This is a genomic window from Bacillus sp. MM09(2025), from assembly GCF_050496725.1.
Taxonomy (GTDB): Bacteria; Bacillota; Bacilli; order Bacillales; family Bacillaceae; genus Bacillus; species Bacillus pumilus.
Genome location: NZ_JBNWEN010000004.1, coordinates 1,554,034 through 1,611,704 on the forward strand (window position 1 = coordinate 1,554,034; position 57,671 = coordinate 1,611,704).

Annotated in this window: 57 protein-coding genes, 2 pseudogenes, 1 riboswitch and 1 other annotated feature; of the genes and pseudogenes, 34 read left to right on the top strand and 25 right to left on the bottom strand. The window is 42.1% G+C overall.

The features are described from left to right. Positions 1-144: 144 nt before the first annotated feature. From ACQYAC_RS14380 to ACQYAC_RS14400, 5 genes and pseudogenes are all read right to left on the bottom strand, one after another. Positions 145-2,028, bottom strand: a complete 1,884-nt coding sequence (locus ACQYAC_RS14380) for a thioredoxin domain-containing protein (protein WP_429943516.1) — start codon at positions 2,026-2,028, stop codon at positions 145-147. Positions 2,029-2,063: 35 nt separating this feature from the next. After that, positions 2,064-2,219: pseudogene (locus ACQYAC_RS14385) on the bottom strand (DUF255 domain-containing protein); the annotation flags it as partial. A gap of 79 nt (positions 2,220-2,298) precedes the next feature. Continuing rightward, complete coding sequence (locus ACQYAC_RS14390; RefSeq protein WP_429943517.1) at positions 2,299-2,631, bottom strand: hypothetical protein; 333 nt, start codon at positions 2,629-2,631, stop codon at positions 2,299-2,301. 186 nt (positions 2,632-2,817) lie between these two features. Further along, positions 2,818-3,939: an SIR2 family protein gene (locus tag ACQYAC_RS14395; RefSeq protein WP_429943518.1), complete on the bottom strand. Its 1,122-nt coding sequence runs from the start codon at positions 3,937-3,939 to the stop codon at positions 2,818-2,820. Positions 3,940-4,083: 144 nt separating this feature from the next. Beyond that, a pseudogene (locus ACQYAC_RS14400) lies at positions 4,084-4,255 on the bottom strand (DUF255 domain-containing protein); the annotation flags it as partial. A 569-nt stretch (positions 4,256-4,824) separates the two neighbouring features. Between ACQYAC_RS14400 and ACQYAC_RS14405 the strand changes: the two are divergent. Next, positions 4,825-5,280: a stage III sporulation protein AH gene (locus ACQYAC_RS14405; protein WP_429943519.1), complete on the top strand. Its 456-nt coding sequence runs from the start codon at positions 4,825-4,827 to the stop codon at positions 5,278-5,280. A gap of 353 nt (positions 5,281-5,633) precedes the next feature. On the opposite strand, the gene fabF is transcribed toward ACQYAC_RS14405, so the two are convergent. Further along, positions 5,634-6,866 (bottom strand): beta-ketoacyl-ACP synthase II, encoded by a 1,233-nt coding sequence (gene fabF, locus ACQYAC_RS14410; protein WP_429943520.1) that lies wholly within the window; start codon positions 6,864-6,866, stop codon positions 5,634-5,636. 103 nt (positions 6,867-6,969) lie between these two features. Between fabF and ACQYAC_RS14415 the strand changes: the two genes are divergently transcribed. The 8 genes from ACQYAC_RS14415 to ACQYAC_RS14450 all read left to right on the top strand — a co-directional run bounded on the left by ACQYAC_RS14415 (position 6,970) and on the right by ACQYAC_RS14450 (position 12,145). Then, on the top strand, positions 6,970-7,806 hold the full coding sequence (locus ACQYAC_RS14415) for a helix-turn-helix transcriptional regulator (protein WP_323641548.1): 837 nt from the start codon (positions 6,970-6,972) through the stop codon (positions 7,804-7,806). A 255-nt stretch (positions 7,807-8,061) separates the two neighbouring features. Beyond that, entirely contained in the window at positions 8,062-8,322 is a 261-nt protein-coding gene (locus ACQYAC_RS14420) for a metal-sensitive transcriptional regulator (RefSeq protein WP_429943521.1), read from the top strand. 123 nt (positions 8,323-8,445) lie between these two features. Continuing rightward, on the top strand, positions 8,446-8,928 hold the full coding sequence (locus ACQYAC_RS14425; RefSeq protein WP_012008766.1) for a DsrE/DsrF/DrsH-like family protein: 483 nt from the start codon (positions 8,446-8,448) through the stop codon (positions 8,926-8,928). 14 nt (positions 8,929-8,942) lie between these two features. Then, a complete protein-coding gene (locus tag ACQYAC_RS14430; RefSeq protein WP_088003756.1) occupies positions 8,943-9,296 on the top strand; it encodes a rhodanese-like domain-containing protein in 354 nt (117 codons plus the stop codon). 47 nt (positions 9,297-9,343) lie between these two features. After that, positions 9,344-9,904 (top strand): sulfurtransferase TusA family protein, encoded by a 561-nt coding sequence (locus tag ACQYAC_RS14435; protein ID WP_306011632.1) that lies wholly within the window; start codon positions 9,344-9,346, stop codon positions 9,902-9,904. A gap of 14 nt (positions 9,905-9,918) precedes the next feature. Further along, complete coding sequence (locus tag ACQYAC_RS14440; RefSeq protein WP_429943522.1) at positions 9,919-11,046, top strand: MBL fold metallo-hydrolase; 1,128 nt, start codon at positions 9,919-9,921, stop codon at positions 11,044-11,046. Positions 11,047-11,079: 33 nt separating this feature from the next. After that, on the top strand, positions 11,080-11,310 hold the full coding sequence (locus tag ACQYAC_RS14445) for a sulfurtransferase TusA family protein (RefSeq protein WP_429943523.1): 231 nt from the start codon (positions 11,080-11,082) through the stop codon (positions 11,308-11,310). Between the two features lie 58 nt (positions 11,311-11,368). After that, on the top strand, positions 11,369-12,145 hold the full coding sequence (locus tag ACQYAC_RS14450) for a sulfite exporter TauE/SafE family protein (RefSeq protein WP_058015186.1): 777 nt from the start codon (positions 11,369-11,371) through the stop codon (positions 12,143-12,145). Positions 12,146-12,180: 35 nt separating this feature from the next. Here the strand turns inward: ACQYAC_RS14450 and ACQYAC_RS14455 are convergent, their stop codons facing one another. Both ACQYAC_RS14455 and proS read right to left on the bottom strand, forming a co-directional pair. Next, a complete protein-coding gene (locus ACQYAC_RS14455) occupies positions 12,181-12,357 on the bottom strand; it encodes a hypothetical protein (protein WP_012008772.1) in 177 nt (58 codons plus the stop codon). Positions 12,358-12,500: 143 nt separating this feature from the next. Continuing rightward, entirely contained in the window at positions 12,501-13,934 is a 1,434-nt protein-coding gene (gene proS, locus ACQYAC_RS14460; RefSeq protein ID WP_429943524.1) for a proline--tRNA ligase, read from the bottom strand. A 42-nt stretch (positions 13,935-13,976) separates the two neighbouring features. Then, positions 13,977-14,172: a binding site (T-box leader), on the bottom strand. Positions 14,173-14,318: 146 nt separating this feature from the next. Continuing rightward, a riboswitch (purine riboswitch) is annotated at positions 14,319-14,418 on the top strand. A 77-nt stretch (positions 14,419-14,495) separates the two neighbouring features. On the opposite strand from proS, the gene ACQYAC_RS14465 reads away from it, so the two are divergent. Continuing rightward, the gene (locus ACQYAC_RS14465; RefSeq protein ID WP_429943525.1) at positions 14,496-15,668 is read left to right on the top strand and encodes an MFS transporter; all 1,173 of its coding nucleotides are present in this window, start codon (positions 14,496-14,498) and stop codon (positions 15,666-15,668) included. 239 nt (positions 15,669-15,907) lie between these two features. Here ACQYAC_RS14465 and ACQYAC_RS14470 read toward each other — a convergent pair whose 3' ends face one another. After that, positions 15,908-16,675 (bottom strand): GNAT family N-acetyltransferase, encoded by a 768-nt coding sequence (locus ACQYAC_RS14470; protein ID WP_058015297.1) that lies wholly within the window; start codon positions 16,673-16,675, stop codon positions 15,908-15,910. Between the two features lie 216 nt (positions 16,676-16,891). On the opposite strand from ACQYAC_RS14470, the gene ACQYAC_RS14475 reads away from it, so the two are divergent. From ACQYAC_RS14475 to ACQYAC_RS14495, 5 genes are all read left to right on the top strand, one after another. Beyond that, positions 16,892-17,350, top strand: coding sequence for a MarR family transcriptional regulator (locus ACQYAC_RS14475; protein WP_429943526.1), 459 nt, complete (start codon positions 16,892-16,894; stop codon positions 17,348-17,350). A 111-nt stretch (positions 17,351-17,461) separates the two neighbouring features. Then, positions 17,462-17,707: a hypothetical protein gene (locus ACQYAC_RS14480; protein WP_144463182.1), complete on the top strand. Its 246-nt coding sequence runs from the start codon at positions 17,462-17,464 to the stop codon at positions 17,705-17,707. Continuing rightward, the gene (locus tag ACQYAC_RS14485; protein ID WP_144463180.1) at positions 17,704-18,165 is read left to right on the top strand and encodes a DUF523 domain-containing protein; all 462 of its coding nucleotides are present in this window, start codon (positions 17,704-17,706) and stop codon (positions 18,163-18,165) included. The genes ACQYAC_RS14480 and ACQYAC_RS14485 overlap by 4 nt, the downstream gene beginning before the upstream one ends. A 29-nt stretch (positions 18,166-18,194) precedes the next feature. After that, entirely contained in the window at positions 18,195-18,611 is a 417-nt protein-coding gene (locus ACQYAC_RS14490) for a DUF5301 domain-containing protein (RefSeq protein ID WP_058015190.1), read from the top strand. An 81-nt stretch (positions 18,612-18,692) separates the two neighbouring features. Next, positions 18,693-19,520, top strand: a complete 828-nt coding sequence (locus tag ACQYAC_RS14495; protein ID WP_012008778.1) for an aldo/keto reductase — start codon at positions 18,693-18,695, stop codon at positions 19,518-19,520. Between the two features lie 40 nt (positions 19,521-19,560). On the opposite strand, the gene ACQYAC_RS14500 is transcribed toward ACQYAC_RS14495, so the two are convergent. Beyond that, positions 19,561-20,643 carry an iron-containing alcohol dehydrogenase family protein gene (locus tag ACQYAC_RS14500; RefSeq protein WP_429943959.1) on the bottom strand — a complete coding sequence of 361 codons (1,083 nt, stop codon included), beginning with the start codon at positions 20,641-20,643 and terminating at the stop codon, positions 19,561-19,563. A gap of 189 nt (positions 20,644-20,832) precedes the next feature. On the opposite strand from ACQYAC_RS14500, the gene ACQYAC_RS14505 reads away from it, so the two are divergent. After that, on the top strand, positions 20,833-21,801 hold the full coding sequence (locus ACQYAC_RS14505; RefSeq protein ID WP_429943527.1) for a rhodanese-related sulfurtransferase: 969 nt from the start codon (positions 20,833-20,835) through the stop codon (positions 21,799-21,801). Positions 21,802-22,129: 328 nt separating this feature from the next. Next, the gene (locus ACQYAC_RS14510; protein WP_058015192.1) at positions 22,130-23,749 is read left to right on the top strand and encodes an APC family permease; all 1,620 of its coding nucleotides are present in this window, start codon (positions 22,130-22,132) and stop codon (positions 23,747-23,749) included. A gap of 34 nt (positions 23,750-23,783) precedes the next feature. Here ACQYAC_RS14510 and ACQYAC_RS14515 read toward each other — a convergent pair whose 3' ends face one another. Continuing rightward, positions 23,784-23,984 (bottom strand): hypothetical protein, encoded by a 201-nt coding sequence (locus tag ACQYAC_RS14515; RefSeq protein WP_061406614.1) that lies wholly within the window; start codon positions 23,982-23,984, stop codon positions 23,784-23,786. Positions 23,985-24,169: 185 nt separating this feature from the next. On the opposite strand from ACQYAC_RS14515, the gene licT reads away from it, so the two are divergent. The 4 genes from licT to ACQYAC_RS14535 all read left to right on the top strand — a co-directional run bounded on the left by licT (position 24,170) and on the right by ACQYAC_RS14535 (position 29,516). Further along, entirely contained in the window at positions 24,170-25,006 is an 837-nt protein-coding gene (gene licT / locus ACQYAC_RS14520) for a BglG family transcription antiterminator LicT (RefSeq protein WP_429943528.1), read from the top strand. 235 nt (positions 25,007-25,241) lie between these two features. Then, on the top strand, positions 25,242-27,101 hold the full coding sequence (locus ACQYAC_RS14525; RefSeq protein WP_058015195.1) for a beta-glucoside-specific PTS transporter subunit IIABC: 1,860 nt from the start codon (positions 25,242-25,244) through the stop codon (positions 27,099-27,101). A gap of 19 nt (positions 27,102-27,120) precedes the next feature. Further along, on the top strand, positions 27,121-28,542 hold the full coding sequence (locus ACQYAC_RS14530) for a glycoside hydrolase family 1 protein (protein WP_061406617.1): 1,422 nt from the start codon (positions 27,121-27,123) through the stop codon (positions 28,540-28,542). 236 nt (positions 28,543-28,778) lie between these two features. Further along, entirely contained in the window at positions 28,779-29,516 is a 738-nt protein-coding gene (locus tag ACQYAC_RS14535; protein ID WP_429943529.1) for a hypothetical protein, read from the top strand. A gap of 7 nt (positions 29,517-29,523) precedes the next feature. Here the strand turns inward: ACQYAC_RS14535 and ACQYAC_RS14540 are convergent, their stop codons facing one another. After that, positions 29,524-29,844, bottom strand: coding sequence for a hypothetical protein (locus ACQYAC_RS14540; protein WP_429943530.1), 321 nt, complete (start codon positions 29,842-29,844; stop codon positions 29,524-29,526). 431 nt (positions 29,845-30,275) lie between these two features. On the opposite strand from ACQYAC_RS14540, the gene arr reads away from it, so the two are divergent. Then, positions 30,276-30,692 (top strand): NAD(+)--rifampin ADP-ribosyltransferase, encoded by a 417-nt coding sequence (arr, locus tag ACQYAC_RS14545; RefSeq protein WP_429943531.1) that lies wholly within the window; start codon positions 30,276-30,278, stop codon positions 30,690-30,692. A gap of 57 nt (positions 30,693-30,749) precedes the next feature. Here the strand turns inward: arr and ACQYAC_RS14550 are convergent, their stop codons facing one another. From ACQYAC_RS14550 to ACQYAC_RS14575, 6 genes are read right to left on the bottom strand one after another with little or no spacing between them, the layout of a single operon-like run. After that, positions 30,750-32,669, bottom strand: coding sequence for a BglG family transcription antiterminator (locus ACQYAC_RS14550; protein ID WP_429943532.1), 1,920 nt, complete (start codon positions 32,667-32,669; stop codon positions 30,750-30,752). Next, entirely contained in the window at positions 32,666-33,550 is an 885-nt protein-coding gene (locus ACQYAC_RS14555; protein ID WP_429943533.1) for an ROK family protein, read from the bottom strand. Before ACQYAC_RS14555 ends, ACQYAC_RS14550 begins: the two co-directional genes overlap by 4 nt. Positions 33,551-33,607: 57 nt before the next feature. Beyond that, complete coding sequence (mngB, locus tag ACQYAC_RS14560) at positions 33,608-36,271, bottom strand: mannosylglycerate hydrolase (protein WP_429943534.1); 2,664 nt, start codon at positions 36,269-36,271, stop codon at positions 33,608-33,610. Between the two features lie 28 nt (positions 36,272-36,299). After that, positions 36,300-37,418 carry a PTS fructose transporter subunit IIC gene (locus tag ACQYAC_RS14565; RefSeq protein ID WP_429943535.1) on the bottom strand — a complete coding sequence of 373 codons (1,119 nt, stop codon included), beginning with the start codon at positions 37,416-37,418 and terminating at the stop codon, positions 36,300-36,302. A gap of 36 nt (positions 37,419-37,454) precedes the next feature. Further along, a complete protein-coding gene (locus ACQYAC_RS14570; RefSeq protein ID WP_007498438.1) occupies positions 37,455-37,784 on the bottom strand; it encodes a PTS fructose transporter subunit IIB in 330 nt (109 codons plus the stop codon). Next, on the bottom strand, positions 37,781-38,302 hold the full coding sequence (locus tag ACQYAC_RS14575) for a PTS sugar transporter subunit IIA (protein ID WP_339164802.1): 522 nt from the start codon (positions 38,300-38,302) through the stop codon (positions 37,781-37,783). The genes ACQYAC_RS14570 and ACQYAC_RS14575 overlap by 4 nt, the downstream gene beginning before the upstream one ends. A gap of 178 nt (positions 38,303-38,480) precedes the next feature. Here ACQYAC_RS14575 and ACQYAC_RS14580 point away from each other — a divergent pair, with 178 nt between their 5' ends. Then, a complete protein-coding gene (locus ACQYAC_RS14580; protein WP_429943536.1) occupies positions 38,481-41,150 on the top strand; it encodes a S8 family serine peptidase in 2,670 nt (889 codons plus the stop codon). 108 nt (positions 41,151-41,258) lie between these two features. After that, positions 41,259-41,741 (top strand): hypothetical protein, encoded by a 483-nt coding sequence (locus ACQYAC_RS14585; protein WP_429943537.1) that lies wholly within the window; start codon positions 41,259-41,261, stop codon positions 41,739-41,741. A 344-nt stretch (positions 41,742-42,085) separates the two neighbouring features. Here the strand turns inward: ACQYAC_RS14585 and ACQYAC_RS14590 are convergent, their stop codons facing one another. The 3 genes from ACQYAC_RS14590 to mmuM form a co-directional block, all read right to left on the bottom strand. Beyond that, positions 42,086-42,706, bottom strand: coding sequence for a hypothetical protein (locus tag ACQYAC_RS14590; protein WP_427128487.1), 621 nt, complete (start codon positions 42,704-42,706; stop codon positions 42,086-42,088). Positions 42,707-42,832: 126 nt separating this feature from the next. Further along, the gene (gene mmuP, locus ACQYAC_RS14595) at positions 42,833-44,236 is read right to left on the bottom strand and encodes an S-methylmethionine permease (protein ID WP_061406635.1); all 1,404 of its coding nucleotides are present in this window, start codon (positions 44,234-44,236) and stop codon (positions 42,833-42,835) included. A gap of 46 nt (positions 44,237-44,282) precedes the next feature. Continuing rightward, entirely contained in the window at positions 44,283-45,221 is a 939-nt protein-coding gene (mmuM, locus tag ACQYAC_RS14600; RefSeq protein ID WP_427128489.1) for a homocysteine S-methyltransferase, read from the bottom strand. A 334-nt stretch (positions 45,222-45,555) separates the two neighbouring features. Here mmuM and ACQYAC_RS14605 point away from each other — a divergent pair, with 334 nt between their 5' ends. From ACQYAC_RS14605 to ACQYAC_RS14620, 4 genes are all read left to right on the top strand, one after another. Then, positions 45,556-46,386, top strand: a complete 831-nt coding sequence (locus ACQYAC_RS14605) for a YitT family protein (protein ID WP_034320763.1) — start codon at positions 45,556-45,558, stop codon at positions 46,384-46,386. Between the two features lie 103 nt (positions 46,387-46,489). Beyond that, positions 46,490-46,807 carry a PadR family transcriptional regulator gene (locus ACQYAC_RS14610; protein ID WP_012008800.1) on the top strand — a complete coding sequence of 106 codons (318 nt, stop codon included), beginning with the start codon at positions 46,490-46,492 and terminating at the stop codon, positions 46,805-46,807. Next, a complete protein-coding gene (locus ACQYAC_RS14615) occupies positions 46,800-47,387 on the top strand; it encodes a DUF1700 domain-containing protein (RefSeq protein WP_144463168.1) in 588 nt (195 codons plus the stop codon). The genes ACQYAC_RS14610 and ACQYAC_RS14615 overlap by 8 nt, the downstream gene beginning before the upstream one ends. Then, a complete protein-coding gene (locus tag ACQYAC_RS14620) occupies positions 47,384-47,554 on the top strand; it encodes a hypothetical protein (RefSeq protein ID WP_167550604.1) in 171 nt (56 codons plus the stop codon). The genes ACQYAC_RS14615 and ACQYAC_RS14620 overlap by 4 nt, the downstream gene beginning before the upstream one ends. Positions 47,555-47,762: 208 nt before the next feature. Here the strand turns inward: ACQYAC_RS14620 and ACQYAC_RS14625 are convergent, their stop codons facing one another. Continuing rightward, the gene (locus tag ACQYAC_RS14625) at positions 47,763-48,980 is read right to left on the bottom strand and encodes a multidrug effflux MFS transporter (protein ID WP_429943538.1); all 1,218 of its coding nucleotides are present in this window, start codon (positions 48,978-48,980) and stop codon (positions 47,763-47,765) included. A 213-nt stretch (positions 48,981-49,193) separates the two neighbouring features. On the opposite strand from ACQYAC_RS14625, the gene ACQYAC_RS14630 reads away from it, so the two are divergent. Then, positions 49,194-49,742 (top strand): GNAT family N-acetyltransferase, encoded by a 549-nt coding sequence (locus ACQYAC_RS14630; protein ID WP_180309647.1) that lies wholly within the window; start codon positions 49,194-49,196, stop codon positions 49,740-49,742. A gap of 46 nt (positions 49,743-49,788) precedes the next feature. Here ACQYAC_RS14630 and ACQYAC_RS14635 read toward each other — a convergent pair whose 3' ends face one another. After that, on the bottom strand, positions 49,789-49,992 hold the full coding sequence (locus ACQYAC_RS14635; protein WP_169057462.1) for a hypothetical protein: 204 nt from the start codon (positions 49,990-49,992) through the stop codon (positions 49,789-49,791). A gap of 115 nt (positions 49,993-50,107) precedes the next feature. Between ACQYAC_RS14635 and ACQYAC_RS14640 the strand changes: the two genes are divergently transcribed. Next, the gene (locus ACQYAC_RS14640) at positions 50,108-50,647 is read left to right on the top strand and encodes a DUF402 domain-containing protein (protein WP_429943539.1); all 540 of its coding nucleotides are present in this window, start codon (positions 50,108-50,110) and stop codon (positions 50,645-50,647) included. 39 nt (positions 50,648-50,686) lie between these two features. Here the strand turns inward: ACQYAC_RS14640 and ACQYAC_RS14645 are convergent, their stop codons facing one another. Further along, positions 50,687-52,300 carry a S8 family serine peptidase gene (locus tag ACQYAC_RS14645; RefSeq protein ID WP_429943540.1) on the bottom strand — a complete coding sequence of 538 codons (1,614 nt, stop codon included), beginning with the start codon at positions 52,298-52,300 and terminating at the stop codon, positions 50,687-50,689. Positions 52,301-52,486: 186 nt separating this feature from the next. Here ACQYAC_RS14645 and ACQYAC_RS14650 point away from each other — a divergent pair, with 186 nt between their 5' ends. The 4 genes from ACQYAC_RS14650 (at position 52,487) to ACQYAC_RS14665 (ending at position 56,957) form a co-directional block, all read left to right on the top strand. Then, complete coding sequence (locus ACQYAC_RS14650; protein WP_429943541.1) at positions 52,487-53,968, top strand: amidase; 1,482 nt, start codon at positions 52,487-52,489, stop codon at positions 53,966-53,968. A gap of 37 nt (positions 53,969-54,005) precedes the next feature. Beyond that, a complete protein-coding gene (locus ACQYAC_RS14655) occupies positions 54,006-54,569 on the top strand; it encodes a TetR/AcrR family transcriptional regulator (RefSeq protein WP_144463160.1) in 564 nt (187 codons plus the stop codon). An 80-nt stretch (positions 54,570-54,649) separates the two neighbouring features. Beyond that, positions 54,650-55,672 (top strand): quercetin 2,3-dioxygenase, encoded by a 1,023-nt coding sequence (locus ACQYAC_RS14660; protein WP_429943542.1) that lies wholly within the window; start codon positions 54,650-54,652, stop codon positions 55,670-55,672. 151 nt (positions 55,673-55,823) lie between these two features. Then, positions 55,824-56,957, top strand: a complete 1,134-nt coding sequence (locus ACQYAC_RS14665; protein ID WP_058015216.1) for a zinc-dependent alcohol dehydrogenase — start codon at positions 55,824-55,826, stop codon at positions 56,955-56,957. A gap of 22 nt (positions 56,958-56,979) precedes the next feature. Here ACQYAC_RS14665 and ACQYAC_RS14670 read toward each other — a convergent pair whose 3' ends face one another. After that, complete coding sequence (locus ACQYAC_RS14670; protein ID WP_012008812.1) at positions 56,980-57,417, bottom strand: MarR family winged helix-turn-helix transcriptional regulator; 438 nt, start codon at positions 57,415-57,417, stop codon at positions 56,980-56,982. Positions 57,418-57,671: the final 254 nt, after the last annotated feature.

Genomic DNA, 57,671 nt, shown 5'->3' on the forward strand with positions numbered 1-57,671 from the left:
CTCCCTTCGGTATGAGAACATCTAGTGCGCATTCTAACCGTTTTTTAGGAAAAATAAAACCGTACAGACAATTTGTTAGCGGATTGACATGTTTTTTATCTGTTTGTCCTCATTTTGTCTTCTCATAGTCATCTCATGACAAACTCAATCGTGGAATAATTGTTCCATCGCTTCGTCGAGATTGGTGATTGGCTGGCGGCAGCTGTAGTTTTCACAAATATACACGGTGGTTTTGCCATCGATTGTTTTGTAATCTTTTGTAAAGGGCGCGAGCTTCGCTAATTCTTCCCCTGTTTCGGCAGTCAATATGATATCAAATGGCATGAAGCGTTTTTGAAGCGCCTGTAAAAGCTGTTCTTTTTGAGGGTCGCCGTTTTTTCCGAGAATGATGATTTCTCTTTTCGTTGCATATTGAGCAAGGAGTCCTTGCAGAAACGCTGTGTGCCCGCTTGGATAGGAAGAGATATCGACATAAAAGGCTTTGAACATTAACTCTAATGTGTCCAGCCAATCCTGACGTCCGGTCAATCTGCTTAGCATGAGAAGGTGCTTGAGTGCGGTGCTGTTGCCAGAAGGCATGGCGCCGTCGTACACTTCTTTTTCTCGAACGATGAGCGCTTCCGCATCTGAACCTGAGAAGAAAAAGCCCCCTTTTTCCTTGTCCCAAAACAGCTCAAACATGTTCTCGGCAATGGCTGTCGCCTTTTCCAGCCATGCTAATTCAAAGGTCGCTTCGTATAATGACATATACGCTTTTAGCATATGCGCATAATCCTCGATAAAGCCAAGATGCTTTACGTCACCTTCTCTATATCGGACCATGAGCCGCTCATGTTGGACGAGGTGTGTTTCTAGAAAAGACATCGCCTGTTTCGCCATACCGATCGCTTCCTCTGCATCAAATACTCTTCCAGCTTTGGCGAGAGATGAGATCATGAGCGCATTCCAGGATGTGAGCACCTTGTCATCGATAAGCGGTGCAGGTCGCTGCTGTCTGACAGATTGTAAAATGTGCCGAGCTTCTTGCAGCTTAGACTGAAGCGTATGGTCATCAATTGAAAAAGAGGCTTTGATGTCATCAAAAGAGGTGGAAATGGTATGAGGGATGTTCGCCCCTTCAAAGTTCCCCTCATCTGTGATGTGATAGACAGCGCAGAGTAATGCGCCGAGATCCTCGCCTAAATGAGTCATGATCTCATCTTTTGACCAGACGTAATATTGCCCTTCTTTCCCCTCAGAATCTGCATCTATCGCTGAATAAAAGGAGCCATCCGGATTCATCATATCTCGCTTGATAAAGTGAATCAGGCGGTGGACAAGCTTTTCATATGCAGGTTGTTGAGTGAGCTGATACGCTTCTGTGTAAGCCTCCATCAGCAAGGCGTTATCATACAGCATCTTTTCAAAATGCGGCACAAGCCATTTTTCATCCGTCGAATAACGAGAAAAACCGGAACCAATATGGTCATATATACCGCCATTTGCCATTCCATCTAACGTTTTCGTGACTGCATACAGCGCATTCTCCTGTCCTGTCCATTCGTAATAGCGCATCAGAAATGAGAGCATATGAGGTGCAGGGAATTTTGGCGCGGAACCGAATCCGCCGTGCAGCGTATCAAAGCTGCTCATGAGCTGATAATAGGCTTTGTGAATTGCTTCTTGAGACAGCGTGTTTTCTGTCTGCCCTGCTGCTTTGATTCGCAGATTATTTGTCGCCTTCTCGGCCAATGATTCGATATGATCGCGGTCGTTGTGATACGCATCCAGCAGTTGTGTCAGTGCTTCGATAAAGCCAGGACGTCCGTAAGCACTCCTTTTTGGAAAATACGTCCCTGCATAAAAAGGCTTTTGATCAGGCGTGACAAACACGTTGAGCGGCCAGCCGCCTTGTCCCGTCATCATCTGACAAACAGACATATACATAGAGTCGATGTCTGGACGCTCCTCACGATCGACTTTAATGGAAATGAAATGCTCATTTAAGATGTCAGCAACTTGTTGATCTTCGAAGCTTTCGTGTGCCATGACGTGGCACCAGTGGCAAGTTCCTTTGGCTATCCATACCCAATCGATACGAAAACAGGTTTGTTTTCGCGCTTCGCTTTTTTGAATGCTTCGTCTGACCATGTGTACCAATTCACTGGGTTATAGGAATGTTGGAGAAGGTATGGTGACTTTTCTGCGATTAATCGGTTGGGTATTTTTTTGTTTGGCATGGGATCACCTACTTCCGTTGTTAGTTTATTGCACTGTACTTTACCTTTAAAGAGACTTAGTCTATGCTTATTCCATAATTTAATTGGAATGATTTTGTGTAAATTCTGAAGTTCGAGAGGAATTTTCAGAATTAGTTGAGGAATATATTTTAAAATCATTTGGCTTTAAATCAGATTTGAGTTTTGAATCTTTAATTAAGTCTTTCCTTATTTCAACAAGTAATTCTCCAAGAGCTTTATGTTTGTGTTCATGAGTTGAACTATTTTTAACACTTTCTAAAAAGTTGTATAGTTTATTTATGACTTGATCTGGACAATACAACCAACATAAGTTAACTTGATCTATAAAAACGGACTTTAGCTCTGAATTTTCAGACTCAACATAAAAGCCTTTTAGACTTTTTACCAGCACAGCATAACGTTCTTCTTTTCTGATGAATACTTCCTGATTCCTTTTGCTTCTCTCATTTAAATACCATGTAAAAAAACCACCAAATATAGTTAATAGAGCAACGAATAAAGGTGAGTATGTAGCAAAATCCTGCAGAATAATACACTCCCATTCTATTAGAGTTGGTTACAAATAGAATCAAAAAAATTAAATATCTTTTATACTGTTAGCTCCTCCGAATAATATATTATCGTCTTCAATTTTGAAAGCATGTTTTTTAGGTATTTGCAAATTAGTATTTACCCTATTGATAAAACTGTGCTTGGATGCCTCATCTTTAGCGTAATCTACAATTATAATTTTAAACGGAATTGGATTTTCCTTCCTTCTTGAAAATTTTAACCTTTCTGAAATAGCTTTATTTATATGATTATCCCTAAAGCTATAACCTATTATATATAATTCATCACAAAGGTTATCTTCAATTACCATGCATTTTTTGAACTCATTGTAATAAAAATGGAATGGGTTTTGTTGGACTTTGAAACTCTTCCCACCTCCGGTAACTATAGAAGGAACTACACCTTTTTCAAATATGTTTTCATAAAGATCACTGTTTCTTAAAGATTCTGTAGTTATTTTAAAAATACGTCCAGTTTTGATATCTTTAAAGGACGATAAAGAACCATGTAAATGATGCAGTCTTATATTCTTTTCATAATTTTCAGGATGTATCTGTTTACTTCTATCTGGATCAAAGTAATATTGATAATCATTATTTATAACAGGCCATTTTTTCCCTCTATAATGAAAGTCTGCAAATTGCTCTTTTCTATAGTAAGTTAATAAAATTGTTTCTAGTAGTAAATCAAAATTTAATGTAAACAAATCAACATGTTCGGAAGAATCAATGATCTTTGTTAACCAATCCACAAAAGGCTGTAATTTATCAGAAATATCTTTTTGCCGAACATTGTTAATTATTAAATCAAGAATTGAAGATGTATATTGATGAATTACTATTTGTACTGCTTCAATATGGTCAGCTAATTCATTGTTATTCAGTCTATAAGAATTTAAAAAATTCTTTCCATTTTCTCCAGTTAAAAATTCATTATAATGCGATAATGAATCGTAGACTTGTTCAATTGTAGCGATTGCTTCTTCAAAATCTAGTTGTGAATAGTTGTCTCTCATATGATGTTTTATAAATTCTCGATGATTGTCATCCAATCTATCAAAAAACCTTTTGGTTATAGATCCTAATCCAAAATCAGAATTTAAAGCTACTGATAAACCATTTCCTGTTAAAATTGCTCTTCTTGACAAGAATAACTCCCCCTTTGTTTATAACTAACTCTTAATGAATATCGGTAATTAGAGCTTTGTTTTTAACAAAAAAGGGTTTATTTACAAAATGTAAAATTTGTTTTTTGGATTACTATTGTTAGTTTAATTAGTCATATGATGGCACCAGTGGCAAGTGGCATAGCCGATGCTTAACCAGCAAAGGCTTGTTTTCTTTTTTTGCTTTATCAAATGCTTCTTTTCCCCATGGATACCAGTTAACTGGGTTATGGGAGTGTTGGAGAAGGTATGGAGATTTTTCAGTGATTAATCTGTTGGGTTTATTGTTAGTAGACATGGAATCTCCTCCTTTCATATTTATCAAATCTTTTTGAGTGTAATGGGTGATGGGCTTAAGGAATTTCATTTGAATTTAGATAGTACTACTTCAAAAAAGTTACGTAGGATAATAACCGATAGTTCTTTATTTTGAAACTGAGCAAAAATCAAAAAACTATAATTAGGTCAAAGATTTATAGGGACTGCTGTGGAAATTTTAACTTTCGATAGATTTGTTTTCAATTCTTTTATTCACTTCATTAATTATGAAAACCTATATTAATGCCTTTTAAATGGAATTTATTACTATATTTATCTTGTGTGTATTTAATCATTAATAACAAGCTGTTATAATAGCTTTGTGTTTTTATGAAAATATGTGTTAAAAGTGGTGTTGGAAATAAATATATACTATTCATTCTAGTAATCTCTTCGTTTGGTGGAGAGGCACTTTTAGCACATTTAATTTCAATAGGTCTAGCGGTGACTATTACAGGAGTTACTTATGTTGCATAATCTGAGTTTAAGAAGCATAAAAGCACAGACATTCAAAAAATCTAAAAAATGGGTATATGAGAAGGTGTAAATATGTTAGTTATTGATCAAAATCCAAAAGGTGAGCAGTACTCCAAATTAATTGATTTGGCTTTCGAAATTTGTGATGAGTTTCATTTAGTTTTAAGAAAAGATATGGGATCTTTAAAATCTTTTGATTCCTTCCTAAAAAAACTTGAAAGTTCATTGAAAGAGATGAAAGAACAATCAGAATGGGCTAGCACAATGCTATTTAACAATACAGCAAAAGTTTATTACTATTATACAGATAAAAATGCGAAGAGTATTCTAAAAGAATTCGCAAATTCTTTATATGATTGGGAGCAACCAAATTTACCAGAAGACTTGTCCTTCTTCAAAAATGGAGAAGAATGGCTGGTTACTTCTTCTCATGAAGAAGAAAGTTATATAGATACGGAAAATGATACAGAGATACAAAGGATATTAAGTATACCAGAATTAAAAGTACATATGGAAAAATGGGATTAAGGCTATTTAGTATTCAATAATAGTGTATTGATATAAAAGTAAGGAGGCTAATAAGATAGTTTCCTTACTTTTAAAATGTTATGGGCGTTCTCATTTATTTCTTAATTAAGATGTATTGTTTGTGTTCCAATAGAAGATTTGAACTTTAAATGTTTCCCAAATTGTTGAGTCTTGAAATTAATAACTAAATCCAAACTCTCATCCTTATCTTCATCCTCAAAACCGTCTAAACAGGAATATAATTAATATATCAGATAGCTGAGGTCCGTGATCAATTGTCTGTGAGGTATTACCATCATGAAAAGTCAAGGGCTATAAACCCTTGATCAATTCATTGTATTCTTTTCACTACTTCAATCGTAATGTTTTAATAATATGGCTGAATTATGTCCTCCAAAACCAAAAGAATTGGATAGCCCGTATTTCAAAGGAAGCTGTCTCGCTTCTAATACAACGTCTAAGTTGCAATCTGGATCTTGTTTCTCTACATTAATAGTGGGTGGAATCATTCCTCGTCTCAAACTTTCCACTAAAGCAATGGCTTCTACTCCACCGGCAGCACCAAACATATGCCCGGTCATTGACTTGTTCGCCGTTGTTGGAATTTCACGGGAACGTTCACCAAATAATGTCTTAATAGCAAGAACTTCTGAACGATCCCCTACTTGTGTACTTGTTGCATGAGCGCTAATAACATCGATTTCATCCGTTGATATATTTGCACTTCTCAATGCTTTTTTCATGGCTAAGTAGGCACCCTTACCTTCTGGGTGTGATGCTACCATATGGTGAGCATCTGAACTAGCTCCGTACCCCACAACTTCACATAGTATCGGCGCATCTCTAAGAATAGCGTTTTCTAATGATTCTAATACTAAGATACCTGCACCTTCACTCATAACAAATCCATCTCTATCTGTATCGAATGGACGGCTGGCTCGACTTGGATCTTGGTTTCTAGTAGATAGTGCATGTGCGTTTCCAAAACTAGCTAAAGATATCTGTGAGACGGCAGCTTCTGCTCCACCGGCAAATATAATATCTGCATCATCATTTCGGATCGCATTGAAAGCTTCACCGATAGAGGTGTTCCCAATAGAACAAGCAGTGACTGGTGACATTGATGGCCCTTGTGCCCCTAATTTTATGCTGATTTGGGCAGCAGCTGCATTTGAAATCATCATGGGTACAAGGCTGGGGCTTACTCTCGAGGGGCCTCGTTTATCTAATACATTCACGTTATCAACAAGCGATTGGATGCCCCCGATTCCTGAACCAACATATACGCCTAAACGTTCAAGATCAACATGGTCTAACTGTAATTTTGAATTTTTTAATGCTTGTTCGGCTGCTGCTAAGGCAAACTGACTAAAACGATCTAATCGTTTTGCTTCTTTTCTCCCCAATATTTCATCTGCATCGAAATCACGAACGATTCCAGCTATTTTTGTTTTATAATCAGTCGTATCAAAAGAATCAATGAGAGATATTCCCGATTGTCCTTTTATTAGTTGATTCCAAAAGCTATTTACATCATTTCCTAGTGGAGAAATAACTCCCATTCCAGTAATGACAACTCTTTTCATGATCATTCCCTCCTTGTTTTTATTAACTTTAGCCATTGTGTTATCCTATTACAAGTTGTTGTTTATCCTAGTATAATTAATACTCTTTTAAAGGGAGATCTGAATGAAACCTGAAACTAGACTTCAAGCATTATCAGAATTTCTAAAGAATCAACGTTCGAAAATCACGCCTCAAATGGTTGGTTTACCTGTAGGAACCCGAAGAAGAACACCAGGACTTAGAAGAGAAGAAGTAGCTCAACTAGCCGGTGTGAGTCTTACTTGGTATACATGGTTAGAGCAAGGCAGAGATATAAAAGTATCTACTTCGGTATTAGATGCTATTTCTCGTGCATTACAATTAAATAATGATGAAAGGAGATATTTGTACGCTTTAGCGTTAGAGGAAGGTGTGAAACAATCTTTTATCATTGAGGATGAGAAGGAAATCAGTCCGGCTTTAGTGAAAATGTTGCAGGAGCTTCGTTATTGCCCAACGATTATTTCTGATAGAAGAAGTCAGATTGTTGGGTGGAATCAAGCAGCAGCTAATGTCTTTTTGGACTTTGAACAGATCATCCCGGCAGAAAGGAATATCATACGCTTACTATTCGCAAGAAAGGAATTTAAAAGTTTAGCGGTGAATTGGGAGCATTTTGTTAGAGGATATATCGCCATATTTAGAACGTATTATGGACAGTATATGGCTGATGACTGGTATGAGCAATTTATAGAAGAAATGGAGCAGGCATATCCTGAGTTTCGTAAGATATGGAATGAAAATGAGATCAGCTATGCGCCTGAAGTATTAATTGAGTTTCGTCATGCTAAGGCAGGGAAAATGTTGTTTAATCTCACTTCATTACAAGTGTATGGGGATACTGATTTAAGATGCAGTGTCTATACTCCAGTTGAGGATACTGAAACGGAGCTTAAGTTAAAACGTTTAATTGAAGGGTAGCTATTGTTGAGAGTGTATAATTGATTTGAGGGATACTTCCTTCACAGTGGTTAGATTATAGTGGTTAACTACGGTAATGATAAGACAACGAAGTATTCAATACCAATAGAGATTTTTGAAAAAGTTTACGAGGATTTATAAAGAGGTAATTGAGATTTTCTACTTTCTCTATAAAAGAAAAGGGCAAGTCGTTTGACTAAATACCTCTTAGGGTATACTATCTGTCATAGAAAGAATAGAAAGGAGTCCTTATTCATGGAGTATAATCAGCAGATGAAGAATCGTCTTCGCCGGATTGAAGGGCAGATTAAAGGGGTTCTTGCGATGATGGAGCAAGGCAAGGATTGCCGCGAGGTGGTCACGCAGCTGTCTGCATCACGTAATGCCATTGATCGGGCAATGGGTGTGATTGTGAGTACAAACCTTGAGCAATGTGTTCGTGACAGTCTTGAACAAGGCAAGGATACGGAAGGTCTTGTAAAAGAGGCAGTTGAGCTATTGGTGAAAAGCCGGTAAGAAATTCCTCAGCCTTTGGAGGTTGACGGATTTTTTTACTTGATGTAATATACCCTTACCGGTATATGTATATATTTTTTATTTTTATATACCCCCATAGGTAATTGTTGAAGGAGGAGCAGAATGGAAGAACAGAAAAAACGCACGACGATTGTGTTATTCAGTGGAGATTATGATAAAGCGATGGCAGCTTACATTATTGCCAATGGTGCAGCAGCTTATGATCATGAGGTGACCATTTTCCATACTTTTTGGGGACTGAATGCCTTGCGTAAGGATGAGATGGTACCGATGAAAAAAGGATTTTTAGAAAAAATGTTCGGAAAGATGATGCCGCGCGGGGCTGATCGCATGGGGATTTCCAAGATGAATTTTGCGGGAATGGGACCGAAAATGATTAAGCATGTGATCAAAAAGCACAATGCCATGACTTTGCCGCAGCTCATTGAGATGGCGAAGGAGCAGGATATTAACCTCGTGGCATGTACAATGACGATGGATCTTTTAGGATTACAGGAGAAAGAATTATTAGATGACATTCAATATGCTGGTGTAGCGGCATATTTAGCAGAGGCTGAAATCGGACGTGTGAATTTATTTATCTAGTGAGGTGAAGCAGGATGGTGCAGACGATTTTACTCATCATCGTAATTGGATTACTCGTGAGCCGTTTTTTGCCGGTACGAGGTGTGAAGCAAATGGATGCAGCTCATATGAAAAAGAAGCTGAAAAGCAAAGGTCAACAGCTCATTGATGTGCGATCTCCTAGTGAATTTCAAACAAATCATATCAAAGGCTTTCAAAACATCCCGCTGTCTCATTTGAAGAAACGAGCTTCTCAGCTTGAGAAAAATGAAGAGGTCTATGTGATATGTCAAAGCGGAATGAGAAGTATGCAGGCGGCTAAAATATTGAAGAAGCAGGGATTTACTCAGATTACAAACATCAAGGGTGGCATGAATGCTTGGCATTAAATGCGTAATAAAATATACCCCCACCCCTATATAAAGGAGGACAAGACATGCAGCAACCAACTGTCATTTTAGATGCAAAAGGACTGGCATGCCCGATGCCGATTGTGAAAACAAAAAAACAAATGAATGAGCTCTTGCCAGGAGACATACTGGAAGTGCAAGCCACTGATAAAGGATCAGCAGCGGATCTAGCGGCATGGTCAAAAAGTGCAGGCCACGAATTTTTAGGAACAAAAGTAGAAGGCCAGGTGCTTCATCATTTGATTCGTAAGGGCGGAGAACAAGAGAAAGAAGGGAAGTCCATGATTTCGGAACTGTCTTTGGAGACTTTTCAACAGAAAGTAAAAGAAGATCCATCTTTGTTTATTTTAGATGTGCGAGAGCTGGATGAATATGAGGCGGGACATATTCCAGGAGCTGTTCATATTCCTCTTGGTGAGGTTGAACAACGTGCGGAGGAATTGAGCCGGGAGACGGACATTTACCTGATCTGTCATTCAGGCAGAAGAAGTGAATTAGCTGCGCAAAAGTTAAAAGAAAAAGGATTTCATCAATTGATGAATATCGTGCCAGGCATGAATAGCTGGACAGGAGCGATTGAAAAATAGGAGCTGAATGAAACATGACGGTAAAAGCGATGACTGCAGAACAGTTAACAAAAAAGATCGTGAACAAGGAGCCGCTCTTTTTGCTAGATGTGCGAAATCAAGCGGATGTGCAGGATTGGAAGATCGAAGGGGAAGCAATCGTTCATATGAATGTGCCTTATTTTGATCTCCTTGAAGGAGTAGAGGTCATTTTGCATGACATTCCTCATGATCGTGAAGTGTTGGTGGTTTGTGCCAAGGAAGGCTCCTCTATCATGGTTGCGGAGATGCTGTCAGAGGCGGGCGGAACGGTCCATTATTTAGAAGGCGGCATGAAGGCGTGGAGTGAGCATCTGGAGCCAGTGAAGATTGGTGATTTAAGCGGCGGTGGAGAGCTCTATCAATTTGTACGGATGGGCAAGGGATGCCTGTCTTATATGATCATGTCGAACGGAGAAGCCGCAATTGTAGATGCAGCTAGAATGACAGATGTTTATATCCGTTTTGCTAAAAAGCATGATGTCTCTATCACCGAAGTGTTGGACACTCATCTTCATGCAGATCATATTTCTGGCGGGAAGAAGCTGGCTGAACAGATTGGTGCTAGCTACTGGCTGCCGCCAAAAGATGCTGAAGAAGTGATCTTTGAATATAACCGTCTTGAAGAAGGACAGCGCATAACGATTGGAGCGGCTCCCATTGATATTCATCCTCTTTACTCACCGGGGCATACAATCGGTTCAACATCTTTTATCGTGGATGATCAATATCTTCTTTCAGGTGATATTTTGTTCGTGGATTCGATTGGAAGACCTGACCTTGCTGGAATGGCGGAGGACTGGGTAAGTGATTTGAGGGAAACACTTTATGAGCGATATGGAGCACTTTCGAAAGAATTGATTGTGTTGCCAGCGCATTTCATGATTATGGATGAAATCAATGAAGACGGAAGTGTTTGGAAGGAGCTAGGCGTTCTATTTGAAGAAAATCATGGACTGAACATAGAAGATGAAGCCGTATTTAGAGAAATGGTCACGAAGAATCTACCCGCACAGCCAAACGCTTATCAAGACATTCGTCAAACCAATATGGGGAAGCTGAGCCCAGACGAAGAAGCGCAGCGTGAAATGGAAATTGGTCCAAACCGTTGTGCGATTCGGTAATGTCCAATAAAATAAGAGGAGAGGAACAATCAAATGACATCAGATCAAATGTTAGACGTAACGGGGCTTGCATGCCCAATGCCGATTATTCGAACGAAGAAAAAAATTAATGACTTGACGGAGGGTCAAGTATTAGAAATACATGCAACAGATAAAGGGGCTAAAGCTGACTTAGCAGCATGGGCGAAGTCAAGCGGACATGAATTGATCACGCAGACGGAAGAAGGACATGTGCTGAAGTTCTGGGTGAGAAAAGGGTCCTAAAGGATGTAGGGGTATCTGCTGAAGATCCCCTTTTCCTTTTGCAAAGGAGGAGACCAGCGTGGATTTTGCGTTTTTGATTACACTTTTTATCATCGGATGTATTGGTTCCTTCTTATCAGGAATGGTGGGGATCGGGGGATCTGTGATTAACTACCCTATGCTGCTTTATATCCCGCCACTGGTCGGTGTGATGGCACTATCGGCTCATGAGGTATCAGGAATTGGCGCCATTCAAGTGCTTTTTTCGACGCTCGGTGGGGTATTGGCCTATCGTAAAAGCGGATTTTTACATCGGTCGTTGATTGTATATATGGGGAGCAGTATATTGGCGGGCAGCTTACTAGGCAGTTATGTATCTCACTTTATGCCAGAGAATGGGATGAATCTCGTCTATGGATTGCTCGCGATTGTGGCTGTGATCCTCATGCTGATTCCCAAAAAGGGACAGCGTGCAGACGCAGAGGGAGAAGTCACTTTTCATAAAGGACTTGCGGCAGGCATTGCCTTTGTGATTGGTAGTGTTTCCGGTGTGCTAGGCGCGGGCGGAGCATTTATATTGGTACCGGTGATGCTGTCTATTTTAAAAATTCCTGTCCGGATGACGATTGCGTCCTCACTTGCAATTACGTTTTTATCTGCGATCGGTGCATCGACTGGAAAGGTATTGACGGGTCAAGTTATGCTTGTTCCTGCGGTTGTGCTGATGCTGGCAAGTTTAATCGCCGCTCCGATTGGTGCTAAGGTCGGTCAGAAAATCAACGCCGTCTACTTACAATGGGCACTTGCTGTGATGATTACGGCGACAGCGGTCAAAATTTGGCTTGATTTATTATAAAGAAAAGACCAACAAAGCAAACGTGTTGGTCTTTTTTATTTGATGTCATCGTGCTCGATATATGTTTCAAGGGCTGGGTGATACTCTTTTTGATAATGAAGGTTGGGGCATGTTTTCACGACTTTGCCTTGCAGGGCATTGGACTTAGAGACTTCTAATGCTGTTTTACATTTAGGGCAGCGTTCGGCAAAAAGTGAGGGCCAGCGCTTCATATATCACCACTCCATTTAAAGTCTTGAAAACCGATTATATTAATGTGAATTATAGGGGATCGTGCTGATGAGGTCAATGGGTGTTTGGGTCTTTTTAACAAAAAAGAAGCATCGTAAAGGATGCTTCTCTTTCGTTTCGATTCTCAATAAGCTTTTGCCCAAAAGACCATATCAGATGCAGGCTTTCCGCAGCAGACACATGTGTCTGAAACAGATTCCTGTTCAAATGGGATACAGCGTGAGGTCGCCCCTGTTCTTTCTTTGATGTCGTTCTCACAAGCTTCGTCACCACACCACATGGCTTTAATCAATCGGTTTTCTTCTGAAAGAATGTGCTCAATGTCTTCGATCGTGTGAGCTTCTGATGTTTTTTCATGTAATCGTTCTTTCGCCTTTTCGTACATCGTCCGTTGAATATCTTCAAGCGTGGATGTGATGGTTTGTTCAAGTGCATCTAAAGTGACAGCTTGCTTTTCACCATTGTCTCGTCTTGCGAGCATCACCTGTCCTTTTTCGATGTCCTTTGGTCCCACTTCAACACGTAGAGGAATGCCCTGCATTTCACATTCGTTGAATTTCCAGCCTGGCTGTTTATCGCTTGCATCAATGTCAGCACGTGCGATGCGGGCGAGTCGTTCTTTCAACTCGTAGGCATGATCGAGTACACCTTCTTTATGAGAGGCGATTGGCACGATTCGCACTTGGGTTGGTGCAATGTTTGGCGGAAGGACGAGTCCTCTGTCATCACCGTGCACCATGATCATGGCACCGATGATTCTTGTGGTAAACCCCCAAGAGGTTTGCTGGACATGCTCTAGCTTTCCTTCACGGTTTAAGAATTCGATGCCAAATGCCTTGGCAAATCCGTTCCCGAAGAAGTGAGAAGTGGCGGTTTGCAGTGCTTTTCCATCATGCATTAAGCTTTCAACCGTATAGGTAAAGCGGGCACCAGCGAATTTTTCCTTCTCTGTTTTTCTCCCTTTAATGACAGGAATGGCAAGGAGCTCTTCGCAAAGAGAAGCGTAGATGTGAAGCATTCTTTCTGTCTCCTCAATCGCTTCTTGCTCTGTCTCATGACATGTGTGTCCTTCCTGCCATAGGAATTCAAGCGTTCTAAGGAATGGACGTGTGGTCTTTTCCCAGCGGACGACATTCGCCCATTGATTATAAAGCTTCGGTAGATCACGGTAGGAATGAATGATGTTTTTGTAATGCTCAGCGAACAGTACTTCAGAGGTTGGTCTGACGCAGAGCCTTTCCTGTAATTTGGATTCACCGCCATGTGTGACCCACGCCACTTCAGGAGCGAAGCCTTCGATATGGTCTTTTTCCTGCTGCAGCAGGCTCTCTGGAATAAAGAGCGGCATATACACATTCTCATGACCTGTTTCTTTGATTTGGCGGTCAAGTTCGTCGCGAATATTCTCCCAAATTTTAAAGCCGTATGGCTGAATGATCATACTGCCTCTGACGCTTGAATAATCGACGAGACGTGCCTTCGTGACAACATCTGTATACCACTGGGCAAAGTCGTCTTTCATGCTTGTGATTTTTTCAACAAATTGTTTCTTTGACATTGCATATTCCTCCTTTTAAAAAACAAAAAAGCTGTGCTTTAAGTTAGGGACCATTCCTGGTGGTACCACCCTAATTTAAAGCACAGCTTTACACTCGATCATGATAACGGTATGAACCGCTGTATGAAACAGAACTAAATCGGCAGGTTCACTTGAAGATGTCAGTAGGAACTTCTCAGCACCGTTCCCTCTCTGTTAAAGGTCAATTCAAGCTACTATTCCAGATCTACGTTGATGAATGTTCGTTGATTTTTCATCAGTTTACCTGTAAATGCAGGAGAAAGCAAGTTGTACTGGTTGTTGTTCAGATTGCTTTGTTTGATCGTGAATTTGCAGTCATTTCCTATTTTTACAGCTTGCCAGTTATGTAAGCATATGCTACTATATTTGAAGAAAAAATAGACTTGTATAACCTCAATAATATGGTTTGAGGGTTTCTACCAGGATCCGATAAATCCTGATTACAAAAGCGTGCTTTCCTTTTTTGTAATCAGGGTTTTTTTGTTTGTCTTCACCCTGTATCAAAAGTGAAAGCGATGATATAGAGAAGGGATGTTAGACATGAACTGGAGAGTATATTTATTAGCCGTTTCTACTTTTGCAGTAGGATTAGTTGAGCTTGTGGTCGGAGGCATTTTGCCAAGCCTTGCAGAGGATTTGAATGTATCGCTTGCGACAGCTGGGCAGCTTATCACCGTATTTGCCATTGTGTATGCCATTTCAGCACCTGTGCTGCTGACTGCCACAGCTAAAATTGAACGAAAGCGTCTTTATTTAATCGCGTTATTGGTGTTTACGATAGGGAATGTCTTCACATATTTTAGTTCGACCTTTGCTCTTGTCATGATCTCTAGGGTATTGATCGCGATGAGCACAGCGCTAGTGGTGGTGTTGTCACTGACGATCACTGCTAAATTGGTGGAACCAGCGCATCGTGCGAAGGCATTAGGGCTGATTTTTATTGGGATTAGTTCTTCACTTGTTCTCGGTGTACCGATCGGTATTTTTATTACAGAGAGCTTTGGCTGGAGAGTGATGTTTTTAGGAATCAGTATTTTATCAGCCATATCAATGGTGCTGATCTATTTCCTATTGGAGAAAATGCCTGTTGAAAAAGTGACGCCTCTTAGAGAGCAAATACGTTCTTTAGGGCATCCGAAAATTTTTAGTGCACACTTGATTAGTTTGTTTATGCTTGCAGGTCATTATATGCTTTATTCTTATTTCACTCCGTTTTTAATGGAAGTACTGCATATGACCCCGTTCTGGATTAGTATTTGTTATTTGGTCTTCGGGATTGCTTCTATTGGCGGGAATGGATTTGGCGGCTGGCTTAGTGACAAGCTGGGTTCAGGGAAAGCCATTTTGCTGGTGACAATCGCGTTTGCAGTTGTGATGTTTATCATTCCTTATACATCGGGCGTGTTTGTCCTCTTTATGATCATGGTTGTCCTTTGGGGAGCGCTTAGCTGGGCATTAACGCCTGCCTTGCAGAGTTATTTGATTCAAACAGATCCTGTGACGTCTGATATTCAGCAAAGCTTAAATACATCGGCGTTGCAAATTGGTATCTCAATTGGATCAGCAGTTGGCGGTGTCCTGTTTACGATGACCGGTTCATCTGTTGATCTGGCGAAATTCGGTGCAGTGTTTGTGCTGATTGCCTTTAGCTGTGCGGTGATTTCGTTGAAAAGACCACCACTTTATATGGATCGTCAGCATCGTGCTGAATAGCTGCCTAATGATAGGCAGCTTCAGCGTGTAGACAAACCCTCGCATTCGTTGTCAGTCCTGCGTGCTGGTGCTCACGAATGTCAAATTCGCTCCGCGCCAGTACTCGTCCTTCCTAGACTTCAAAGGTTTTCTATCACGCTGAAAAGAAGACAAAGGGCTAAAATAAAAATCATTTTAGCCCTTTGTCAACAATCTGTAGCTGCCTCATGATAGGCAGCTTTTTTATGTTCTACTTTATTCTATTCAAAAACAACCATTTCGCCGATTGGTTGGAAGCCTGCACGTTGGTAAATATTTTTGCCGTCAGCTGATGCTTGTAACAGGACGCACTTTTGTTTGTTGTCTGTCTGGGTCAGAAGATAATGAAACATGTCACTGCCAAGTCCCTTTCCGCGGTGCTCTGCCCTTGTGATGACATCATAAATTCCGTAGCTATCAGTTGCTTCGAGTAATAAGCCTGTTGTGACCGGTTTGTGGTCTGCATATCCGACGAACATGCGAACGCGTGATTGTATAGTATCAAGCGAAAAATGCTGGAAATAGTCCTCTAAGGCGATGGCCTCCGGTGACTCCTTGAATAGCTCGATAAAGATATTTTTGTAATCAAGCAGTGTCTGTTCATCAACTGCTTCTTTGATTGTAAGCGGTGAAGATGTAACTGGGTCAATGTCTTCTGTCTGCTCAAGCAACATGATCGTATTGCGTTCAACCTCTCTAAGCTGATATTCCTTTAGTAAATTGGCCCAATCAGGATGAAGCAAACGATGATCCACCCATGTACTGAATGATTGTTTCTGAGACTGCAAGTGTTCGATGGCCGTTTTCACTTTTTGCGGATCTTTGATGTGCGCTGATGTCGGTAATAGCAAATTGAATGTGTCTGTCGATATATGAGTATTGGATAGAACGAAGTCGTCCGTTGCGAGGAAGGTTCCGTTCACAGCTGAAGAAAACAGGTGTATCTTTTCTTCTAATTGTCGAATGGCGATTTGTTGTTCGATTTTCATTAGCTCACCTTTTTCATCAAAAATTGGATGACATCCCCCATGAATTATAGCAAATAAAAGAAAGAGGAGCTGTGACATCATATGTCATCTAGTAGAAAAGTATATACACCATTTTCAGGTCTGATGGCCTGTTCTTTTTATTACACTGACATTTCTTTTGACTCCTATCTTAATTATTAGTACCATTTTATTAACCAGTTAAGAGTGGAGGTTCAGATGGAGACAAAAGAGCAGATTGTTTTAAAAGCGATTCAAGATCTGATTATTCATAGGGAAAAGAGAAGGAATGCCCCAACAGATCCACTGATTACCACGACTGATACACTCAAGCAAGATTGGACACTCACACAGCTACATATTTTATCAATGATTCAAGCCAATCCAAACGAATCAAATAATACATTTCTTTCTCAACAACTGAAACTATCAAAGCCTGCTATTACAAAGGCTGTAAAAAAACTAATTGATAAAGGCATGGTGGACTATTGCCACCGGCAAGGAGATAAAAAATCTGTCTACTATTCATTGACAGAGAAAGGTACGCAATTGGCGGCGCTGCATGATGAACTGCATGAGAAAGCTGTCGCGTCCTACTTAGAATTTCTACAGCAGTTTCATGAAGATGAATTACAAGTCATTGAGCGCTTTTTGAAGGCATGGAAAGAAAAAATATAGATTTAAAAAACCGAAACCATCGTAGAAAAGGAGATGATTTCGGTTTTTTATATGGTAAAATTAACATATATTGGCGCTATTCGTGATCATGTTGAAAGGGAGGGAGCTTCTTTGGGGAAAGAAATGATGGAAAATTTTAAGAAGTACGTATTTATGATGCCGTTCGTTGGATTGTTTGTCAGCTTGCTATTATTTGTTTACTTTTTTGGCATCACAGGAGTTGAAGGATCAATTTGGGCTGCTACTTTATATTGTGCCCTTCCTTTTTTGGTGTACACGATATTCTGTTTGCCGTTAAGTATTTATTTTAAAGTCAGTAAAAAACGCTCAATCCATAAAGAAGAGGAACAGGCGTGATTGTGGTCAGCGCTTGTCTTGCTGGGTTGAAGGTTCGGTATAATGGCAGCCATCGATTAGATCAGCGAATTGAAGAGCTTGTGCAGGAAGGAAAGGCTGTGACAGTTTGTCCTGAACTGCTTGGCGGCTTCTCTACGCCTAGACCTCCGGCAGAAATCATTGGCGGAGATGGATATGATGTTTTACGGGGGCAGGCTGCTGTTGTCGATGTTCATGGAACTGACGTCACAGAGATGTATGTAAAAGGTGCAAAAGCCACACTGGAGCAGATTCAGTCTCTGAAAGCAACAGCGGTTGTGCTAAAAGAGTACAGCCCTTCGTGCGGGAGCCGGATGATTTACCAGGGAGAGTTTAATGGTAAGACAAAAGCGGGAGATGGTGTGACTTCCGCTTTGCTGAAACAGCACGGGATTCAAGTGTTCTCTGAGGAGGACGATTGGATTTCGTTGTTTCTATAGGTGTTTCGTGGAGAGAAGGAGGAGTTAGGTTGAAAAAGTGGGTCATTGGTTTAGTTGTAGTAGTTTTAATAGGAATTGGTATTTATTTTATGATCAATGCCAAAACGTACTCATTCGATGATGTGGTCTCGATTGATCAACATAAGGTGACTTCGATTCAAATTGAGCATGATCATAAACGTGTTGTTTTGGATAAAAAAGAAGAGATTCAAAAGCTGTTGAAGGAACTTTCAGATATGACATTAAAGAAAACCAATGAAGACACAAAAGCCTCAAAAGAGTCTTATTGGATCAGGGTGTATGAGAATAAGAAGGAAACATACGGTCTGACTTTCTATGATCAGGCATTTCTAACGACATATAATTTTTCTAAAAAGAAAGATCAAACAAACGAATACCAAATTGTTGACGCCAATCAAGTCGATATAGGACAATATATCAAATAACACCAGCGAACATTCATGCATGATCAATGGAAAATTCGGGTATAGTGCTTGGTAAGCAAAAATGAAGCGGAGGTTTGTTTGATGAGTGGATTAACAGATACAGTCACATTAGCAAACGGAGTAAAAATGCCGAAGCTAGGCTTCGGTGTATGGCAAGTAAAAGATGGGGATGAGGCTGTAAATGCAGTCACAGACGCTCTTGAAGCGGGCTACCGCAGCATTGATACAGCAGCAGCCTATCAAAATGAAGAAGGAGTAGGCAAAGCCATTCAGCAATCAGGTATCTCTCGCGATGATCTGTTTATTACGACAAAGGTGTGGAATCGTGATCAAGGCTATGAATCAACACTTGAAGCCTTTGAAACAAGTATGAACAAGCTTGGGCTAGATGTATTAGACCTTTATTTAATTCATTGGCCAGTCGAAGGCAAATATAAAGAAACTTGGAAAGCACTAGAGAAGCTGTATAAGGATGGACGCGTTCGAGCCATCGGTGTGTGTAACTTCCACCAGCACCATCTAGATGATCTATTAGAAGAAGCAGAAGTTGTGCCAATGGTCAATCAAATCGAGCTGCATCCAAAACTGACGCAGGAGCCTTTACGAGACTACTGCAAGGAGAAAGGGATTCATGTAGAAGCATGGTCACCATTAGGCAGCGGGAAGCTTCTGAACCATCCTGTTCTTCAGGATATTGCGAAAAAACATGACAAATCCGTGGCTCAAGTCATTCTTCGCTGGGACTTACAGCATGGCATTATCACCATTCCAAAATCTGTGACGAAGAGCCGAATCATCGAAAACACACAAGTCTTCGATTTCGAACTGTCCGCACATGAGATGGGTGTCATCGATCAGCTTAATGAGGATGAGCGCACAGGTCCAGATCCAGATAACTTTGATTTTTAATCAAAAGGAAAGCACAGGTGGGATGCCTGTGCTTTTTTATTTAACGATTTTTTGCGGCTGATACGTTTTCAATGACTTGAATGGCGTCGACAATTTGCTCTATGGAATACTCTCCAATCAGGCAAAAGGTTTCATCTGCACGTGCAGCATGGCTTGCCACTGTTTTTGCAGATTCTTCTAGTTGAGCTGTGATGCCAAGCTCACGCATATTTCTAGGTAATCCGAGTGTTTCATAAAGCTCAAGTAATTCTTCTACTTCGCTCATTCGATTTTCTGCGGCAAGCTGAACAAGAATGCCATAGGCCACTTTTTGACCATGTAACACGTGATGCGTTTCTTCAATAAATGTCAATCCGTTATGGATGGCGTGGGCTCCTGCCATTCTGCCGTAGCGTCCCCCGTACCCGCCGACCGTGCCGGCTAATGTAATAATGGTATCCGTTACATCTGCAAATGCTTGCGAAAGCTGACCCGTTTGCAAGCTGTGGACAGCTTCTTCACTATGGGAAACAAGAATATCTCTCACATATACCGCCTGTTTTAGCGCTGCATGCACCATGAGCGGCAAGGAATTCTTTGCATTTCGAATAATGGCTTCCGCTTCATACCATTTGGCCAGCGTGTCTCCAATCCCACTTTGAAGGTAGGAAAGAGGAGAAGAAAGCAAAAATGTATGATCAATGAGGGTGAGGTAGCTGGACCGTTTATGGTAATCGACTGTCATGAAATTCCCTTTGTCATCATAAATGACGCTAAGCGGTGTAGATGCAGCACATGTCCCCGGGATGGTTGGAACCATGATCACTTCAATTTGAAGAGCCTCTGCTACTGACTTGGCGGTGTCTAAAATCGTACCGCCTCCGATCCCAATGATCACATCTGCCCCTTGCAGTTCTTCTGCAATTCGAGTAATTGCATTGGGTGAACTGTATCCTTTGTGCTGGACAACAGGCCAATGAGACGGAAGCTTTGTGTACTTTGAAAAAGCATGAAATGAATCATATCCCGTCACGACAGCGGGCGACTGGAAGGATGGAGAAACAAGTGAATCGAGTTCATGATAAATGCCTTTTTGAGAAATAAATTGGTTTGGACCGCTTCTGACGATATCTTCTGGCTGGATCATTGCGTTCTACTCCTTTACAACATCATATTTCATAAATCATCTCATTTTACAGAAAGTTCTGTCAAATATGAGAAGAAAGACCCTTCCGTTTTATGGAATTGAGCCGCTGTCATTGCCTTTAGGTATGTATTTCCTGTATGATAAAGAACGGTATGTTTTGATTAAATTTAAGAGGTGTTTATATATATGGAAAAACAATATCGCGTTTTACTTTACTATCAATATGTCCCCATCGAGGACCCAGAAACGTTTACAGCAGAGCATCTAGCATTCTGTAAGGAGCTTGGTTTGTTAGGCCGTATCCTTATCTCAGCAGAAGGCATAAACGGAACGGTTTCTGGTACCATTGAGCAAACGAACAAGTACATGCAAGCATTAAAAGAAGATCCGCGCTTTGCGTCTATGCCGATCAAAATTGACGAAGCAGACGGTCATGCGTTTAAAAAAATGCACGTCCGCCATCGGAATGAACTAGTGAACCTGAGCCTTGAAGATGATGTGAACCCGTTAGAATTAACAGGTAAGCATCTTAGCCCGGTTGAGTTTTACGAGCAAATGCAATCACCTGATACCGTTGTGATTGATGCACGTAATGATTACGAGTTTGATGTTGGCCACTTTAGAGGGGCAGTTCGTCCTGATATTGAGACATTCCGCGAATTACCGGAATGGATTCGTGACAATAAAGAGATTCTTGAAGGGAAAAAAATCCTGACGTATTGCACTGGCGGCGTACGCTGTGAGAAATTCTCAGGCTGGTTAAAACGTGAAGGCTTTGAAGATGTCTCTCAGCTTGACGGCGGAATAGTCACGTACGGAAAAGATCCAGAAGTTCAAGGAAAGCTTTGGGATGGTCAATGCTACGTGTTTGATACTCGCTTAACAGTGCCTGTGAATCAAACAGAGCATGTGGTTGTCGGAAAAGATTTCTTCACTGGTGAGCCTTGCGAGCGTTATGTGAACTGTGCGAACCCTGCATGTAACCGCAAAATGATTGCAACGGAAGAAAGCGAGCATAAATATATGCGCAGCTGCAGCCATGAATGTCGTACGAGTGAACGTAACCTATATGTGAAACAGCACAACCTGTCTGAAGAAGAAGTGCAAGAAAGATTAGCTGTGATTGAACAAGAACAAGCAATCTCACAAGGATAGAGGACTCCTCTATCCTTTTTTCTATACAGAAGAAAGAGGGATTCGTTTCCTCTTTCTTTTTTTGTTTTGTTTTTTTCAAAATAAGGGTAAAGGTAGTTATTCAGTCTAATAGATTGAATCATCGAAAAAGCGCTTTCTTGAGAAATAAGCATGTTCGACTATTTCAGAAAATAGAGAATTGAGAGATAATGAAACAGGCGAAAAAATGAACAAGGGTAAAGATTTAGTTGAAGAAATATTTGTTAATTGAATGAAAAGTGAGCTGCAATGTAAGAAAGGTGCTTACTTGGGCACATGCTTTGTAATTTAATCGAAAGGTGTTATGAACATGAATCATTTGCATCGTAGAATGGGAACTTTCGCTTTAATGATGGTAGGTCTTGGCTCAATCATTGGTTCAGGATGGCTATTCGGTGCTTGGCGTGCTGCTCAAATTGCCGGCCCTGCTGCTATTTTATCCTGGTTGATTGGGATGGTTGTGATTTTATTTATCGCTTTGTCTTATAGTGAACTCGGATCGATGTTTCCAGAGGCAGGCGGAATGGTGAAATATACGCAATATTCACATGGCTCCTTTATCGGGTTTATTGCCGCTTGGGCAAACTGGATCGCTATTGTCTCCGTCATTCCGGTTGAGGCGGTGGCTTCTGTCCAGTATATGAGTTCATGGCCTTGGGAATGGGCTAAGTGGACAAGCCATTTGGTGACAAAAGGGGTGTTGACAACAGAAGGGCTCATGGTCGCCAGTGTGCTTCTTGTGATTTACTTTCTGCTCAATTATTGGACAGTAGGGTTATTTTCAAAAGCAAATACATTCATTACCGTGTTTAAAATTGTCATTCCAGGATTAACAATTGGCGCGCTCTTATTCGTAGGTTTTCATAGTGAGAATTTTACGTCTGGAACAAGTATTGCTCCTAACGGCTGGGCGAGTGTGCTGACAGCTGTTGCGACATCAGGAATTGTGTTTGCCTTCAATGGCTTCCAAAGCCCGATTAATATGGCGGGGGAGGCGAAAAATCCAGGGCGATCAATTCCGATTGCGATTGTTGGATCCATTTTGATTGCGACTGTGATTTATGTGTTTTTACAAATCGCTTTTATCGGTGCTGTCGATCCGTCCATGATTGTGAATGGATGGGGTCATTTGAATTTTAACTCGCCATTTGCTGATCTTGCCATTGCACTTGGGATTAACTGGCTGGTTCTGATTTTATATGCAGATGCGTTTGTATCACCTTCTGGTACAGGAATTACGTATACGGCGACGACGTCTCGCATGATTTATGGAATGGAAAAAAACAAATACATGCCAAGTGTACTTGGTCGTCTGCACCCTATTTATGGCGTGCCTCGTCCAGCGATGTTTTTTAACTTAGCCGTCTCGTTTATTTTTCTGTTTTTATTTAGAGGCTGGGGTGTACTTGCGGAAATCATTTCTGTTGCGACACTTATTTCTTACCTGACAGGTCCAGTAACTGTCATGACACTGAGAAAGACAGGGACAGATTTATATCGTCCCCTTCGAATAAAAGGACTCAGCATCATTGCCCCTCTCGGTTTTGTCTTTGCGTCATTGACGCTGTATTGGGCGAGATGGCCGTTAACAGGTCAGGTGCTATTCATTATCCTCATTGGTCTTCCGATCTATTTTTACTATCAAGCAAAAGCGAAGTGGAAAGGCTTCGGCCGCAATTTCAAGGCGGGTGCTTGGATGGTCGTGTACTTACTTGTGATGATGACGATTTCCTGCCTTGGCAGTGACAAATTCGGCGGTTATAACGTCATTCATTATGGCTGGGATATGGCTCTTATTACAGTGGTTTCTTTGCTGTTTTATATGTGGGCACTCAAAAGTGGATTTGAAACAGAATTTCTAGAGGATGCGAAAAAAATCAATGATGAGCTGCGTACTTCTTCGCAAGAAGCCGCGTCTTCCAAAGAATAAAGGAACGGCTGCCTGAATATGACGGGCAGCCATTTTATTTTGATAAATGATGCATCACATGCTGCCTCAGCCAAGTGGTGACACCGCGTAAAACGGCTGCTGTGACAAATGAGATGAGTACATACTTCCCAAGCTGATTCATACCTTGTCCACTAAGCCAAAACACGATTCCTAGAAAAACGAGTGTGAATAGAAGCATGAAAAGAAATGATGCAGACCAGAAAAAAGCCTTCACTGAAGGTCACCTCCTCGGAGTATTGTATGCAGGCAATTGAAGGATCAGACCAGCTATGACGGGGTAGGATGATAGTGAAATCTATTGCAAAAGTCAGATAAAAACACCAAGTGATTTGACAGTTATGTTAAGATGAGAGCATATTTTGAGTGAAGATTGTGGTTTATAGACGGAGGTGTTTGGGGTTGCAGATACTAAAAGTTCTAAACAATAATGTCATTAGTGTGATAGATGAACAAGGAAAAGAAATTGTCGTCATGGGGAGAGGCATTGCGTTCCAGCGGCGGCCCGGGGACCCGGTAGACGAATCGTTAATTGATAAAGTCTTCCGCCTGGAGGATCACTCTGTTCATGAGCGGATGAAAATGCTGCTTCTGGAGGTTCCGTATGATGTGGTCAAGGTGACCGAAGAAATGATTCAATATGCACATACAAAACTGAACCGAAGATTAAACGAAAGTCTGCATGTATCACTCGCAGACCATATTCATTACGCCATCGAACGATTGAAGAAAAATCATCTCATTGAGAATTCGCTCATTTGGGAGATTAAACGGTTATACAAAGATGAATTTCTTGTGGCAAAGGACTGCCTTGATATGATTGAAGAGCGTCTTCATATTGAATTGCCTGAGGATGAAGCAGGCTTTATTGCCATGCATATCATTAATGCAGAGCTCAATGAGGACATGAATACAACGGTCAATATCACAAAAGAAGTAAACGCCATTCTCACCATTGTGAAATATCATCTCAATATGGAATTTGATGAAGACTCACTCAACTTTTATCGTTTTCTCACGCATTTACGCTTTTTCGTCCAGCGTCTGATTAACGAAACAATGCTTGTCAGTGAAGATCAGGACTTGTATCAGCTGATCAAGGTAAAATATCCGAAGGCATACGAATGTGCAAAGAAAATCGCAGAATATGTCTATCAAACCTATCACCGAGATCTTACATCAGAGGAAATGCTGTACCTATCCATTCATTTGAATCGATTGATCAAACGAGAAAAATAAAGGTAGTTTTTAAAAGAAAGCGTTGACATAAGAAAAGCAGAGTGGTACTATTTGCTCATAAACATAAAAGAATACGGTTTCACAATGATCGTCTTAGAGGATTGTGACTGTTCGGCAGGCAAAACCTAAACGTTCACTGAAAAAGCGCAACAGCAAGTTGTGACTATTTTTGGTGCCCGTTTAGGTTTTTATTTTGCCCAAAAACGTATTTTTTTGAAAAAAAGGGGGTTTTTGTATGAGTTATCGTCAATTAGCAGAAGACATTATCAAACACATTGGCACAGAGAAAAACGTTCATTCACTGGTCCATTGCGCTACAAGACTTCGCTTCACATTAAATGACCGATCAAAAGCAGACAAAGCAGCTATTGAAAAATTAAATGGCGTTGTGACCGTTATGGAAAGCGGCGGTCAATTTCAAGTAGTCATTGGTAATACTGTACCAGAGGTTTATCGAGAGATTGGGGAGTTTACAAATCTATTAGAGGATTCCACTTCTTCATCTGCAAAATCAGGTGGAGAGAGCACGAGCCTTTTCGGAAAATTTGTCGACATTGTCTCTGGTATTTTTACACCACTTCTCGGTGTCATGGCAGGTGCTGGTATTTTAAAAGGTCTATTAGGTATCTGTATCAATGCGAAATGGTTATCACCTGAAGATACGTCGTATCAAATTTTATTTGCTGCGTCTGACAGCTTGTTCTACTTCCTGCCATTACTGCTTGCATTCACTTCGGCGAGGAAGTTTAAAGCGAATCCATTTGTCGCTGTGACGATTGCTGGTGCACTCATTTACCCAACCATTCAAGAATTGTCAAAAGGCGGCGGAGATGTGACCTTCTTCGGTATTCCAGTCGTCTTAATGTCTTATACATCAACGGTTATTCCAATCATTTTGGCAGTGTTTGTCATGGGATATATCGAACGTTTCTTTAACAAAGTCATTCATGAAAGTGTCAAAAACTTTATTACTCCACTGATTTTACTTGTCACGGTTGTTCCGCTGACACTCATTGTATTCGGACCATTTGGTGTGTATGCAGGGGACGGCATTGCCGCTGTCTTGCTGAAAGTATTCTCCTTTAGTCCTACACTTGCAGGTGCTTTAATTGCGATGGCATGGCAGGTTCTTGTGATCTTCGGTATCCACTGGGGTCTAGTGCCAGTCATTTTAAATAATATTGCTGTCCATGGAAAAGATCATATCAAGCCGGCGACTGCGCCAGCTGTATTTTCACAAGCCGGTGCTTCCATCGGTGTTATGCTGAAAACAAAGAATAAAAAGCTGAAATCATTGGCTGGATCGACAGCAGTTTCTGCCGTGTTTGGGATCACAGAGCCAGCTGTATACGGGGTCACACTTCGTTTGAAAAAACCATTTATTGCAGCCGTTATCTCTGCCGGAGTCGGCGGTGCGATCATCGGTTATTCACAAAGTATTGCGATTGCGTCAGGACTTCCAAGTTTACTGACACTTCCGATTTTCTACGGACAAGGGTTTACAGGGTTCATCATCGGAATCTCGGTCTCGTTTGTTCTATCCATCGTCTTGACTTATTTGATTGGATTTAAGGATCCAGTAGATGAAGATGAAACGCCAGCACCGGCTGCGGCACCAACAATGGAAAACGAACATGGGGTCAAAGCAGCTCATGTGAAAAGTCCTTTAAAGGGTGAGGTAATCAAGCTGGAGGAAGTACAGGATAAGGCATTCTCATCTGGTGCACTAGGAAAGGGCGCAGCCATCATTCCATCAGAAGGTAAGCTGTTTGCACCAGTATCAGGAGTCGTGACAACGGTGTTCCCAACAGGCCATGCGTACGGTCTTACTTCTGAAAGCGGAGCAGAAGTGCTCATTCACATTGGACTCGATACCGTACAATTAGGCGGTCAGCATTTTACCCCGAAGGTCGTACAGGGGCAAGCCATCACTGAGGGCGAATTGCTTGCGGAGTTTGATATTGAAGCCATCCAAGCTTCCGGCCTGTCCGTCACAACACCAGTGATTATTACCAATTCAGGTGAGTTTAGCGATATCATAGAAACAGAAGAAAAACAAACCACACCAGGACAATCATTTTTACATCTCGTTTAATGAAGAGGAGGAAGAAATTATGAGATATTCAACACTAGCACCATTTCCAAAGGACTTTTTCTGGGGCGGATCTACTTCCGCCTATCAAGTAGAAGGTGCGTGGAACGAGGATGGCAAAGGACCATCTGTCATTGATATGAGAGCAAGTTACCCTGAAGGGACAACAGATTTTAAAGTGGCAAGCGATCACTATCACCGCTATAAAGAGGATGTGAAGATGTTTGCAGAAATGGGTTTGAAGGCTTATCGTTTCTCTATTGCATGGACACGGATCATTCCAAATGGAGATGGGGAGATCAATCAAAAGGGGATTGAATTCTATCATTCTCTCATAGATGAATTGCGCCGCTATGATATTGAACCAATCGTGACGATGTATCATTTTGATCTGCCTCATGCACTTCAAGTAAAAGGCGGTTGGTCAAATCGCGCGACAGTAGATGCGTTTGAACGGTATGCAGAGGTTCTATTTCAGGAGTATGGTCAGAAGGTGAAATATTGGCTGACCATTAATGAACAAAACATGATGATCTTACATGGATCAGCGCTCGGCACACTTGATCCAAATTTAGAAAATCCGAAAAAAGAATTGTATCAGCAGAACCATCATATGCTCGTCGCTCAGGCAAAAGCCATGACGCTTTGTCATCAAATGCTGCCTGAAGCGAAAATTGGACCAGCGCCAAACATTGCGCTCATTTATCCGGCTTCTCCAAAGCCTGAGGATGTGCTTGCTGCGGCGAATTACAATGCGATCCGCAACTGGCTGTATCTTGATATGGCTGTTTACGGCCGTTATAACAACCTTGCTTGGGCGTACATGAAAGAAAAAGACATTCTTCCTGTGATCGAAGAGGGAGATATGGATATTTTGAAAAGTGCGAAGCCAGACTTCATTGCCTTTAACTACTATACATCTCAAACGGTTGAAGCGAGTAAAGGAGATGGCAACGATGAATTTGCTCGCGGAGGAGATCAGCATTTGAAATCTGGTGAAGATGGCGTATACAAAGGCGGCAATAACCCGTTCTTAAGTAAAAATGCGTTTGGCTGGGAGATTGACCCTGTCGGCTTCCGATCAACGATGCGTGAGATTTATGACCGTTATCAGCTGCCCCTTATTATCACGGAAAACGGATTGGGTGCTTTCGACAAATTAGAAGAAGATGGATCGATTCAAGATGATTATCGAATTGACTATTTAGAAAAGCATATCGAACAAATCAAATGGGCAATCACTGACGGTGTTGAGGTATTCGGGTACTGCCCGTGGTCAGCCATCGACTTAATCAGTACACACCAAGGCTGCTCAAAACGTTACGGTTTTATCTACGTCAACCGTGATGAATTTGACCTGAAAGACCTGAAGAGAATTCGGAAAAAGAGCTCTTATTGGTATGAAACATTGATCGAGCAAAATGGGGAGAACATCGGGAAGTAACAGGAAAAAGCCAGTCACCTTATTAGCGGGTGGCTGGCTTTTTTGTTCGTTCACTTTATCGGCTTGTGTCATTTGTCTACCACAGAAATTTTCAGCAAAATGAAGTTCTAAAAAATAAAAAAATGATTGCGGACACCGCAGCCAAAAAAGAAATTATCTTAAATCCATTGATACACTCATTTTGATTTGATAACCTTTATTTTGGAATTTAATACAAAAGGAGGAATATAAACAATATGTTCAAAAAAACACTTTTAACCCTAATTACCCTAGCTCTTGTCATATCAATATGGACTCCATTTTCATCAGAAGCATCAGCAGAAACACACTCTATCAATTCACAAGAATTAGAAGCGTTAGTAACACCAACAGTTCTACAAAATGAACAAGCTACCAAAGAATTAGATGAACTTGAAATGAAAATAGGGGAATACATAGAAAATCTTCCATTTACAGAAAAAGAATTCGAAAGCATGTCAGAGTCAGAACAAAATAAAGTGATCGATCAATATTTCAACAATGAAGAATTTTTAGCTTTAGAAAACCGAATGAAACAACTTGACTCCAAAAGTAGTCAGAGTGAAATCACAACACAAGCACTACCAATATTCTTTGTACCAATCGCAATGACCGTAGGAAGAGTTGCTTTAATGGCCATCAGATCAAAAGGTGCAAGAACGGCACTTAAATATCTAAAAAATCGAATAAAAGGATTCGGTAAAAATTACAAAATTAAATGGGATGTAAGAAATGATAAAGGACAACTTAGAAGTTTAGTTGTCGTCCTACACAAAGGAAAGAAAAAAACAACAAGGGTATTTGCTGTAGACAATGGAAAAATCCCTTTAATACCAAAAACCTCAACTTGGTATTGGCATTTCCATGTAGCTCCAAAAGATAAAATACACCATGCTCTCAGAGCATCAGTACCAAAGAAATACAAAGCAAGTCCAGGAGAAACAATATTACACTAAAAAACCCCTAATTTTTAGGGGGTTTTTTCTCTTCATGACTAGTAACTATATCAACAGGATGTATCAAGTTTTCATCATCATTATCCTCATCAATGTAAGGCATAATAAGTGAATCCAACTCTTCTTTATCATCAACTAAAGCAACGTAAGTTGTATAATCCTCTAAATCTGATGGAAACAATTCAGCTTGACCAATATTACTTTTCAATGCTTGGTCAATAGCACTCTTTAATTCTATTAAACCCTCACGATTACCAATAATATAAGAATCCATGTGCCAACTTTTTTGAGCATATATATGACAAATCTTATCTCTATCTTTCATCATCTCATTACACCCTTCCTGAAAAATTTAATTGATTATGTGCCAACACGCCAACCAGCTATAACATCAAACGTCTCATTGGCTACTTTATCCTCATTTTCTTCAATCCTGATTAGATATCCTTCCTAGCATCAATAAACTATTTCCAAAACTGTCACCAACATTTTTTTGCCCTTTTTTCCTTCTGCTCCGTTGTCGCAATTAATTTTTTAGTTTCTTGTTTCTCTTATGGCTTCTAATAGCTTTTTATCTCTTTTAATAAGACTGCTTTGTATGTATTCTTGCTGTTTTTTAACTTTCTGGAGGTTACAAATCCCATCTTACTCTCTACTATCATTATACCCCGAATTCAATCTCATTTATAGACTGTTTTCCGCCCAGATCAGGCCGTATACTGTTATACGCAAGTCAAAAACGATAAGGGGTGTGGCTGTATGAACGAGAAGCAACAAGTTTTAGATCTTGGCCCATTTTTTCATGGGACGAAAGTAGAATTGAAGATTGGAGATCTGCTTGAACCGCAGTACTTATCGAATTATCAGGATCAAAAATCAAACCATATCTATTTCACCGGAACATTAAACGCAGCCAAATGGGGTGCTGAATTAGCAAGGTCTGATGCGAAAGAGAGAATTTATCTTGTAGAACCGTTAGGCGAGTTTGAACATGATCCGAATTTGACTGACAAAAAATTTCCGGGTAACCCAACACGTTCTTATCGGTCGAAATCCCCTTTGAAAATCGTCGCAGAATTAGGTTCATGGGAAAGACATTCCGATGAAGAAATCGATCATATGCTGAGCTCTTTAAAGAAATTAAGTGAAGAAGGAAAAAATGTCATATACGATTGATGATTCTCAATCAACAAAGGCCGCCTCATCAACAGCTGGGCGGCCTTTTGTTTGATCTTATTGAAACAACGCATCCATCAGCTCATCAAATGATTTTGATTGATTCAGGGAGTGAATGCGGTTTGGATTGTCCAGTAAATCGACGGCCTGTTCAAAGAATTGATTCATGCAGGCTGCGTCATCTTTATGAATGGCTAATAAAAAGACAAGTGATACTTGGTTTCCCTGCCAGTCAATTGGCTGTTTTAATTGTGCGATGGCTACGCAGGATGTGCCTTCATTTGTGATGAGCGGGTGCGGCATGGCAATTCCTTTTCCAAGATAGGTAGACGACATTTGCTCCCGCTCAAGCACCGAGGACCGAAAAGATGACGATACTAGCTGATACGTTTCTAAACGGCTGCATAGGGTGTCTAATACCTCGTCCTTACTGGATAGATCAGCATTCATTAAGGTCAATCGTTCTTGAAAAAACGCCATCAGTTCTTTCGGCGGAGTCCTGTGTCCATTTAATAAATGAATAACCTCATTCACCCGCTGTACATCATGATGTTCAAAAAAGGCGCTGACCTGTATGACTGGTTTTCCCTTTGAAGCGAGCGGGACGGTTGTAATGATGACATCACAGGGCAGGGTGGTGCTCATGAGATAATCTTGGTAGGAATACAGCTCGACGATGTCCAGTTCGTGCTGAAAGGATGCCTTCAATTTAATTTCAAGCAGTCTTGCCGTCCCTAATCCAGACCCGCACACGATAATGGCTTTCTTTTTTTGCGAGGTATTAAGCTGACTTCTTTCAAATGAAGCAGCGATATGCAGGGCAACATATGCCGCCTCATCTTCATTTGGCGTTCGCACCAGCTGTAAGGCATTCAGCCCGCTGACAGCCAAATCAAACGGGTATGGATAGGACGCTTTGATTTCATGTAGCAGCGGATTTTGTAAGGATACGCCATATTGGATTCGATTTAATAATGGCTTCATATGAAGCATCAGGTCTTGCTGCAGGATGTTGTCATCTGCAAATCGATGTCCGCTCATTTTCTCAATGTGCTGTAGAAAGACGATAACCGCCTGCTGAACTTCTACTGTCGTCTGATGCTGGGCGGTTTCTTTCCACGTTTGATTTGCCAATAGATGCATGACTAAGTAATCTGTTTCATCCTCTGATAAGGTGACGTAAAAGGTGTCACTCACCTGCTGTATAATTTTTTTGGCAATTCGCATTAAGTCGGGTGATCGTTGTGTACGAGTGGTATTCGCCGATATTCGCTGGTTTTTTCGTGTCTGCTGAATCGCAATCGCTAAGTGAATGACTAAGTTTTTTAAGGCAATGTCTTTAATGAGCAATGACTCTTGATGCAGATTCGTCAGGACAATCGATCGAATGGTTTCAAGAGAAATATCGGGAAAATGGAGCTGCTCCCGCTCGGTGATATGAGAAAGTGCAGGCTCTTCTTCAAGGAGTAAGTCTGCATAGCATGTTCTTTTTTGCAACTCGTCTCCTTCAATTTTTAAGCCAAACCCAGGCTTTGACACAAGGGTCATACCGTAACGGGCTAACAGCTCTCGCCCTTTTTTTAAATCACTGCTGACCGTCATGCGGCTGATAAACAGTTCTTCAGCCAGCTCGTCAATTTTTAAGTAATCCGCTTGAAGCAATAGCTTCCTCATGATAAATCGTACACGCTCTTCTGGCATGACGGGGACGAGAGAGCGGGCAGGAAGTTTCTGCTGATGAAGCCAGAGCAGGAAGGCATCTTGGTCACTCGTTAATAGGGTGTATCCCTTTCCGCGGATCGTTTTAATCTTGGCTCCAGCTTCCTTTAATTGCTCATTTGCTTCTTTGATTAAATGACGGATGGAGCGGTCTGATAAGTGAAAAGAGGCAGTGAGCTCCTCCAGCTTCACGAACCCCTTCGTTTCAAATAGCCGCTGAATCAGCTGATAGGTTCGAGGATCTGCCGTCATCATCATTGCGCAGCTCCTTGCGTCTGTAAGGCATCAGTACCAAGAGCGATGGCGCCCATTAAACCTGATAATCCATCAAAGGATGGCTTGGTGATAATTTCATGTAAAGGCTTTGGCAGCTGTAAATACCCATGAAGCCGCTTTTCTGTTTCCTCAAGAATGAGGGGCAGCATAGCGGGCTGTTTCATTACACCTCCACCGAGAATGATGCGCTCTGGCGAAAGGGTGAGTAATAAATTGGCGGTCATCTGCCCGAGATAGTAGGCATGAAGTGACCAGGCAGGATGATCCTCTGGCAGCATGGGTGCCAGTGTATGATAGCGCCCTTCTATGGCAGGTCCGGATGCCAGTCCCTCTAAACAATCATGATGTATAGGGCAGCATCCACCGTAGGAATCATGGGGGTGCCGCTGCACTGTGATATGACCCATTTCTGGATGTAGCAACCCATGAATGAGGCGGTGTTCAATATAGGCACCGCCGCCTATCCCAGTTCCAACAGTGATATAGACCAAAGAAGCAGGTTTTTCTGCTTCAACCGAAAAGCGGGCTTCCCCGAGTGCTGCACAGTTCACATCGGTATCAAGCTTCATCGAGAGCCCAAGGGCTTGTTTTAAGGTAGAGAGGAAAGGGAATTGGCGCCAAGCTGTTTTGGGTGTCTCTAAAATCGTCCCATAACTTGGGCTGTGCTCTTTTACATCGACAGGCCCGAATGCCCCAATGCCAATGGCATCGACAGGATGCTTTGTAAAGTAATCGATCACTTGCCGGCATGTTTCAATTGGGTTTCCTGTTGCAAAGGAAGTCATGTGTTCAATCGTTCCGTCTGTTGTTCCGTAGCCGCAGACAAATTTTGTTCCGCCTGCTTCAATGCCTCCAATTCGCATGATCAATGCCCTCCGTTAAAGAGGGGCTGAATCCAAATGGATCCCGCCCCTACATGTTCATTTTTTCTTTACAATGTAGGTTTGTACCTGACAAGGTGTGAGCGGTTCAATGTGTAATGATCCATGTTGTGCTTTGAGTACATGTCCTTCAGGTGTTTCGCCTAAATTCGCTGTTTTTCCGTGTTGTAGAGATGAACTATTGATTGAAGCGGCTGTTTGACGCGTTAAATATGGATTGAAGAGACGGATGACAATGCCAGTTCCGTGCTCTTCTTTTTTCAGAGCGCTTAGAATGGCTCCGTCTGTCTCAATGTCAAGCAGGCTATAAGTAGATTGTAAGTCTTCTTTTTCATCTCGGAAAGAGAAAATTAAACGACCGTTTAAAAAGTCTGCCCGTTCGTAGCATTGAACTGGGGTGGTATACCGCTTGGCAAGCTGCGCTAAGTGCCCCTCGCTGACAGCATCCTTGCTATAGTGCATGCCAAATGAAAACGACAGTGCCCCTTGCAGCTGAGCGTCAGGTGTCTCAACAATTTTTTCGCCAGATGCGCGTCCTGGACGGTAAAGAAGATTTTCTTTCCCCATTTTTCCGAAACAGCGGAAGAGCGTATACGCGATCGTTGTGTAGTCTTCTCCTGTGATCTGGTATTCTCTCACGCAGTCCGTCAACAGCGCGACACCGTATGCTTCATCACGAAGTGCAGTAAAGGATTGCATCGGTTCAATGGTGATCGGTTTTTCTTCCCAATGTTCATTGCTCCACCATTCAAGCTCTTGCGTGAGCTCAGTTGGACGTTCGATGGTTCCAAACTGCTGATCGCTCAATGATACTTTTGATGCGATACCTGTATCAAAGAGGACACGCAGACGATGGTCTAACGCATGATTGTCGACATCGACATGAAAACGGATGACAGGCTCATCTTTGTTTAATGCCACCTTCGCTGTAATCGGGAGTGAAGTCGTGACTGCTTGCTGAGAGCGCTCTTCTAAGTCATATGGAACCGTGAGAGTAAGCTGGATGGTGAGCTCTTCTTGCAATCCGCTTTTAGACACTGTGATGTCTGCCGAAGAAAGATCCTTGGATGACACATACAGATCCTCGCGCGGCGGGGAATAGTTGTAGGAATCCCCATCGTCTCCATTGTCTTCAAAGATCATTTGCTCAGAGAATGTCTGGCCAGTTTGTTTATCTGTGATGTCCAGCGATCCATTGTCGTTTGCCTTAATGCGGTAATACGTATTTTCAACAACATGTCCTTCGGTTTGTTCCCATGCGGATTCGCTCGATTCACCGAAAACCATGCTGACTTGTGTATAACCAACGGATGGTAAGCTGGTGGCTTCGATCAGTAAAACGGCTTTCCATACTTGCTTTGGCATGTACACTTCTTTACTTGGGTTAAGAGAAATTTGCTGTGCCAGCACATAATCTGTGACATCGGTTTTGCTTTTCACTGTGTACTGAAGCGTTCTCCCATGTGCATCCTTTAGTGTAAATGGACGTTCGGTGATAAAGGTTTCGACTTCAATGACTTCAGAACGTTTTGAAGGCAATGTATTAAATAACGTGAGTGTGATGTCTTGCTCCGTTTGCAGTCGAATGGCAATGAGACGCATGTGCAGGTCCACAAGGTTCTCGGCGATTTCCTTTGCCTGCTTGTAGCGGAAGAAGACGTCTTGATTCGTCGTATCACTATTACATCCGCCGATGCTGTCATGCGCTGCATTTTCAAACATGAGGTACCAAATATCACGAACCGTGTCATGCGGATAGTCGTGTCCGAGTGAATAGCTGATCGTGAGGATAGGCTCCATTACATTGACGAGATAGTTTTCAATTTGGTTGTTTAAGATTTTTAAATCAGCCCGTGTTGAAAAAATAGATTTGTGAATCCGCATATGCTTTGCATGGATGAGCTCACCTTCTAATGTTTCAAAAGATGTCCGTTCTTTTTTCACAGCTGCGATGTAATCTTCTAAACTGCTGATTTGATAGTGGTGCTCGTCCAGTTCATTGGCTTTTTCTAATAAGTCAGGCAGGTTTTTGCGGATTGGTGCCTGGTCAAAGCCATTTGGGAAATAGACATTCTTTGTGGTGGCCTTTGCTTGCAGCGCACCGATTTTTTCAGATAAAAAGGCTTGTAAGTCCTCATCCTTTTCAGGAATATTTCCACCGTAGTAGTAGCCAAATGGCAGGTTCACCGCAAAGACTTCACTGCCGTCAGCACCTTTCCAATTGAATTCGGTGTGATTCGTCATATGATCTGAAACGCCGCGCCAAAAAGCCGTATCGACAATGCCAAATCCGCGGTAAATTTGAGGCATTTGCGCGGATTGACCGAATGAATCAGGGACATAGCCGACTTTCATCACATGACCGAACTGCTGACAGCGTTCAATTCCATATTGCAGGTTCCGTACAATGGATTCACCTGAAATGACGAGCTGATCGGTTTGGGTATACCATGGACCGATGATGAGACGTTTGGCTGTGACGAGCTTTTTGATTCGATTCTCATCCTCAGGGCGCCATTTCAAGTAATCATCCAATAAGGATGCCTGGGCATCGAGCATGAAATAATGGAACCTTTCATCTGTTTCAAGGGTGTCTAAAATGTCCATTACGCTTTTCATTAAGTAGATACGGGAGCGGGAGGTGGTGAAATACCATTCCCGGTCCCAGTGAGTATGTGGAATCACATGTACATTGACAGTCATTGATCAACGACACCTTTCTATGTGCAAATTATCCTTCTAGTACAAGGTCAAAATCGTCTTCTTCTTTCTGCTTCTGATCATGCTCCGGCGTTTTTGGTTCTTTTTTCTCAGAGAAATTGACAAGCAGGTTGGCACCAATACCGATGACGAGTGCGCCAGTGAGGGCTCCGATTAAATAGGCCCACCAGTTTCCGACTGAGAAGAAGCCGTATAGCCCGCCAATTGGCGGCATGATGTCATGAACACCTAATAATGCAGCAACCCCGCTTCCAACAGCACATGCGACAACATTGAGCGGAATCAATTTTAATGGATTGACAAGGGTAAAAGGAATCGCCCCTTCTGTAATACCGATAATGCCCATGACAAGACCGCCACGTCCTGCTTCTCTAAAGGTTGGAGAGAAGTTGCGTTTTCGAATCAGTGTCGCAAGCCCGTATCCAAGCGGCGGAATGACAATCGCAATATTGACGAGAATGGCAGGAAGGTAGACGCCTGATAGGAAGAGTGCGTTACCGGCCATCCAAGCAGATTTATTCACTGGTCCTCCAAGGTCAAAGCCAATCATCGCACCTAAAATCAGAGCGAGTGCGAGTGTGCTTGTCCCGTCAGCGACCATACCTTTGATCCATTCAATTAAAGCCGTGTTCAAAGCGCCTAATGGCCCGCCCAGCAGAACGGACATGAGAAGTCCAGTTAAGCCAACGGTAATAAGCGGTAAGATGAGCAGAGGAACAAGTCCGGCTGCGGAGCCTTGAATTTGAATTTTTCGTTTTACAAAAAGAGCGACATATCCTGCGAAGAAGCCTGCAATAACGGCACCGATAAATCCAGCATTCGTTGAGCTGGCAAGGGCACCGCCGATGAAGCCGGCTGCAAGCCCTGATTTATCCGCAATCGAATAGGCGATAAATCCAGCGAGCAGGACGTTCATTAAGCCAATCCCTGTCCAGCCAACCTGCTCCATTAAATAGGCGCCGTGCAGTATGCCGCCAGCATCCTTATAGGCGTTTAAATCTGAAACACCAAACCCTAATCCGACTAGTTTTGCTAAACCCACGATAAGGGAGGCGCCGATGATGACAGGAAGAATATATGAAATACCGGTCATGAGATGGCCTTCAATGACTTTTAATTTTGCTTTCATTTTGCTTTGCTCCTTTCTATATGGCATTGCTCACGTTTATTGAGATTCAGATTTTTTCTTTTCAACAAGTGCTACAGCTTTTGTGATGATTTGCTCGGCATTTTTTAAGGCGCGTCCAATCTCGACACGTACTGTGGGAATGCCTGAGAAACGTTCCGCATCGTTGATATGCTGATTGGAGGCAATGATGCAGAGGTCTGCCTGCTTTGCTTCCTCTGCTGTAATGCCATTTACCTGTCCCATAATCCCTTGCTGCTCGATTTTAATCTCGTGACCGAGCTGTTTACCCGCATTCTCAAGCGCCTTTGCTGCCATTGGTGTATGAGCTAACCCTGCTGGACATGAAGTGACACCGACAATTTTCATTGTGTAATCCCCTCTTTCAATTGTTGTTCAATGACTTCGTAATAATAGTCAGCGGCTTGACCTGGTTGTATCTTTTCGATGAAAGCCGGTTCCATGAGGCTTGTCGCAATCCCTGACAGTAATTTCAGGTGTGTGACATTTGCTTCTTCTAATGGAACGAGCAGTGTAAATAAATAGCTTGTGGGCAAATCGTCAAAGCTGCCCCATTCAATCGGTTGTGCTAGCTCTAAAAAAAGAAGTGAAGCCGATTGTACAGTGGAGCTTTTTGTATGAGGAATAGCGAAGCCTTGCTGAAGTCCTGTTGAGACTTCGTCTTCGCGAGTCAACAAATCTGATAATAGCCCCGCCTGATCGTTTGTAATCTGAAGGTCTTCAGCTTTCTCGGCAATGTATTGTAAAATCTCATTCTTTGATCGTCCGTTTACTTGTGTGAAAACATGATCTTTTTGGAACAAGCTGATCCCTTCTCTCTTGTTTGTTAAGCGCTTACAAGTTGATTGTAATGTACTTTTCGGCATGGTTAAATAGCATCATTTTCCGTTTGAAATGGCAAAAAGTTTATGAAGCTATTCGTCTTGCAGTCTGTTATCTCAAATCCTAGCTTAAAACGAGTTTAATTATGTAAAAAACAGATTCTACTAAATGCATTTCTGTGATATTCTTCCAAGGTGTTACAAAAGATAAGGGGGTCTTTTCATGTTCAAAAAGCAGGTCAAATCCTGTGTAATCGTACTCATGGCCATCATTCTCTGTATGGCGGCATTACCTGGATACGAGGCAGCAGCTGCCAGTAAAGGAACAAATGTCAATGAAGCCATTGGGTTAAAAAATGGTGAAGTCATCTCAGGGACATTACAGAATGAAATGGAAGAGTCATGGTACCAAATCACGCCATCTGCACAAGAGGTGGCAAAAGATACACATATGAAAGTTTCTGTCAAAAGTAAACAAGTGTTATCTGTATCGGTCTATCCAAGTAAAGACAGAGCGATGAAGGATGACACTTATTCGAGATATCGTGTGGACACTGCAAGTGGAGAGACAGAGATCGACTTCCCGCATGCATGGGCAGGTCCTTATTATGTTAAAGTGCTCTACTTAGGGTCGGAGGAAGACAGCCGTGATGAGGAAGAGGATGCAGCATATACAATCGGGTATAAAGGAGCTAACCTACCGCCTTCTGAACCCGTTTTCCCTGAAGACGATGAGCCTGACATCATTATTATAGAGAAAAAGTACGGGCGCGAAATTCTTCAGTCGATTCGTACAATTGAAGATAAACGTTTTAATGAAACACCAAATGGTCAGAAGCTGAGCCGTGTGCTTCAAAAAACAAAGCCATTTCTCAAATCAAAGCTCATCAAACAAAAAAATGAGCAGCAAAAGGTATACAATCATTTGCTGACATTAAAGTCACTGCTAAATGACGTAGAGAAAAATGGTGCATATAGCGGTCATATTGTGACAGAGAAAGAACAACAGGCGATCCGTTCCCTTTTTGATATGCTCAAAGGAGCAAGTCCTGCCTATTTAAAAAAGGAATTAGAAGCAGTGAGTCAACAGATTGGCATCAATCAGCTTGAAGGAAAGTCGATCGGTTATGTATTAGAAAAGCAAAAGCTTGTAAAAGAAGAGAAAGTGAAGACGAATAAAATCATTTTTAAACTAAAGGATGGGCAAACGCTTCAATCTGCGAAAAAGAAGATGAAAAGCTATGGAATCCAAGAAAACCGTGTGACATCGCAGTCAGTAAGTCCTTTGTTTAAAGGAATGTATGTCTATGATGTGCCAGCAGGGCAAGAATCAGCTGGAAAGTCTTTAAAAGCAGGCAAAGCTGTGATTAAAAGCACTGCGAGAAAGCTGTCCAGCATGCCGAATGTTGAATTCGCAGAGCCTGTTCAAACGTATCGTGCACTGAGCAATGATGTGCAGTATGGATACCAGTGGCCACTGAAAAACAGTGCGCAAAACAGCGGGAAAAAAGGCGCTGATGTGAAGTTTGAACAAATGAATACACTGATTGGCACAAGCAAAATGAAGCAAACATTGATTGCTGTTGTGGATACAGGTGTAGACAGTCGTTTAACGGATCTGAGCGGGACTGTTCGTACGGACTTAGGTGCGAATCTCATTGGACGAAACAAAGATGCCATTGATGACAATGGACACGGTACGCATGTGGCTGGCATCATTGCTGCAAAGGCCGATAATCATTACTCGATGGCAGGTCTCAACCAACATACGGGCATCATTCCGGTGAAGGTGCTGGATGCCTATGGTTTTGGAGATACAGAGCATATTGCACTTGGAATCAAGCATGCAGTGGATAAAGGTGCAAAGGTCATCAACATGAGCCTTGGCGGCTACTACAGCCGCGTGATTGAATATGCAATGAACTACGCAGCTCAAAGAAATGTACTAGTGGTCGTGGCGAGTGGAAATGATGGCGTTCCAGAAATGGGCTATCCTGCGACATCAAAGTACGCAATGGCTATTGGTGCAAGCAACCGTATGGATATTGCCGCTGAATTCTCAAGCTATGGTAAAGGACTGAGCATGTCTGCACCAGGATCTGATATTCCAAGCTTAATGCCAGATGGGAATGTCTCATATCTGAGCGGGACATCAATGGCGACACCATATGTGGCAGCAGCAGCAGGATTACTGCTTTCTAAAAATCCAGCCTTGAAGCCGAATCAAGTAAGGAATATCTTGCAAAGCACAGCCGATAATATCTCTTTTACATCTGTTGATGGAACAGATGACGTTTTCTATGATGAAAATGAAGAGCCTATTGTCGATCCAAAAATTCCAGGGATCGATTGGATGACAGGACATGGTAGACTGAATGCATTTGCTGCTTTAAGTGCTGTCGAACTAAATGCATCTGTCAGCAAAGTGGAGGATCAGCATCAAAAGGTGACAGGTAAGGCAAAGGCTGGCGCTGCTATTTCTGTGTATAGAGGCAAAACTCTGCTTGGAAAAGGCACAGCGGGCAAAAATGGAACCTTTAGCGTGAAGATCAAGCATCAGAACAAAAACAAAGTCCTTCACATTAAGATTTCAAAAGGAAAGGCCGCAACGACGCTCAAAACAGTCGTCAAAAAAGGCAAAGCACCAGCTAAGCCGAAAGTGGGAAAAGTAACGGTCAAAAGTAAAACGATCAAAGGGACTGCGGGCGCAGGATTGACCATTAAAGTAAAAAACAAATCAAAGAAAGTCATCAAAACGGTAAAAACAAATAACAAGGGCGCATTTACTGCCCAAATAAAACCGCAAAAAGCCAAAACAGTCTTGTATGTGACCGCTTCAGATGTGAGAAAAAGAGAAAGCAAAGCGGTGAAGGTTGTTGTTGTGAAAAAATAAGAGGAGAGCTTCCCTTTCTAAAAAAAGGGAAGTTTATTTGTTTGTTACTGGAAAAATACCAATTAATGTCGATAGTAATATAGTAGGAAAAAAAAGGAGGATTTATCGATGAAAAAAATCATGTTTGCTTTATTTCTATCATTGCTTCTCGTATTCCCAACATTTGCACATGCTGAGGAAACAGGAGCAGTACCAGCATCCGTACAAGTAACAAGTGTTACAGCAGCCGATAGTGGATTAGTGAATTACGGCTATGGCAGTAAATATCGCGTGGGCTCTTATTATCCAGCTACGTTTAAAGGAACACTAAAAGATACAAGTGGAAATCTAATGCCCAATCAGCCGATCCAGCTTTATTTTGAAGCAGCAATTAAATCATATGCTCAAACAGCGACAGGCACAACAGACGAGAATGGACAATTTTCACTGACGTTTCAAGTTCCTGCAGGTGCAGGCTACCAAACATACAATAATGCAGGCTGGTCTACACATTACTACGATATCGTTCCAGTGACGTTCACTTCAAAAGACATCAAGCTATCTTCAAATGTCACAAGTGTGTACCATTTGGCATATACAGTACGTAACTAATTTGCTGGGGGAGACGACCTGGCTGAAGCCTTGTCGTTTTTTTCATAGAAAAAAGGATGTCATCATGTGACATCCTTTTCTTTTTGTTAGCAAACCTGCTGGGCGGCAACCGAAAGAGTCGATAAACAAACACTCATGAGCCGTGACTCCCAGATTCGATCGAGCGTTTAACTTTTAATTCTGAGCTTTGATGGATAAGAACTTTCACACTTGAACGTTGATCCTTGAACCTTCAGCTTTGAGCTTTTATCAAGGATCATCCAGAGATGATCAGATGAGGAGGGAATGACCTTTCCCTCGGAGGTGTTTAGTTCTATCGATTTTCGGCTCACTAACAAAATTGATTAATCGATCTGTATTTTCGTTAGTGTATTGCTCTCTGACAAGGAAAAATCAACTTCCATTTGAAAATCCTCAATGTCGGTCGAAAGCTTTTCAATCTTCACTCGAAGACGAAGCGGATCGATGATCGTCGCCTCATTTTCAGCGAGGAACGACTTGACGATCTCTTGGTTGGCAGCCGCTTGTGTTTTTCCGTCTTTTCCAAACAAGGTTTCTAAATGCTGGTCGAGCCTCTTCTTTACCTCTTCATTGGTCTGTTCTGCTTTGTCTACTAGCTCTGTGTACACCTTTTTCAATTTCCGTAAATAACGAATATCATATTCTATCGATGTCTTCCGTTCAATCGCTTCTGCCACTGTCATGCTGACACCCGCTACATCAATCGTTGTGGTCGCATTCGACACAACGATGGCTGATTTAATGGCATTCCGGCGTTTGATTAATGCTTGAATCGATTGGTCATCAGCCTTCGCCTTCTTTTCGATTTCTTCTTGATGTTGAAACCCGTGCTGTATATGTTTCCCGATCATCAATCCACCAAGTACGGCTTCATCAATGGTTCGGTTGATTCTCTTATCTAACATTTTCAGTTCGCTTAATGCTCTTGTAATGGTCATTTCCATATTAGTGACAACTCCCTTGGTTCATCCTGAAAATCATAGATTCCTATCATATATATACCAAAGTGTGCTTCTTTTACTAACAATATCCTTTTTTTGTAAGACTATTATCATAGAAAAAACCTGGCGTTATACACCAGGTTCTTCACGTTTTTTCTGTATCCAAGCTGTCACATAATAGGCAGCATAGCAGAGCGCGATGAAGGGAATGCCGCAGATAAGGGCAATCCGCTGATTTGGATCAAAGGCAATGCCGATCACAGAGGCAAGACACAGGAAGAAGGCAGCAATCGGAACCACTGGGTAGAGAGGGGTTCGAAAGGTAAGATCATGGAGCTGTCCGCCTTCCTGTAAAAAACGTTTCCGAAACATAAATTGTGAGGCAGCAATCCCCATCCACACGATCACAACGGCAAGTCCTGAGATCGAAACAAGGACAAGGTAAACCGTTTCTGGTGCGATGACACTTGATAACAAAGAAAGAATTCCACCGATCATACTTAAAATCAGTGCATTCAAAGGGATTCCTTTTGATGTCAGCTTCGCCAGTTTCTTAGGCAGTGTCCGTTCCTCAGAAAGTGACCAGAGCATACGGGATGATGCGTATAGTCCAGAGTTTGCGGCAGATAAGATCGCTGTCAAAATGACAAAATTCATGAAATCTGCGGCATATGGAATCCCGATGCGATCAAACACCACAACAAATGGACTTTTGATCACCCCGGCTTCTTCCACTGGGATCAAGCCGGCTAAGACCACGATCGTTCCAACGAAAAACAAGACAAGCCGCAGTACGGTAGTGCGAATCGCTCTTGGAATGGTTTCGTCAGGGTTGACGCTTTCACCCGCAGCAATCCCAATTAACTCCGTACCTGAAAAAGCGAAATTGACGGCCAGCATCGTCATTAAAATCGGTAAAAAGCCGTTTGGGAAAAGACCGCCTTCCCCGGTGAAGTTAGAAAAGAACGGAGCGGCCTCACCGCCCTTTAATGGAATCAAGCCAAACATCGCAGCTCCGCCAAGGATAATAAAGAGAATAATAGCCATTACTTTAATGCTGGAAAACCAAAACTCTGATTCTGCAAAAAACTTAACTGTAAACGCATTGAGTAAAAAGATGAGAAGAGCAAAGACGCCGCTCCACATCCAAACCGATGTGTCTGGGAACCAACGCTGCATTAAAAGCCCTGCCGCTGTAAATTCTGATCCGAGTGCCACTGTCCATGTCAGCCAGTACAGCCAAGCAACTGTGTAGCCTGTGCCAGGTCCAATGTATTTTGTTGCATACGTATGAAAGGCCCCTGTAACCGGCATTGCGACAGACAGCTCGCCTAAACAGAGCATCACGAGGTACACAATTAATGCCCCGACAAGATAGGCAAGGATCGTTCCCGCGGGTCCTGCTTGATTGATGGTATACCCAGAGCTTAAAAAGAGCCCTGTTCCAATGACCCCGCCTAGAGAAAGCATGAACAGGTGGCGGCTCGTCATTTTTCGTTGATATTGTTGTGATTGATCTTTTGCTTGTTCCATGTCTTCCCGCCCTTTTGCTTAGAAGTATGTGTGATGATTCATGCTGCTATGATGTGGTAAGTCTTAAGATGTCCGTGATATCTTCTGGGGTCGTCCGGCAGCAGCCGCCGATGATATGCGCGCCGTCTTGATACCATTGATGCGCACATTCACCAAATGTATGCTGAGGCGTATCTCCGCTCCATACCTTTTCTTCGGGATCATATAACTCCCCTGAGTTTGGATACACGACAATCGGCTTGCTTGTCCCCTTTTTCATCTCTTGAATGAGAGAAGAGATAAATTGCGGCGGCGTACAGTTTACACCAACAGCAGCGATCTGTTCATAAGGTTCTAGTGCGTGTACACATTCTCTGAGCAAATCACCTTCACTGATATGAAGGTCGTCCCTCGCACTGAATGTAATCCAAGCAGATACATCACTGAATTCATCTTTCAGCAGCTTTGCAATGGCAGTTGCTTCAATGAGACAAGGGATCGTTTCACATGCAAGAATATCTGCACCAGCTTCTACTAATGCCTGAATCCTTGGTCTATGAAAATCAATGAGTGCCTGCTCTGTGAGTCCGTAATTTCCTTTATATTCTGAACCATCAGATAAATAAGCGCCGAATGGCCCCACAGATCCTGCAACAAATGGTTTTGTCCGCCCTTTACGACTGGCTTCATCCTGCCAAAAAAGGTCCCGTGCCTCTTTTGCTAAAGTGACAGATCGTTTCATTAGGTCAATGGCTTCTTCTTTTGAATAGCCTTTTTCAGCGAAGCCATCAATCGTCGTTTGGTAGCTCGCTGTTGTGGCACAGTCAGCTCCGGCTTGGAAGTAATCCAAGTGTACTTGCTGAATCAATTCTGGCTGTTCAATTAGTATTTTGGCGGACCATAAACTGTCATTTAAATTACAGCCCTTTCGTTCAAGCTCTGTTGCAAGTGCACCGTCTAAAATTAAAGGTGCGTGAGCCTGTAAACGGCTTTGAATAGGATTCATCGAATGGAACACCCTCCTTTTTAGTCGGAAATGATGGATATGATATGAGGCAGTAGTTTAAATGACTAAAGTGTTTTTGTCAAGGAGAGGGAAAAGCATGTGATGGCTGAAAAACCCTGAAAACATGCGGGTTTCCATGCATAAACATGCAGTCAAAATAATAGAAAACCAAGTCATTGACAGCCTCTAAAAAGAGATATATATTATGAAAAGGTTCATATCAGAAAGCTTCATCAAAAGGCGCTGTCTTTTGATTTTTATTTTGTTCAACGACTGTCTTCTTTCGTGCAGAAAGAGGGTTTTTTATATGCTTAAAAAAGGAGGAAAGAAGAAATTGAAAAAATGTGTAAAAGATATCGCAATGATTCTAATTGGTTCGTTTTTATTTGCCGCCGCAGTGAACATGTTTGTCATTCCGCTTGAATTTGGTGAAGGCGGTGTAACGGGGCTGTCCATTATTTTCTATTATTTGTTTGAAATTGCACCATGGCTGACGAACCTAGTGTTTAATGCCATCCTGCTGCTTGTGGGGTATAAATATTTAGACAAGAAGACGACGATTTATACTGTGGTTGCCGTCGCAAGTAACTCCCTATTCTTACACCTGACCACAACATGGGTCGTGAATGTTCACGAATTGATCATTGGCGCCATTTTCGCAGGAATCATTATCGGAATTGGGATTGGTCTTGTGCTAAGAGCAGGCGGTACTACGGCGGGTTCTGCCATACTCGGAAGAATTGCCAACAAGTATTTAGACTGGAACGTGAGCTACGCCATCTTGTTCTTTGATCTGATCGTCGTATTTGCTTCCTACTTTATTATTGGTGCGGAAAAATTAATGTTCACGATTGTGATGCTGTACGTGGCAACAAAGGTGATGGACTTCGTGATAGAAGGACTTAACACGAAAAAGGCAGTGACGATCATTTCTTCATGCAAAGATGATATTGCCGAAGAAATCAATCACACCTTGGATCGAGGCGTGACGATTTTAAACGGCCGCGGTCATTATTCAAAGGAATCAAAGGAAATTCTTTATGCAGTCATTCAAAAACAAGAGCTTATGCGTCTAAAGAAAATCATTAAGAAAATTGACCGAGACGCATTCGTTGTTGTCCATGACGTGCGTGATGTGTTCGGAGAAGGATTTGTGAATATATAAAAACGGAAAGACCCCAAAAGGGTCTTTTTTTTATTTTATGCTTTATACCTCTTGTCACATGATACTATGTAATGTATAGTATAAATGGTTAGGAGTTGTAATTATGAATGCACAATTAAAAAAGGGTTTACTTGAATTCTGTGTACTGGCGGTATTAAAGAAAGGCGATTCCTATGGTTATCAAATGATTAAAGATATGTCCCATTGTATTGAGATTTCAGAATCGACATTATATCCGATATTAAAGCGGTTAGAGCAAAACAATTATGTGGAGACCTATTCCCAGGAACATAATAGTCGATTAAGAAAATACTACCGGATGACACAAAGCGGCCGTGAGCATATGGCGCAGTTTTTAGCGGAATGGGATCAAGTGATGGCGATTTACGACTTTATTTCTGGAGGACAGGGCAATGAATAAAAAAGAATTTTTAGCTAGCCTAGAGAAGCACCTGCATCGTCTAGGCGAAAAAGAAAGTGATCGGTTCATCGAGTATTACGATGAAATGATCGAGGATTATCAGGAAGATGGCTACAGTGAACAGGAAGCGGTCGATCAAGTCGGGCAGCCTGCCATCATCGCTGAAGGAATTTTGAAGGAACAAGGAATTAAAACCGTTCAGGTGCCGACGTTTGGAGAAAAAGCTACAAGGCTTTCCATCCTCATTTTAGGTTTTCCATTATGGGGTAGTATTCTAGCCACAGTTTTCCTGCTAATTCTTTCTATGTATATGGTAATTTGGTGCATTCCACTCGTGACAGGTACAATGACGCTAGTTGGTCTGCTCGGCGGTTTTTGGAGCATCATTGGTTCTCCGTTTATCTTTCAGGACGGTTTGCATGTGGTGGTGACGCAGATTGGCGTTGGTATTCTTCTATTAGGTGTCGGATTATTATGCGGCATGGCTACGGTGTATTTGACAAAGCTATTTGTTCAAATGACTGTTCAAACCACTAAGGCATTCATGGGAATGTTTAAAAAGAAGGTTGTGAGAGTATGAACGTGAATGATTTAAAAAAGCAATGCATCAAATGGGGGATCATCTTCACCGTTGCCGGAGGAATTGTCATGGCAATTGGTTTAGGACTATCAGGCTTTGACCTAGATGCATATGACAACAATGATCAGAACAATGTGTTCCGTACCATCAATTGGAGCAAGCCATAAATGAAAGATCCGCTTATGCGGGTCTTAGCGTGTAGACAAACCCTCGCATTCGGTGTCAGTCCTGCGCGTCGGTACTCACGAATGTCAAATTCGCTCCGTTCCGGTGCTCGTCCTTCCTAGACTGCAAAGGTTTTCTATCACGCTGAAAAGAAGACAAAGGGCTAAAATAAACATCATTTTAGCCCTTTGTCAACAATCTGAGACCCGCTTATGCGGGTCTTTTTTTTGCTCGAACCACAAAGAAGAAATAACAGCAAAGTGCACCTAGTTCACAAAGCATAATGATCAGGCCCATTGGAAAGGCTGTTTGGCTTCCGGCTAGTCCGACAAGAGGCGTCATGCAGGCGCCTAGCAGCATTTGTGCCACACCGATGAGTGCGGCTGCACTTCCTGCATGTGCGCCGTGATGCTGCATCGCAAGAGACGGGGCAGAGGTGCCGACAATTCCAACGCTTGATACCACAAAAAAGAGCGGAATGAGAATACCATACAACCCTGCATCAATGGAGATCATCAAAAATAAGGTGACGCCGCCTAAGGCAGCTGTCAGCAATCCAATGCGAAGAACCTTCTCTTCGCCGATTCTCGCAGCGACACGGGCAAATACTTGTCCAGCTGTGATGATTCCAAGACTATTCACCGCAAAGGCAGCACTGAATCCTTGTGGAGAAAGGTGAAAAAGCTCCTGAAGCACAAACGGTGAGCCAGAAATATAAGCAAACATCGCTGCGAATACAAGACCTTGCGAGAGGGCATATCCTACAAAGAGACGATCACTCGCTAAAATTTTCATGGCGCCAACAATCTGTTGAAAGCCTCCTGTTTGTCTGCGCTCCTCAGGTAAACTTTCCTGAAGTGAAAAAATAGATCTCAGCAGCATCAAAGCCCCGAGAATTCCTAATAGAACAAATACACCCTGCCATGTGGTAAAGCGTAACATCTGTCCGCCCACAATAGGTGCCGCTGCCGGAGCAACCCCGTTGACCAACATGAGCAGTGCAAAGAATTTCGTCATTTCTGAGCCTTCATAATGATCTCGCACAATGGCTCGTGCAATGACAATGCCTGCTGAACCAGCGAGTCCTTGAATCAATCTTAAGAGGATGAACATCCAAATTGACGAGACCACCGTACATAAAAGAGAGGCGGCGATAAAAATGATTAAGCCGATCATCAGCGGTTTTCTTCTGCCGATTGTATCACTAATAGGCCCTGCAATCAGTTGTCCAAGTGCCAGTCCAATAAGACAAGCCATCAGACTTAATTGGGACAAAGCAGTGCTTGCTTCAAAATCTCGCGCAATATGAGGCAATGCAGGTAAATACATATCCATTGCAAGCGGTGCAAGGGCTGTTAAGGAACCAAGCAGTGCAGCAAGGAGAAATCGGTTTTTTTTCGATTCTTGGGGATAAGATAAAGAACTCATATGATCATTACACTCCTCGTATACTTCCTCAAAACAGCATAATGAATCAAGCGTTCTTTTTCAATGGAAATTTTCAAAGAGGATTGCGTGCAAAATGATTGATCTTTCGAATGAGACTCTTTACATTGAATGAGTAGAGAAAAGGACAAGGTCAACGACATGCAGTATTTGCAAGATACGTATATCTAGCATTAAACAACAGGAGGTGCTGACATGGAGCAGCAAGAGCTGATCATTCGTCAAGCAGTCAAAGAAGATCATGAAGCGATCAGACATGTACTAATCAAATCCTATTCACAGTATGAGCCTCAATTTACGGAGGAAGGCTGGCAAAATTATTCTGCTGCGCTTGCAGCAGCTGTAGATAATCCAAACATGGAGCTGATGCTTGTGGCGGAGCTTGAAGGCAAGGTCGTGGGGACGCTTCAAATGTTCCGGTCATCAGCGCAAGCGTATGACAAACCCGAAATGGGCATTACATCAGCCATCGTCCGGTTTTTAGGAGTAGATCCCGATGTCAGGGGAAAAGGAATTGCAGAGTCATTGTTACGTAAAAGTATTGAACTCACGCAATCATGGGGCGAAAATGTTCTGTACCTTCATACATCTGATAAAATGCAGGCTGCCATTCGTCTTTATGAAAGAATGGGCTTTGAGCGTGCACTAGATAAAGAATTTGTGAATCAAAATGGGACACATGTCAAGAGCTATCAATATGTCATCCAGAAAGAACAGCCGGCAGGTTCATCACATCACGCGTAATAAAAGGAAGAGCACGTCCTCTATGGACAGCTCTTCCTTTTTCAATTTACGCCCACAGTATAAGCGCCCAATAGGATACTCCCCACGAGATTAAGCCGAACATAACAAAGAATTTTAACATGCGCTCATAAGGAGAAAGCTTTCGTTCTCTCTTCGTTTTCACCAGCCGCCAATAAAGGGCATAGCCGCAAAAAATGAGGATGATTTGTCCAAGCTGTGTAAGGTTTTCAAGAATCGTGATTCCGTTCATTTATTTCACCTCATCATAGGTCTTCCATATGTGAATGCAGCAAGCCTTTATTTTTTCATAAAAAAAACGGTGTATACTGGAAAGAGAGAAACTAGATGCAAGAGGGAGTTGTGACATGTTGTTTTCGCTACATGCGGATCGGTGGGATGAAGTAATCGAGAGAAAAATCAAATACGATCAGAAGGTTGTGGAACATACGTGTCAGCTGTTAGATGCACAGGGACAGAAAACTGTGCTTTTTCACAAGATTGAAGAGACGTTTTCGATGAGTGCAGGCGATGATACGCTGACAATTCCAAAAGGGAGCTATACGACCGCCTACTATTGGAAGGATCGTCCTTACAATATGTATTTCTGGAGAGATGATCAAGGGAAGGAACTAGGTTCTTATTTTAATATTGTGGGGAATACATGGTTGAACGGCCAGCTGGTCATGTTTGAAGACCTCATTGTTGATCTTCTCGTTCTACCGAATGGTGATTTTTTTGTATTGGATGAAGATGAGTTGCCAGAGAGTTTAGCGGATTTTGAACAAGGTTCAGTGCGCCGAGCATTAGAGGGTGTGATGGCTTCGTTAGAAAGCATACTTGATCAAGTGAGGGCAGATACTGAAGGAAAATATCATCATAGCTTATTTTCGCCGCTGTTAAAATAGAAAAAAACGATTCCTTTCAGCGAGGAATCGTTTTTTCTGTTAAACCTTGATACGGTTTAATCGTTTTTGTAAACTGGTTTTCGTTTTAGAAGCTTTTAGCTGTTTGACAGCGGTTTGCGCTGCTGCTTTTGTTTTCTTCGTTCGTTTTGATTCCGCTTTTTTCACCTTTTGTTTGGCGTCTGTCACTTTCTTTTGATAGGCAACCTGTTTTTTGACTTTGTCGAGCCGGTTTTGCAGGCTTGTTTTTTCTTTGCCTTTGTTTAGCTTTTTGATGGCTGTTTGAGCGCTTTTAATGGCGCCTTGTGTTTTGCTTTTTTCGGCTGTTTGAACCTTAGCACGTGCCAAGCGGATATCAATGGTTCCTTGTACCTTTTTCACCCGTTCAGTGAGTGCTGTTTTTTGTTTACTTGCAGTGAGTCGGCCAATTCTTGTTTTGGCTTGATTGACATCTGCCTGCTTTTTAGAAGTTTCGGCTATTTTAACAGCGCTGGTCGCAGCTTTTACAAAGGTGGACTGCGGTATATATTGCACGCGGCCATACCCGAATTGTGGATCTTTTCCTTTTGTGCCAAGATCCACTGTATAGCTGCGCAATAAGGTGCGAAGCTGTACATTTGTTTTCTTCGGATGAAGCTGTTTCAACAGTGCCAGCATGCCTGTGACATGCGGCGTAGCTTGTGATGTACCTGTTGCATACCAATATTCATTTTTTAAATAAGTGCTGATGACGTTCTGGCCAGGGGCAGAAAATTCAATGCCTTTCCCTGTATTTGAGATAGACGCGAGTTTGTCTTTGTCCGTCGTTGCAGAAACGGCAATGACACTATTGTAAGCGGCAGGGTAGCTAATATTATTCTTCTTCCCATCATTCCCGCTTGCAGCAACCACAAGCAGACCTTTTTTATATGCTTCATCCACTGCTGAGCGCAAAATAGGGATATTGTCTTCAAAACCTAAACTTAAATTCATAATATCCATCTTGTTGCTAATGGCCCAATCGATTCCTCGAAGTAGACTGTACAAGTCGCCTTCTCCCTTTTTATCTAACACCTTCACAGCATACAGCTTCGCGCCAGAAGCGACGCCGACTGTGCCGTAATCGTTATTGAGGGCACCAATCGTTCCTGCGACATGTGTGCCGTGTCCTTCATCATCTTTATAGGAGGAAGTGTAGTTCACGAATGATTTACCGCCGGATATCTTTAAATCCTCATGTGGAGAAATACCAGTATCTAAAATGGCGACTTTCACATTTTTCCCCGTGACGCCTTCTTTTATCGCTTGCTTTACATTCAGCTTTTGCAGGTTGTAAGATTTTTGAACCAATGCATCCTGATTCGTAGAGGCAGCGGTTTTTTTCATCGTAGAAGAAGCGAGTTTGACCTTTATGTTTTTTGAAACATACGCGATGTTGGGGTCTTTTTTGAGTGACGTGACCGCTTGTTCATCTGCTGTCACAGCGACAGCGGGAAGATGTATGTACTGTTCGTTCACTTTTTCACTTTCTTCAATCGCTGTTTGCTTTCCTTTTTGGTTTTTATAGACGATGATGACATCTGTTTCTTTTGGCGGTGCAGCTGCCTGCGAATGGTAAGGCAAGGCAGTTGTCAACGCAAGAAGAAACGCGATGACTACGACAATTTTCTTTTTCAAGGCGATAGCCCCTTGCATACGATGACCTCCGTCTTTTTTTCTCTATTATATCGGAGAAATGAGAAGGATGGTTAGAAGAATCATATTGTTTGTCAGAAAGTTTTTTTACAAGTAACCTGAAATTGAAATTCATACAAATCTAGTAGACAATAGAGAGATCATAATAAGAGAAAGTAGGATATGCTGATGAACGTAAAAGAGTATATGACGTATGATGCGACAGGCTTGGCAGCACTTGTACGGAATAAGCAGGTAACGCCAGACGAGCTTGTACAAGCTGCATTTGCTAGATTGAATGAGGTCAATCCTGAACTAAATGCGTTGATTCAGACAAGACAAGATCAAGTATTAAAAGAAATCAAGACATTACATACGAATCAGCCGTTTGCAGGCGTTCCATTTGTACTGAAAAATATATCGCAAGGGCTGGAAAATGAACCGCTGACAGCAGGTGCTGCATTGTTAAAGGATGTAAAGGCAAAAACGGACTCCCACTTTGTCCAGCGATTGAAGCAGGCTGGATTTCTCATGATGGGTCATACAAACACACCAGAATTCGGATTAAGAAATGTAACAGAACCTGCTTTACATGGTCCAACGAGGAACCCTTGGCATCCTGACTATTCCCCTGGCGGTTCAAGCGGCGGGACGGCAGCAGCTGTTGCAAGCGGCATCGTGCCTGCTGGTGGAGCAAGTGATGGTGGAGGGTCGATTCGGATTCCAGCATCCTTTACAGGTTTGTTTGGTCTCAAGCCAACAAGAGGAAGAACGCCGGTAGGACCAGGCGCAGGAAGGCAGTGGCAAGGGGCATCCATTGACTTTACACTCACAAAAACAGTGCGGGACAGTGCAGCCCTTCTTGATCTGCTTCAAGTCATTCAGCCTGAAGCGGCTTTCCAAACGCCATTATACGACGGCAGCTATCAAGAAGATCTAGTGAAACGTACATCTTCTATGCGAATTGCTTACAGTGTACAATCTCCAGTTGGGACGAAGGTCAGTGAGGAAGCGAAGCAGGCGGTGCAGCAAACAGTGAAATGGCTGAGTGATCAAGGGCACCAAGTAGAAGAAGCAGGGCCTGCAATCGATGGGGTTCATCTGATGCAGCAATACTACGTCATGAACAGCGGAGAAATGTCTGCATTATTCACGTCCTTGGCTCGTTCATTAGGACGTCCAGTCAATCCGGAGGAAACAGACATCGTGGCATGGGTGTTGGCGGAGGCTGGCAAGAACGTAACCGCTGCTGCTTACACAGAAAGTCTTGATGCATGGGATATGGCGGCTGCACAAATGGCGTCATTTCATCAAACCTATGATCTCTTTGTGACACCAGCGACAGCCTATTCAGCTCCTAAGGTTGGTGAGTTGATGCATTCGAAGGAAGAAGTCACTGAACTTTTACGTGTGTCATCTCTCTCAATGCAAGCGCAGCAGGATCTCATTTATGACATGTTCTTAAAGAGTTTGACCTACACACCATTTACACAGCTTGCCAACTTAACGGGTCAGCCTTCTATGAGCGTTCCTGTTCATCTCACTGAGGAGGGCATGCCTTTAGGTGTCCAGGTTACAGCACCTAAGGGGAAAGAGGATTGGCTGCTTCGGCTTGCAGCAGAAATGGAGACATCCTCGATTTGGAAAGGAACAAATCAACTCATACGTTGAAACGACATTTGTCTATGGAGGGAAAGGAGTGTCACACGTGAGTACGAAGGATAGAATTATTCAAACGGCCGCACTTCTTTTACGCAAACAGGGGTATCATGCGACAGGATTGAATCAAATCATTAGAGAGAGCGGCACGCCTAAAGGATCTCTTTATTATTATTTTCCAAACGGAAAAGAAGAGCTAGCCATAGCAGCCGTTGAATATATTAGTCAAAAGGTCATCAATCAAATAGAAGAAAGCTTTGCCTATTCGAACGATCCTTATATCGCCATCGACCGTTTTATGACAAACATCATCCGGGGATTTACGGAGCAGGAAAATGAAAGAGGGATTCCGATTGTCTTGCTGGCGGCAGAATCCAAGCCAGAACATACGCAGCTTCATACTGCATGTAAACAAGAAATGATCCGCTGGCAAAAGCTTGTGAAAGAAAAGCTCATGAACAGTGGTTATGAAGAAAACAAAGCGGATGAGCTGGCTTCCCTCCTTCATTCAATGGTGATTGGGGGTCTATCGATGACCACAGCACTCAAACAAACGACCCCGTTAGAACATGTGAAATGTTACCTTAGACACTTATTTATGCGAGAAGAGTAAAATCTCTCGCATATTGTCTATCTATTATATCAATTGGTCTATATAATAAAGATAGTCAATTCGTCATGAGGAGTGATGGGATGTCGGAGCAATCGCAATCGATCAAGCAATCCGAAGGTACCTCTTTTTATACCTTGTCTGGTTCAGGGAAGCTGTATGGGCTGGAAAATCAGCTTGTTCATGTGCTGGCAGAAGCAACTCGAACGAATCAGCTGTTTGAGCTTGTCTTAATCACAGGTGGGAAAGGAGCTTATTTTCCACTTCACTGTCATGAGCACTTATTTGAAACCATTTTTGTGCTGGAAGGAAAGCTTGAAGTGATTTTGGATGGTAAAAAATATATGGTCACAGCCTTCGATTATATTCATATTCCGCCCAAAACGATCCATGGCTACAGAATGCATAGTCACAAAACAAGATTTATTTCATATACGTTGGGCGGACAAATGACAGATGTCTATCAGCAAATCGGGAAAAAGCTTCAGCTGAACGAATGGCCGATGACTGATCATGCTTTCGATGCAGCCAGCTTTGAACAAGCTGAAAAAGAAAGCGATCTCATCTTGATGCATGGTATCCGGCAGCTGTCAAATACAACAAAGCCCTCCGTTTTATTTCATAGTCAGCTTCCTCAGGCGGTGCAGCCCTATGTATTAGAGGCTGGTGAAGGGAAGCAATATATTGTGGATGGTCAGCTCCATGAGCTGATCGCAACAACAGAAACAACTGGAGGCGGGTTCAGTCATTTTGTGATTGAAGGCGCGAAGGGAAAGTATTTTCCTCCGCATTATCATCAAGTACATACAGAAGCACTCTATTGTGTTGAGGGAAAAATGAATCTTCAATTGAACGGTGAGGATATATGCCTGATGCCGGGTGACTTTGCCTATATACCGCCGGATACAATTCACTCTTATGAATTCGTGTCTCATTCTAATAAATTTTTGCTATTGCTGCTCCCTGGAAAGATTGAGCAGTTGTATGAGCAGTTTGAAGAATCACAAGGTCCGAGTATATGTCCTTATTTTATTCAAGAAGGGAACTTGATGATCGATCGAGAGACTTCCTCTCAATATGATTTGGTCTTTATCGATAAAGGATAAATATGTAACGCGTTACACACATGATTGAATAAGCGCCTGTCGAACCGATCGACAGGCTTTTTTGTTTTTTCATATTCATGATTTGATGCATGAACCATCCTCTCAAGGTGAAGCTATGTACAGATGATTTTCGCTAAAGGAGGAAATGCATGTGAGAGCTGTTACTTACCAAGGGAAAAATAGCATCGCAGTGAAGAAAGTAGATGCACCATCAATTCAAGATCGGGAAGATGTGATCATTCGAATTACATCAACAGCAATTTGTGGATCTGATTTACATTTGTATCAGGGGAATTTCCCGCTTCCAATCGGTTATGTGATTGGGCATGAGCCAATGGGGATTGTGGAGGAAGTTGGCCCAGATGTCACGGCAGTAAAAAAGGGAGACCGTGTCGTTATTCCATTTACCGTTGCATGTGGTCAATGCCAATATTGCCATCACCACTTAGAAAGCCAATGCGACAACTCAAACCCGCACTACGATTCGGGTGGACTTTTTGGATATAGTGAGAAATATGGGAACTACCCAGGAGGACAGGCAGAGTATTTACGCGTGCCTTTTGGCAATTACACCCCGTTTAAGATCCCTGATGATTGTGAGCTGGAGGATGAACAATTGCTGTTCTTATCTGATGTTCTCCCAACTGCTTATTGGAGTGTGGAGCACGCCGGTGTGAAAAAAGGTGATACGGTCATTGTGTTAGGCTGTGGACCTGTTGGGCTAATGGCGCAGCAATTTGCATGGCAAAAAGGGGCAGAACGTGTGATTGCGGTCGATTATATTGATTACCGTCTGCGACATGCAAAACGGATGAGCGGCGTAGAAGTATTTGATTTTACAGAAGATCCCGACATGGGAGAAACGTTAAAGGAGCTGACCAAGGGTGGTGCCGATGTTGTGATCGATTGTGTGGGGATGGACGGGAAGAAGTCGCCGCTTGAAAAAATTGAGCAGAAACTCAAGCTGCAAGGTGGAACGATCGGACCGATTCAAATTGCCACAAAAGCCGTCCGTAAATGTGGAACGGTGCAGATGACGGGTGTGTACGGCGGTCTATACAATATGTTCCCGTTAGGTGCCTTTTTCGCAAGAAACGTCACCCTTAAAATGGGTCAGGCTCCGGCTAGAGGCTACATGTCAAAGCTCTATCAAAAAGTGACAACTGGTGAAATTGATCCTAGGGCGATCATCACACATCAATTGCCGTTAGATGATGCCGCTCATGCGTATCACATATTTAATGATAAGAAGGATGATTGTATAAAGGTCATCTTAAAGCCGTAAAGAAGAAGGCTTAGGAATGTTCCTAAGCCTTTAATGTGTGCTCGTCCATCATTTTCTCAATTAATTCAAAAAATGTTTTTTTATCTTCTTCTGAAAGATGGTTGAACAGTTGATTAACAAGCAATTGGCGGTTGTCGATCATTTGTTTTGCAATTTGTTCACCAGATTCAGAGAGTTCAATCCATACAGTACGGCGGTCATTATTATTTCGAGAGCGGATAATCAGCCCTTCATCTTCTAAGTGATTGAGAGCGGTTGTTGTTGCAGAGGGAGATAATGAAACTTCCTGCAGAATATTTTTCACAGTACATGATTGATGACGATAAATGATGCGTAAAATAAACCCTTTCACATTCGTGACGTTTTTCGGGATGTTCTCTTCATCTATTTGTTTCGTCGCCTTTAAATACTTTGTCAGCGCATGGTCTAATAAACTTGCCTCTAGCTCGAAATGTTGCATTCTCCATACCTCTTTTCCTATTGCATTCGCATTTTCCGATCAATTACTAGGTCTATCTTATCATAATAGTTATCATCATTTAAACCAAAATGGAAGACGGCTATAAAATTACCTATATTATCAATTAATATAAAGAACAATTCCAAATTGAAATGATTTTACTTTCATCTGGTTTTATTTTAGAATGTGAATGAGATAAAATCTGCCAACCCATTCACTGGAAATTGGCTATTGTAAATCAAACGTTTGGAGAT

Excerpts from the sequence above, each read along its gene's own strand:
- ACQYAC_RS14380 (WP_429943516.1), bottom strand. The coding sequence starts at position 2,028 with ATGGCACACGAAAGCTTCGAAGATCAACAAGTTGCTGACATCTTAAAT.
- ACQYAC_RS14405 (WP_429943519.1), top strand. The coding sequence starts at position 4,825 with ATGTTAGTTATTGATCAAAATCCAAAAGGTGAGCAGTACTCCAAATTA.
- fabF (WP_429943520.1), bottom strand. The coding sequence starts at position 6,866 with ATGAAAAGAGTTGTCATTACTGGAATGGGAGTTATTTCTCCACTAGGA.
- ACQYAC_RS14415 (WP_323641548.1), top strand. The coding sequence starts at position 6,970 with ATGAAACCTGAAACTAGACTTCAAGCATTATCAGAATTTCTAAAGAAT.
- ACQYAC_RS14420 (WP_429943521.1), top strand. The coding sequence starts at position 8,062 with ATGGAGTATAATCAGCAGATGAAGAATCGTCTTCGCCGGATTGAAGGG.
- ACQYAC_RS14425 (WP_012008766.1), top strand. The coding sequence starts at position 8,446 with ATGGAAGAACAGAAAAAACGCACGACGATTGTGTTATTCAGTGGAGAT.
- ACQYAC_RS14430 (WP_088003756.1), top strand. The coding sequence starts at position 8,943 with ATGGTGCAGACGATTTTACTCATCATCGTAATTGGATTACTCGTGAGC.
- ACQYAC_RS14435 (WP_306011632.1), top strand. The coding sequence starts at position 9,344 with ATGCAGCAACCAACTGTCATTTTAGATGCAAAAGGACTGGCATGCCCG.
- ACQYAC_RS14440 (WP_429943522.1), top strand. The coding sequence starts at position 9,919 with ATGACGGTAAAAGCGATGACTGCAGAACAGTTAACAAAAAAGATCGTG.
- ACQYAC_RS14445 (WP_429943523.1), top strand. The coding sequence starts at position 11,080 with ATGACATCAGATCAAATGTTAGACGTAACGGGGCTTGCATGCCCAATG.
- ACQYAC_RS14455 (WP_012008772.1), bottom strand. The coding sequence starts at position 12,357 with ATGAAGCGCTGGCCCTCACTTTTTGCCGAACGCTGCCCTAAATGTAAA.
- proS (WP_429943524.1), bottom strand. The coding sequence starts at position 13,934 with ATGTCAAAGAAACAATTTGTTGAAAAAATCACAAGCATGAAAGACGAC.
- ACQYAC_RS14465 (WP_429943525.1), top strand. The coding sequence starts at position 14,496 with ATGAACTGGAGAGTATATTTATTAGCCGTTTCTACTTTTGCAGTAGGA.
- ACQYAC_RS14470 (WP_058015297.1), bottom strand. The coding sequence starts at position 16,675 with ATGAAAATCGAACAACAAATCGCCATTCGACAATTAGAAGAAAAGATA.
- ACQYAC_RS14475 (WP_429943526.1), top strand. The coding sequence starts at position 16,892 with ATGGAGACAAAAGAGCAGATTGTTTTAAAAGCGATTCAAGATCTGATT.
- ACQYAC_RS14495 (WP_012008778.1), top strand. The coding sequence starts at position 18,693 with ATGAGTGGATTAACAGATACAGTCACATTAGCAAACGGAGTAAAAATG.
- ACQYAC_RS14505 (WP_429943527.1), top strand. The coding sequence starts at position 20,833 with ATGGAAAAACAATATCGCGTTTTACTTTACTATCAATATGTCCCCATC.
- ACQYAC_RS14510 (WP_058015192.1), top strand. The coding sequence starts at position 22,130 with ATGAATCATTTGCATCGTAGAATGGGAACTTTCGCTTTAATGATGGTA.
- ACQYAC_RS14525 (WP_058015195.1), top strand. The coding sequence starts at position 25,242 with ATGAGTTATCGTCAATTAGCAGAAGACATTATCAAACACATTGGCACA.
- ACQYAC_RS14530 (WP_061406617.1), top strand. The coding sequence starts at position 27,121 with ATGAGATATTCAACACTAGCACCATTTCCAAAGGACTTTTTCTGGGGC.
- ACQYAC_RS14535 (WP_429943529.1), top strand. The coding sequence starts at position 28,779 with ATGTTCAAAAAAACACTTTTAACCCTAATTACCCTAGCTCTTGTCATA.
- ACQYAC_RS14540 (WP_429943530.1), bottom strand. The coding sequence starts at position 29,844 with ATGATGAAAGATAGAGATAAGATTTGTCATATATATGCTCAAAAAAGT.
- arr (WP_429943531.1), top strand. The coding sequence starts at position 30,276 with ATGAACGAGAAGCAACAAGTTTTAGATCTTGGCCCATTTTTTCATGGG.
- ACQYAC_RS14550 (WP_429943532.1), bottom strand. The coding sequence starts at position 32,669 with ATGATGATGACGGCAGATCCTCGAACCTATCAGCTGATTCAGCGGCTA.
- ACQYAC_RS14555 (WP_429943533.1), bottom strand. The coding sequence starts at position 33,550 with ATGCGAATTGGAGGCATTGAAGCAGGCGGAACAAAATTTGTCTGCGGC.
- mngB (WP_429943534.1), bottom strand. The coding sequence starts at position 36,271 with ATGACTGTCAATGTACATGTGATTCCACATACTCACTGGGACCGGGAA.
- ACQYAC_RS14565 (WP_429943535.1), bottom strand. The coding sequence starts at position 37,418 with ATGAAAGCAAAATTAAAAGTCATTGAAGGCCATCTCATGACCGGTATT.
- ACQYAC_RS14570 (WP_007498438.1), bottom strand. The coding sequence starts at position 37,784 with ATGAAAATTGTCGGTGTCACTTCATGTCCAGCAGGGTTAGCTCATACA.
- ACQYAC_RS14575 (WP_339164802.1), bottom strand. The coding sequence starts at position 38,302 with ATGCCGAAAAGTACATTACAATCAACTTGTAAGCGCTTAACAAACAAG.
- ACQYAC_RS14580 (WP_429943536.1), top strand. The coding sequence starts at position 38,481 with ATGTTCAAAAAGCAGGTCAAATCCTGTGTAATCGTACTCATGGCCATC.
- ACQYAC_RS14585 (WP_429943537.1), top strand. The coding sequence starts at position 41,259 with ATGAAAAAAATCATGTTTGCTTTATTTCTATCATTGCTTCTCGTATTC.
- ACQYAC_RS14590 (WP_427128487.1), bottom strand. The coding sequence starts at position 42,706 with ATGGAAATGACCATTACAAGAGCATTAAGCGAACTGAAAATGTTAGAT.
- mmuP (WP_061406635.1), bottom strand. The coding sequence starts at position 44,236 with ATGGAACAAGCAAAAGATCAATCACAACAATATCAACGAAAAATGACG.
- mmuM (WP_427128489.1), bottom strand. The coding sequence starts at position 45,221 with ATGAATCCTATTCAAAGCCGTTTACAGGCTCACGCACCTTTAATTTTA.
- ACQYAC_RS14610 (WP_012008800.1), top strand. The coding sequence starts at position 46,490 with ATGAATGCACAATTAAAAAAGGGTTTACTTGAATTCTGTGTACTGGCG.
- ACQYAC_RS14615 (WP_144463168.1), top strand. The coding sequence starts at position 46,800 with ATGAATAAAAAAGAATTTTTAGCTAGCCTAGAGAAGCACCTGCATCGT.
- ACQYAC_RS14620 (WP_167550604.1), top strand. The coding sequence starts at position 47,384 with ATGAACGTGAATGATTTAAAAAAGCAATGCATCAAATGGGGGATCATC.
- ACQYAC_RS14625 (WP_429943538.1), bottom strand. The coding sequence starts at position 48,980 with ATGAGTTCTTTATCTTATCCCCAAGAATCGAAAAAAAACCGATTTCTC.
- ACQYAC_RS14630 (WP_180309647.1), top strand. The coding sequence starts at position 49,194 with ATGGAGCAGCAAGAGCTGATCATTCGTCAAGCAGTCAAAGAAGATCAT.
- ACQYAC_RS14635 (WP_169057462.1), bottom strand. The coding sequence starts at position 49,992 with ATGAACGGAATCACGATTCTTGAAAACCTTACACAGCTTGGACAAATC.
- ACQYAC_RS14640 (WP_429943539.1), top strand. The coding sequence starts at position 50,108 with ATGTTGTTTTCGCTACATGCGGATCGGTGGGATGAAGTAATCGAGAGA.
- ACQYAC_RS14650 (WP_429943541.1), top strand. The coding sequence starts at position 52,487 with ATGAACGTAAAAGAGTATATGACGTATGATGCGACAGGCTTGGCAGCA.
- ACQYAC_RS14660 (WP_429943542.1), top strand. The coding sequence starts at position 54,650 with ATGTCGGAGCAATCGCAATCGATCAAGCAATCCGAAGGTACCTCTTTT.
- ACQYAC_RS14670 (WP_012008812.1), bottom strand. The coding sequence starts at position 57,417 with ATGCAACATTTCGAGCTAGAGGCAAGTTTATTAGACCATGCGCTGACA.